Annotated in this window: 53 protein-coding genes, 1 tRNA gene and 1 pseudogene (1 of these 55 running past the window's edge); 33 read left to right on the top strand and 22 right to left on the bottom strand. The window is 39.1% G+C overall.

Going from position 1 to position 57,671, the window contains the following annotated elements:
* A protein-coding gene (locus tag A0J48_RS06595) for an aspartate kinase (protein ID WP_200321455.1) crosses the window boundary here: on the bottom strand, positions 1-792 show its 5' portion. Its footprint begins 1,008 nt before the window's first position; the window shows 792 of its 1,800 coding nt (coding positions 1-792); its start codon is at positions 790-792; the stop codon falls past the left edge of the window.
* Positions 793-1,234: 442 nt separating this feature from the next.
* Between A0J48_RS06595 and pstS the strand changes: the two genes are divergently transcribed.
* The 16 genes from pstS (at position 1,235) to A0J48_RS06520 (ending at position 14,559) form a co-directional block, all read left to right on the top strand.
* Complete coding sequence (gene pstS, locus A0J48_RS06590) at positions 1,235-2,275, top strand: phosphate ABC transporter substrate-binding protein PstS (RefSeq protein WP_200321453.1); 1,041 nt, start codon at positions 1,235-1,237, stop codon at positions 2,273-2,275.
* An 87-nt stretch (positions 2,276-2,362) separates the two neighbouring features.
* The gene (gene pstC / locus A0J48_RS06585; protein ID WP_200321451.1) at positions 2,363-3,364 is read left to right on the top strand and encodes a phosphate ABC transporter permease subunit PstC; all 1,002 of its coding nucleotides are present in this window, start codon (positions 2,363-2,365) and stop codon (positions 3,362-3,364) included.
* 368 nt (positions 3,365-3,732) lie between these two features.
* Positions 3,733-4,614: a phosphate ABC transporter permease PstA gene (pstA, locus tag A0J48_RS06580; RefSeq protein ID WP_200321449.1), complete on the top strand. Its 882-nt coding sequence runs from the start codon at positions 3,733-3,735 to the stop codon at positions 4,612-4,614.
* A 38-nt stretch (positions 4,615-4,652) separates the two neighbouring features.
* Positions 4,653-5,432 carry a phosphate ABC transporter ATP-binding protein PstB gene (pstB, locus tag A0J48_RS06575; protein ID WP_200321447.1) on the top strand — a complete coding sequence of 260 codons (780 nt, stop codon included), beginning with the start codon at positions 4,653-4,655 and terminating at the stop codon, positions 5,430-5,432.
* A 234-nt stretch (positions 5,433-5,666) separates the two neighbouring features.
* Positions 5,667-6,257 carry a chromophore lyase CpcT/CpeT gene (locus A0J48_RS06570; protein ID WP_200321445.1) on the top strand — a complete coding sequence of 197 codons (591 nt, stop codon included), beginning with the start codon at positions 5,667-5,669 and terminating at the stop codon, positions 6,255-6,257.
* 102 nt (positions 6,258-6,359) lie between these two features.
* Positions 6,360-6,431, top strand: a tRNA-Cys gene (locus A0J48_RS06565).
* 183 nt (positions 6,432-6,614) lie between these two features.
* Complete coding sequence (locus A0J48_RS26810; RefSeq protein WP_234300763.1) at positions 6,615-7,037, top strand: type I restriction-modification system subunit M N-terminal domain-containing protein; 423 nt, start codon at positions 6,615-6,617, stop codon at positions 7,035-7,037.
* Positions 7,038-7,104: 67 nt separating this feature from the next.
* Entirely contained in the window at positions 7,105-8,199 is a 1,095-nt protein-coding gene (locus A0J48_RS06560; protein ID WP_234300762.1) for an HsdM family class I SAM-dependent methyltransferase, read from the top strand.
* Between the two features lie 26 nt (positions 8,200-8,225).
* On the top strand, positions 8,226-8,492 hold the full coding sequence (locus A0J48_RS06555; protein WP_200321443.1) for a ribbon-helix-helix domain-containing protein: 267 nt from the start codon (positions 8,226-8,228) through the stop codon (positions 8,490-8,492).
* Entirely contained in the window at positions 8,489-8,788 is a 300-nt protein-coding gene (locus A0J48_RS06550) for a type II toxin-antitoxin system RelE/ParE family toxin (protein ID WP_200321441.1), read from the top strand. The genes A0J48_RS06555 and A0J48_RS06550 overlap by 4 nt, the downstream gene beginning before the upstream one ends.
* Entirely contained in the window at positions 8,785-9,135 is a 351-nt protein-coding gene (locus A0J48_RS06545; protein ID WP_325078586.1) for a ribbon-helix-helix domain-containing protein, read from the top strand. Before A0J48_RS06550 ends, A0J48_RS06545 begins: the two co-directional genes overlap by 4 nt.
* A gap of 371 nt (positions 9,136-9,506) precedes the next feature.
* Entirely contained in the window at positions 9,507-10,118 is a 612-nt protein-coding gene (locus A0J48_RS06540) for a restriction endonuclease subunit S (RefSeq protein ID WP_234300761.1), read from the top strand.
* Positions 10,119-10,121: 3 nt separating this feature from the next.
* Complete coding sequence (locus A0J48_RS06535) at positions 10,122-10,523, top strand: restriction endonuclease subunit S domain-containing protein (protein ID WP_325078588.1); 402 nt, start codon at positions 10,122-10,124, stop codon at positions 10,521-10,523.
* Positions 10,524-10,529: 6 nt separating this feature from the next.
* Positions 10,530-10,856 (top strand): DUF6883 domain-containing protein, encoded by a 327-nt coding sequence (locus A0J48_RS06530; RefSeq protein ID WP_200321436.1) that lies wholly within the window; start codon positions 10,530-10,532, stop codon positions 10,854-10,856.
* 5 nt (positions 10,857-10,861) lie between these two features.
* Positions 10,862-11,107 carry a DUF4926 domain-containing protein gene (locus tag A0J48_RS06525; protein WP_200321434.1) on the top strand — a complete coding sequence of 82 codons (246 nt, stop codon included), beginning with the start codon at positions 10,862-10,864 and terminating at the stop codon, positions 11,105-11,107.
* A 284-nt stretch (positions 11,108-11,391) separates the two neighbouring features.
* Complete coding sequence (locus tag A0J48_RS06520) at positions 11,392-14,559, top strand: type I restriction endonuclease subunit R (protein WP_200321432.1); 3,168 nt, start codon at positions 11,392-11,394, stop codon at positions 14,557-14,559.
* 106 nt (positions 14,560-14,665) lie between these two features.
* Here the strand turns inward: A0J48_RS06520 and A0J48_RS06515 are convergent, their stop codons facing one another.
* The 3 genes from A0J48_RS06515 to A0J48_RS06505 all read right to left on the bottom strand — a co-directional run bounded on the left by A0J48_RS06515 (position 14,666) and on the right by A0J48_RS06505 (position 17,488).
* Positions 14,666-16,393 (bottom strand): succinate dehydrogenase/fumarate reductase flavoprotein subunit, encoded by a 1,728-nt coding sequence (locus A0J48_RS06515; RefSeq protein ID WP_200321430.1) that lies wholly within the window; start codon positions 16,391-16,393, stop codon positions 14,666-14,668.
* Positions 16,394-16,499: 106 nt separating this feature from the next.
* Positions 16,500-16,817, bottom strand: a complete 318-nt coding sequence (locus A0J48_RS06510) for a hypothetical protein (protein WP_200321428.1) — start codon at positions 16,815-16,817, stop codon at positions 16,500-16,502.
* Positions 16,818-17,203: 386 nt separating this feature from the next.
* Entirely contained in the window at positions 17,204-17,488 is a 285-nt protein-coding gene (locus A0J48_RS06505) for a DUF2470 domain-containing protein (RefSeq protein ID WP_200321426.1), read from the bottom strand.
* Between the two features lie 502 nt (positions 17,489-17,990).
* Here A0J48_RS06505 and A0J48_RS06500 point away from each other — a divergent pair.
* Positions 17,991-18,758 (top strand): metallophosphoesterase family protein, encoded by a 768-nt coding sequence (locus A0J48_RS06500; protein ID WP_200321424.1) that lies wholly within the window; start codon positions 17,991-17,993, stop codon positions 18,756-18,758.
* 229 nt (positions 18,759-18,987) lie between these two features.
* Here the strand turns inward: A0J48_RS06500 and A0J48_RS06495 are convergent, their stop codons facing one another.
* On the bottom strand, positions 18,988-19,839 hold the full coding sequence (locus tag A0J48_RS06495; RefSeq protein WP_200321422.1) for a M48 family metallopeptidase: 852 nt from the start codon (positions 19,837-19,839) through the stop codon (positions 18,988-18,990).
* Between the two features lie 339 nt (positions 19,840-20,178).
* Between A0J48_RS06495 and A0J48_RS06490 the strand changes: the two genes are divergently transcribed.
* Complete coding sequence (locus A0J48_RS06490) at positions 20,179-20,712, top strand: DUF4330 domain-containing protein (protein WP_200321420.1); 534 nt, start codon at positions 20,179-20,181, stop codon at positions 20,710-20,712.
* A gap of 266 nt (positions 20,713-20,978) precedes the next feature.
* Here A0J48_RS06490 and A0J48_RS06485 read toward each other — a convergent pair.
* Positions 20,979-21,104 (bottom strand): annotated as a pseudogene (locus A0J48_RS06485) (alpha/beta fold hydrolase); the annotation flags it as partial.
* Between the two features lie 456 nt (positions 21,105-21,560).
* Between A0J48_RS06485 and A0J48_RS06480 the strand changes: the two are divergent.
* Positions 21,561-22,151: a hypothetical protein gene (locus tag A0J48_RS06480; protein WP_234300759.1), complete on the top strand. Its 591-nt coding sequence runs from the start codon at positions 21,561-21,563 to the stop codon at positions 22,149-22,151.
* Between the two features lie 139 nt (positions 22,152-22,290).
* Positions 22,291-23,040 (top strand): armadillo-type fold-containing protein, encoded by a 750-nt coding sequence (locus tag A0J48_RS06475; RefSeq protein WP_200321416.1) that lies wholly within the window; start codon positions 22,291-22,293, stop codon positions 23,038-23,040.
* Between the two features lie 22 nt (positions 23,041-23,062).
* Here the strand turns inward: A0J48_RS06475 and ftsE are convergent, their stop codons facing one another.
* The 3 genes from ftsE to A0J48_RS06460 all read right to left on the bottom strand — a co-directional run bounded on the left by ftsE (position 23,063) and on the right by A0J48_RS06460 (position 27,207).
* Positions 23,063-23,809 carry a cell division ATP-binding protein FtsE gene (ftsE, locus tag A0J48_RS06470; RefSeq protein WP_200321415.1) on the bottom strand — a complete coding sequence of 249 codons (747 nt, stop codon included), beginning with the start codon at positions 23,807-23,809 and terminating at the stop codon, positions 23,063-23,065.
* 253 nt (positions 23,810-24,062) lie between these two features.
* Positions 24,063-24,827, bottom strand: a complete 765-nt coding sequence (locus tag A0J48_RS06465; protein ID WP_200321414.1) for a WecB/TagA/CpsF family glycosyltransferase — start codon at positions 24,825-24,827, stop codon at positions 24,063-24,065.
* 271 nt (positions 24,828-25,098) lie between these two features.
* Positions 25,099-27,207 (bottom strand): S8 family serine peptidase, encoded by a 2,109-nt coding sequence (locus A0J48_RS06460; protein WP_200321413.1) that lies wholly within the window; start codon positions 27,205-27,207, stop codon positions 25,099-25,101.
* 249 nt (positions 27,208-27,456) lie between these two features.
* On the opposite strand from A0J48_RS06460, the gene A0J48_RS06455 reads away from it, so the two are divergent.
* The 3 genes from A0J48_RS06455 to grxD all read left to right on the top strand — a co-directional run bounded on the left by A0J48_RS06455 (position 27,457) and on the right by grxD (position 29,012).
* Positions 27,457-28,017, top strand: coding sequence for a hypothetical protein (locus A0J48_RS06455; protein ID WP_200321412.1), 561 nt, complete (start codon positions 27,457-27,459; stop codon positions 28,015-28,017).
* 134 nt (positions 28,018-28,151) lie between these two features.
* The gene (locus tag A0J48_RS06450; RefSeq protein WP_200321411.1) at positions 28,152-28,388 is read left to right on the top strand and encodes a BolA family protein; all 237 of its coding nucleotides are present in this window, start codon (positions 28,152-28,154) and stop codon (positions 28,386-28,388) included.
* 300 nt (positions 28,389-28,688) lie between these two features.
* Positions 28,689-29,012, top strand: a complete 324-nt coding sequence (grxD, locus tag A0J48_RS06445) for a Grx4 family monothiol glutaredoxin (RefSeq protein WP_200321410.1) — start codon at positions 28,689-28,691, stop codon at positions 29,010-29,012.
* Between the two features lie 375 nt (positions 29,013-29,387).
* Here grxD and A0J48_RS06440 read toward each other — a convergent pair whose 3' ends face one another.
* Positions 29,388-29,642, bottom strand: a complete 255-nt coding sequence (locus tag A0J48_RS06440) for a DUF6761 family protein (protein ID WP_200321408.1) — start codon at positions 29,640-29,642, stop codon at positions 29,388-29,390.
* A gap of 556 nt (positions 29,643-30,198) precedes the next feature.
* Between A0J48_RS06440 and A0J48_RS06435 the strand changes: the two genes are divergently transcribed.
* A complete protein-coding gene (locus A0J48_RS06435; protein ID WP_200321406.1) occupies positions 30,199-30,969 on the top strand; it encodes a response regulator transcription factor in 771 nt (256 codons plus the stop codon).
* A 171-nt stretch (positions 30,970-31,140) separates the two neighbouring features.
* Here A0J48_RS06435 and A0J48_RS06430 read toward each other — a convergent pair whose 3' ends face one another.
* Complete coding sequence (locus tag A0J48_RS06430; protein ID WP_200321404.1) at positions 31,141-31,908, bottom strand: energy-coupling factor ABC transporter ATP-binding protein; 768 nt, start codon at positions 31,906-31,908, stop codon at positions 31,141-31,143.
* A gap of 181 nt (positions 31,909-32,089) precedes the next feature.
* Entirely contained in the window at positions 32,090-32,644 is a 555-nt protein-coding gene (locus A0J48_RS06425; protein ID WP_200321402.1) for a hypothetical protein, read from the bottom strand.
* Between the two features lie 238 nt (positions 32,645-32,882).
* On the opposite strand from A0J48_RS06425, the gene A0J48_RS06420 reads away from it, so the two are divergent.
* Together A0J48_RS06420 and A0J48_RS06415 are read left to right on the top strand one after the other, a co-directional pair.
* Positions 32,883-33,968: a PLP-dependent cysteine synthase family protein gene (locus A0J48_RS06420; protein WP_200321400.1), complete on the top strand. Its 1,086-nt coding sequence runs from the start codon at positions 32,883-32,885 to the stop codon at positions 33,966-33,968.
* A 2-nt stretch (positions 33,969-33,970) separates the two neighbouring features.
* A complete protein-coding gene (locus tag A0J48_RS06415; RefSeq protein ID WP_200321398.1) occupies positions 33,971-35,275 on the top strand; it encodes a hypothetical protein in 1,305 nt (434 codons plus the stop codon).
* On the opposite strand, the gene rppB is transcribed toward A0J48_RS06415, so the two are convergent.
* The 5 genes from rppB to A0J48_RS06390 all read right to left on the bottom strand — a co-directional run bounded on the left by rppB (position 35,235) and on the right by A0J48_RS06390 (position 42,489).
* Positions 35,235-36,554 carry a two-component system sensor histidine kinase RppB gene (gene rppB / locus A0J48_RS06410; protein WP_200321396.1) on the bottom strand — a complete coding sequence of 440 codons (1,320 nt, stop codon included), beginning with the start codon at positions 36,552-36,554 and terminating at the stop codon, positions 35,235-35,237. The genes A0J48_RS06415 and rppB overlap by 41 nt on opposite strands.
* Positions 36,555-36,688: 134 nt before the next feature.
* The gene (gene rppA, locus A0J48_RS06405) at positions 36,689-37,381 is read right to left on the bottom strand and encodes a two-component system response regulator RppA (protein ID WP_200321394.1); all 693 of its coding nucleotides are present in this window, start codon (positions 37,379-37,381) and stop codon (positions 36,689-36,691) included.
* Between the two features lie 78 nt (positions 37,382-37,459).
* Positions 37,460-37,921 (bottom strand): DUF4079 domain-containing protein, encoded by a 462-nt coding sequence (locus A0J48_RS06400; protein WP_200321392.1) that lies wholly within the window; start codon positions 37,919-37,921, stop codon positions 37,460-37,462.
* Positions 37,922-38,077: 156 nt separating this feature from the next.
* Positions 38,078-41,821, bottom strand: coding sequence for a diguanylate cyclase domain-containing protein (locus tag A0J48_RS06395; protein ID WP_200321390.1), 3,744 nt, complete (start codon positions 41,819-41,821; stop codon positions 38,078-38,080).
* A 233-nt stretch (positions 41,822-42,054) separates the two neighbouring features.
* Entirely contained in the window at positions 42,055-42,489 is a 435-nt protein-coding gene (locus A0J48_RS06390) for a DUF1830 domain-containing protein (protein WP_200321388.1), read from the bottom strand.
* Positions 42,490-43,058: 569 nt separating this feature from the next.
* Here A0J48_RS06390 and A0J48_RS06385 point away from each other — a divergent pair.
* From A0J48_RS06385 to A0J48_RS06375, 3 genes are all read left to right on the top strand, one after another.
* On the top strand, positions 43,059-44,651 hold the full coding sequence (locus A0J48_RS06385; protein ID WP_200321464.1) for a photosystem II high light acclimation radical SAM protein: 1,593 nt from the start codon (positions 43,059-43,061) through the stop codon (positions 44,649-44,651).
* Positions 44,652-44,794: 143 nt separating this feature from the next.
* Positions 44,795-46,177 (top strand): DICT sensory domain-containing protein, encoded by a 1,383-nt coding sequence (locus A0J48_RS06380; RefSeq protein WP_200321386.1) that lies wholly within the window; start codon positions 44,795-44,797, stop codon positions 46,175-46,177.
* Positions 46,174-46,812, top strand: a complete 639-nt coding sequence (locus A0J48_RS06375; protein ID WP_200321384.1) for a pentapeptide repeat-containing protein — start codon at positions 46,174-46,176, stop codon at positions 46,810-46,812. The genes A0J48_RS06380 and A0J48_RS06375 overlap by 4 nt, the downstream gene beginning before the upstream one ends.
* 209 nt (positions 46,813-47,021) lie before the next feature.
* Here A0J48_RS06375 and A0J48_RS06370 read toward each other — a convergent pair whose 3' ends face one another.
* From A0J48_RS06370 to clpS, 3 genes are all read right to left on the bottom strand, one after another.
* Entirely contained in the window at positions 47,022-47,252 is a 231-nt protein-coding gene (locus tag A0J48_RS06370; protein ID WP_325078584.1) for a hypothetical protein, read from the bottom strand.
* A gap of 214 nt (positions 47,253-47,466) precedes the next feature.
* Complete coding sequence (locus A0J48_RS06365) at positions 47,467-48,303, bottom strand: CPBP family intramembrane glutamic endopeptidase (protein WP_200321382.1); 837 nt, start codon at positions 48,301-48,303, stop codon at positions 47,467-47,469.
* Positions 48,304-48,456: 153 nt separating this feature from the next.
* Positions 48,457-48,738, bottom strand: coding sequence for an ATP-dependent Clp protease adapter ClpS (gene clpS, locus A0J48_RS06360; protein ID WP_200321380.1), 282 nt, complete (start codon positions 48,736-48,738; stop codon positions 48,457-48,459).
* Positions 48,739-48,982: 244 nt separating this feature from the next.
* Between clpS and A0J48_RS06355 the strand changes: the two genes are divergently transcribed.
* Positions 48,983-49,339 (top strand): hypothetical protein, encoded by a 357-nt coding sequence (locus A0J48_RS06355; RefSeq protein WP_200321379.1) that lies wholly within the window; start codon positions 48,983-48,985, stop codon positions 49,337-49,339.
* Between the two features lie 55 nt (positions 49,340-49,394).
* Here A0J48_RS06355 and A0J48_RS06350 read toward each other — a convergent pair whose 3' ends face one another.
* Positions 49,395-49,592 carry a hypothetical protein gene (locus A0J48_RS06350; RefSeq protein ID WP_200321377.1) on the bottom strand — a complete coding sequence of 66 codons (198 nt, stop codon included), beginning with the start codon at positions 49,590-49,592 and terminating at the stop codon, positions 49,395-49,397.
* A 603-nt stretch (positions 49,593-50,195) separates the two neighbouring features.
* Here A0J48_RS06350 and A0J48_RS06345 point away from each other — a divergent pair.
* From A0J48_RS06345 to A0J48_RS06335, 3 genes are all read left to right on the top strand, one after another.
* Entirely contained in the window at positions 50,196-52,874 is a 2,679-nt protein-coding gene (locus A0J48_RS06345) for a TIGR03960 family B12-binding radical SAM protein (RefSeq protein WP_200321375.1), read from the top strand.
* A gap of 1,178 nt (positions 52,875-54,052) precedes the next feature.
* Positions 54,053-56,170: a ribonuclease E gene (gene rne, locus A0J48_RS06340; RefSeq protein WP_200321374.1), complete on the top strand. Its 2,118-nt coding sequence runs from the start codon at positions 54,053-54,055 to the stop codon at positions 56,168-56,170.
* A gap of 8 nt (positions 56,171-56,178) precedes the next feature.
* On the top strand, positions 56,179-56,850 hold the full coding sequence (locus A0J48_RS06335; protein WP_200321373.1) for a ribonuclease HII: 672 nt from the start codon (positions 56,179-56,181) through the stop codon (positions 56,848-56,850).
* Positions 56,851-56,899: 49 nt separating this feature from the next.
* Here the strand turns inward: A0J48_RS06335 and A0J48_RS06330 are convergent, their stop codons facing one another.
* Complete coding sequence (locus tag A0J48_RS06330) at positions 56,900-57,487, bottom strand: DUF1997 domain-containing protein (protein ID WP_200321372.1); 588 nt, start codon at positions 57,485-57,487, stop codon at positions 56,900-56,902.
* Between the last annotated feature and the right edge of the window lie 184 nt (positions 57,488-57,671).

Raw genomic sequence — 57,671 nt, 5'->3', positions numbered from 1 at the left:
TACCGCATCCACAGGACGAGCTAATTCTAAATTGACAAGCGATCGCTCTTGAGTTCTGGAAGTTGTTACCCAAGTCCCTGGTTGATCAGTCCAGCTGGAGCGTACCACCAAAGGCACACCGTAATTTCTGGCAATTTCCACTGCACGGGGATGTAATACTTTCGCACCCAAACTAGCTAATTCCAGCATTTCATCACAGGTGATTTCTGTCATCAACTGCGCTTCTGGTACAAGGCGCGGATCTGTAGTTAAAATCCCTGGCACATCTGTATAAATTTCACAAAAATTTGCTCCTAATGCTGCGGCTAAAGCCACTGCGGAAGTATCAGAACCACCACGCCCCAAAGTGGTAATTTCCATTTCCGTGGTGTTAGATATACCTTGAAAACCAGCCACCACAACAACTTTACCTGCCTTTATCTGCCCCATCAATCGCTCAGTTTCAATATGCAAAATCCGAGCGCGGGTGTGTTCAGCTTCAGTCACAATTCCTACTTGAGCGCCAGTCATAGAAATAGCAGGTTGCCCAATTTCCTGCAATGCCATACTCAGTAAAGCAATGGTGACTTGCTCCCCAGTGGAAAGCAGCATATCCATTTCCCGACGGTTAGGAGTTTTAGAGATTTCATTAGCTAGTTTTACCAGTCCATCGGTGGTTTTTCCCATTGCGGAAACGACGACGACAACGGAATTGCCTGCTTGTACAGTTTTGTCAACCCGCTGGGCAACCGCTTGGATACGTTCCACAGAACCAACAGATGTACCACCGTATTTTTGAACTATGAGCGCCATAACTGGAAAGGTTTTAATATTCAATCAATTGTGCTGGTGATCATCAACACTCCCGTCGGGAAGCCTTGAAAAATTACCAGATATTTAGATTAAGTTAACAGAAACGGTGGTCGCACAAACCCTGAAACTAATATTTTTTGTGTATTTCTTGGTCAGAAATTTTTTGCCATTACCTCTGATTTCCTATCATCCTCAACAGCATTTGGTATATTTAAGCACGTAAATATTTGCGTATCAGTTGGTGCGATCGCCAAGAATGAATTTTCTTAAACTCACACAATTAACATCAATTGGTGAATAAAATCACTATTCCTTCAGGAATAATTTTAAACATAGTTTAACATCTTCTTTAACTGTTATTAATTTCATATTAATCACCAAGTATGAACTTTATTTAAGGCTGTAATTCTGTCAGGAAAATATTCCTTAAATAAGAGGTAGTATGAGCTTTTTGTCCAATATTTTAAATCGCGTCGTTGTCACTTCAGTGGTGACTGGGGCTGTTGCACTTAGTCCAGTTTTGACAGTAATTGCTCAAGCTGAAACTTTGAATGGTGCAGGAGCAACATTTCCTGCTCCTTTGTATGAACGTTATGCACGTGAAGTTAAGAAAAAATATCCCGATTTAAAAGTTAATTACCAAGCAATTGGTAGTGGTGGTGGTATTCGTCAAACTATTGCTGGAACTGTAGATTTTGGTGGTAGTGATGCAGCAATGAAAGATGATGAAATAGCCAAAGTTAAAAATGGTGTCATCTTAGTGCCTACTGCGGGTGGTGCTGTTTCTGTAGTTTACAATTTACCAGGAGTTAGCAAACTCAGATTGTCTCGTAAAACTCTACCAGCAATATTTTCTGGACAAATTACTAACTGGAATGATGCACAAATTAAAGCTGATAACCCAGGTGTGAATTTACCAAATCAACCAATTAAATTTGTAGTTCGTGCTGATGGTAGTGGTACAACTTTCATTTTTACCAATCACTTAAGTGCTATTAGTGGCTATTTTAAAGGCAGAATTGGCGCTAATACTGCACCAAGATGGACTTTACCCAACGTTTTGAAAGGCAAGGGAAATCCTGGTGTAGCTGCTTTAGTAGCTCGTACTTCCGGTTCGATTGGTTATGTTGAATATGACTACGCTACCAAGAATAAACTTAAATCAGCAGAAGTGCAGAATAAAAAAGGAGAATTTGTTGCTCCTTCTTTAGCAACTGCAAATGCGGCTTTATCAACTGTAACTTTCCCAGCTAACTTTCGTGTATTTGTTGGAGATCCAGGACAGGGTTATCCTATTGTTGGTCTAACTTGGATGATGGTTTATAAGCAGTATCCTAATCCATCGAAAGCTGATGCTATTAAGAAATGGATTAACTGGGTACTCAAAGATGGTCAACAATATAATGATGACCTTAATTACACCAAAATTCCCAGTGATGTTGTTAATCGCGTCCTACAAACAGTGAATAGCACTGTCAAATAATTTTTCACCTTTTCTGCAATCTGTTTTAGTAGGGTAGTAATTAACTACTCTACTTTTAATCAACTCGTCTAATTGTTTTGATTGATTATGACTAACTCGTTTGAACCAAACGAACACACTTCATCACAACACTTAAATTTAAGTGATGAAAATATCAACTTAACGGCTATTGGTGGAGTCAATTTTCGATTTGATCAAGGATTTACATTTTTAGTTTATCTATTTGCTGCTATCACTGTGGCAATATTAGTTGTAATGACTTGGGTAATTTTTAAAGAAGCTCAACCAGCAGTTGAAAAATTCGGATTTGGTTTTTTGTGGAGTCAAGAATGGGACACAGGGAATCAAATTTTTGGAGCATTACCTTATATTTACGGAACTTTAATTAGTAGTGCGATCGCTATTTTATTAACTGTACCTATAGGTATATCAGTAGCCTTGGTAACGAGTGAAGATTTTTTACCAGTAGTAGTTAGAAACTGCATTGCTTTTGTAGTTGAATTAATTGCGGCAATTCCCAGTGTCATTATCGGTTTATGGGGAATATTTGTATTTATTCCCATTTTAGAACCCTTAGAAAAATGGTTAGGTAGCACTTTTCAATTTATCCCATTATTTAATACCCAAGACCCCGCAGGAAATAATATGTTAACTGCGGGAATTATTCTCTCAATCATGATTTTGCCGACAATGGCAGCTATTTCTCGTGATGTCTTAATGGTTGTTCCCAAAGAATTACGTAGCGCATCTATGGCTTTAGGTGGCACTCGTTGGGAAACAATTTTTCGCGTCTTATTACCAGCAGGATTTTCGGGCATGGTCAGTGCGGCAATGTTAGCTTTAGGTCGCGCACTTGGTGAAACAATGGCAGTGACAATGGTGATTGGTAATTCTGCCCAAATTAGTCTCTCTTTACTTGATCCAGCTTATACAATTCCGGCTGTTTTAGCCAATGAATTTGCTGAAGCAGAACCAGGATTGCATATTGGATCATTAAGTTATTTAGGATTGATTTTGTTTGCTTTAACTCTAGCTGTTAATGTTAGTGCTGTACTATTAGTACAATGGGTTGGTAAGAAAAATAGATAAACATTCAGTTATCTACTAACAAGAAATGCAGTCAAATTTATTTATATCTTTTATTTTAGTTGACTGCTAATAGCTCCTTTAATGAAGGCAGGAGACCGTTTTTGTAAAGGGGATTTATACACCACTCCCAAAACTTTACGCCTGAAAAGGCAAGGTTTTAGGTAAGTATTCAGCCGTCAGCTATCAGCTATCAGCTTTGAAGGCTGAAATACAAAAAATGAGAACAAATCAAGAGCGTGTAGCTTTCCTGAAACTAATGCTTATAAATCTTTGCTTTTGATGTTGTTAGCTGATTACTGATAGCTGAATGCTTACGATTTTAGACCCGATTGTTTCGATAAATGTAACATTCAAAATCACAAATTGATATGAGTGAGTATCTAAATTCAGAAATAGATGAATCTCTAGCCCAAAAATTAACCAGTCCGCTACCAACTGGGAGGCGATTATTCACACACATAATGAATGTAACTTCCTTTGGATTGAGTTTGTTAGCATTCTTTCCTTTATCATCAATTTTGTGGGAAATTTTGTCACGGGGAATGTCTGGTTTTAAGCCAGAGATGTTCTTTCGTCCGTTGATTGAAAATGGTTTTGCTAATGCCATCCTTGGTACTATCCTGATGGTGGGTATTGGAGCTTTATTAAGTATTCCTGTAGGGATAATGACGGGAATTTTTTTAGCAGAGTTTGGTAGAACTAATCAGATTACTAACTTTGTGCGTTTCCTCAACTCTATTCTCACAGGTGTACCTTCAATTGTCGTTGGTATGTTTGCCTATGGAGTTATTGTTTTAGTAACCAAAGAATTTAGCGCCTTTGCTGGTGGTTTTGCTTTGTCTGTAATTATGTTGCCAGTAATTGTATTAACGACAGAGGAAGCCTTGAAACTTATTCCCACTCAACAACGTTTGGCTTCAGCCGCTTTAGGTGGAACTCGATTTCAAACTACAATTCGGATTGTTGTTACAGCCGCAATTCCAGGTATTAGTACAGGTGTTTCTTTAGCGATCGCCCGTGCAGCAGGTGAAACAGCACCACTAATTTTTACAGCTTTATTTAGCCAAAATTGGTCAGATGGGTTAATGAGTCCTACTGCTTCTTTACCTGTTTTAATTTTTAACCTTTACAACAGTCCTGACCCAGAAGTTAATCAATTAGTTTGGACTACCTCTATAATTTTACTGAGTTTAGTTTTATTTTTTAGCCTTCTATCTCGCTTATTCAGTAGCAAAAGTAGGTTAAAGTAGAGAATTTTTTCGCACACATACCATTAGCACCACTTGTTATGACTAACTTAGTCCCAGCCATCAAAGTCAAAAACCTCAGTTTCTACTACGGGAATTATAAAGCTATTGAAGGCATATCATTAGATATTTATAAGAACCAAGTCACTGCACTAATTGGTCCGAGTGGTTGTGGTAAATCTACCTTTATTAAAACCCTCAACCGCATTAGTGAATTAGAAGGAAAAGTCAAAGTTGATGGCAAAGTAGAGTTTTTCGGTCAAGATATTTATGATCCACGCATCAATATTAATCGTCTACGTCGGGAAATTGGCATGGTATTTCAAAAACCAAATCCTTTTCCCATGAGTATTTATGAAAATGTCGCTTATGGAGTCAGAATTTCTGGGAGATGCTCAAAAGTTAAATTAGATGAAATTGTCGAATCTGCCCTCAAAGGTGCAGCACTTTGGGATGAAGTTAAAGATAAACTCAATACATCAGCTTTGGGGCTTTCTGGTGGACAACAACAACGTCTATGCATAGCCCGTGCATTAGCTGTAAAACCCAAAGTTTTGCTGATGGATGAACCTTGTTCAGCCCTCGATCCTATTGCTACTTTGAAAGTTGAAGAACTAATTCATAGCTTACGATCTGAGTTAACAATTGCCATTGTCACCCACAATATGCAACAAGCAACTCGCGTTTCTGATTTTACAGCTTTCTTTAGTACCGATGAAAGTCGCATTGGGCAAATGGTAGAATTTGGCGCTACAGGCCAAATTTTTCGTAATCCCTTGGATAACCGCACCCGTGATTATGTGGCTGGGCGTTTTGGTTAATACAATTTTGGATTTTAGATTTTAGATTTTGGATTGTGAACTATAGCAGAGAATGGGAACAGGGAACGAATTTGTTTTCAACTCATTTAGAACTGCTATCCAATTTAATCCTGAGTACGATTAATTTTAATTTTTTACTCAGCACTCAGCACTCAGCACTGTTATAGTGACACACCAAGGTTTAAAATTAGCCAGTGTCAGTCTGTGTACTAAAATCCAAAATCCCAAATTGCTATGACTCATTCTACAGATATTGCCACCTTAGCCCGTTGGATGGCCGCTGATTTTAGCAATCAAGCCCAAGTTTTTGAGAATCCGGCTTTTTATGCCCATATTCGTGTATGTATGCGTCCACTACCCTATTCATTGCTATCAGGGGTAAGTTTTTTTGTGGAACAAGCTTATGATTATATGCTCAATGACCCTTATCGGGTGCGGGTGTTAAAGCTGGTGACAGACGGGGAGAATATTCTGATTGAGAACTACACCGTTAAAGATGAAAAGGATTTTTACGGTGCATCCCGTGATTTAGGACGCTTGTATGAGTTAACGAGCGATCGCTTAGAAAAACTTTGTGGTTGTAATATGATTGTTGAGTGGACTGGTAATTGCTTTGCAGGCCACGTTGAACCAGGGAAAGGTTGTATAGTCGTTCGCAAAGGACAAAGAACCTATCTAGACAGTAGATTTGAAATTGATGGCGAAAAATTCATCAGTTGGGACAAAGGACGAGATCCAGAAACAGATGAGCATCTTTGGGGTTCTGTCGCAGGGCCATTTCATTTCGTCCGCTGGGGTAACTTTGCTGATGAGGTGACAGTATAGGGTCTAGGGTGTGTAGGGTGTGGGGAGAGAATTAACAAAAAAAATTTTGCCAGAGGGATGCAATTGAGCGAAAAAGGTGATAATATAAGTAATTGTGAGTGCGGCGACATAGCCAAGTGGTAAGGCAGAGGTCTGCAAAACCTCCATCCGGCGGTTCAAATCCGCCTGTCGCCTTTCGAGGATAACCCTAATTACATATTTCCCAAACCCTTGTAGAGATTTTACATGGGTAAAGCTTCTCATATCCATACATAAATTCATGGTTGGTTTCAGCAACTCCAGGATTATGTGTAATCAGGTATTTTCAGGTACATTATAGACGTACAATTCATAAGGTTTAATTATGATTGTTTCACTATGGCTGCCAACACAACAGATTTAGAAAAGCGTTTATGGGATGCTGCTGATGAACTTAGGGCTAATTCTAAACTAAAATCTTCCGAGTATTCTGTACCCGTATTAGGTTTGATTTTTCTGCGTTATGCTGACTGGAAATTTACCAAAATTGAACAGGAATTAAAAAGCAAAGTAAGCAGTAGAAGAAAAATTAATAAAGGTGATTATCATGATAAAGGTGTCATGTATTTACCTGAAGAGGCAAGATTTTCTTATTTACTCAATTTACCTGAAAATGAAAACTTCGGTAAAAAGATAAATGATGCCATGAAGGCAATAGAAAAAGAAAATAAAGATTTAGAAGGAGCTTTACCTAATAGCTATACTAATTTAGATAATGAATTATTAGTTGAATTATTAAAAAAGTTTAATAAAATTAATTGATTTTGGTGCTGATTTAGAAGGAGATGCTTTCGGGAAGATTTATGAATACTTCCTGGGTAAATTTGCCATGAGTGAAGGGCAAAAAGGAGGAGAATTCTTTACACCTACTTCTATAGTTAAGTTAATTGTGGAAATAATAGAACCCTATCATGGACGTATTTATGACCCTGCGTGCGGTTCTGGGGGTATGTTTGTTCAAAGTGCGAAATTTATAGAAAGACATAAAAAGAATCCGATTACAGAAATTAGTATTTATGGTCAGGAGAAAGTAGAAGAAACTGTAAATTTATGTCAGATGAACTTAGCAGTACATGGACTTTCAGGAGAAATTAAACAAGGTAATACTTATTATGAAATTAATCATGTCGATATAGATGATATTAACTACTTTGATTTTGTCATGGCAAATCCTCCTTTTAATGTTGATAAAGTTGATAAGGAGAAAATGAAAGGTGATATCCGCTTTCAAGAGTTGGGATTACCAAAAACAGATAATGCTAATTATATCTGGATTAATTTATTTTATAGTGCTTTAAATGAAACCGGGAGAGCAGGTTTTGTTATGGCTAACTCTGCTAGTGATGCTAGAGGTTCTGAGTTAGAAATCCGCAAAAAATTAATCCAATTAGGTGTAGTTGATGTCATGGTTGCTGTGGGTTCTAACTTCTTCTACACGGTGACTTTACCTTGTACTTTATGGTTTTTTGATAAAGGTAAAAGAGATACAATTCGTAAAAATAAGGTTTTGTTTCTTGATGCTAGACATATTTTTACACAAGTTGATAGAGCGCATCGAGAATTTACACCAGCACAGATTGAATTTATTGCTAATATTGTCAGGTTATATAGAGGTGAAGCAGTAGAAAATAATTATGAAGTAGGGATAATTCATGAATTATCTCTACAAGAGAAATTCCCAGAAGGTAAATATATTGATGTTGCTGGGTTGTGTAAGGTTGCAACTATTGATGAGATAGAAGCGCAAGGTTGGAGTTTAAACCCTGGTCGTTATGTGGGAGTTGCGGAAAAGGTTGTGGAGGATTTTGATTTTGCGGAAAGGTTGGAAGAGTTAAATGAGGAGTTGGAGGTTTTGAATGTGGAAGCGCGGGAGTTGGAAGAAAGGATTGCGGAAAGTGTCAGGTTTTTGTTAGAACAGAGTTAAGATGTGATTTTGTTGGAGAATAAATTATGAATATTGAACTCAAACCCGAAACACAAGAGATGATAAAATCTCATGTTGATACGGGAATTTATACTGATGCAGATGAGGTAATTGTTAAAGCGTTACAGCTTTTAGCAGAATGGGAAGAAGATTATAAACAATGGGAAGAGGAAGTCAGAAAAAAAGTGGAAATTTCTGCTGAACAATTAGATAGAGGGGAAGGAATAAAGTTAGAAATTGTAGTTGAACAATTACGGGAAAAACTGCGTCAAGCAAAAGAGGAACAAAGATGAGAGAATTACTTATCTCTCCAGAAGCAACCAAAGATTTACAAGAAATTATTAACTATTTCTATACTGTCAATGTTGAAGCTGGAGAGAATTTTTTAGAAGAGTTTAATAAAAAGTGTCAGTATTTAGCTAATTTTCCTAATATGGGACGCAGTTATAAACACATTAAAGATTATTTGCGGGGTATTCCTTTAGATGGTTATATTATTTTCTATCGAGTGGTAGATGATAGCATTGAAATTATGCACGTTGTGAGTGGATATCGAGATTTTACATCATTGTTTGCTAACAAATTATGATTATTCATTTGAACTCAGAAACGGAACAATTGATTAATTATCTACTAGCAACTGGTAATTATCAAGATGTTGATGATATTATTGATAAGGCTTTGATGTTGTTGATTGATAGAGAAAGAAGACTGGAAGAATTACGACAAAAAATAGATGTTGGACTTGCTCAAATTAAACGCGGAGAAGTTGTTGATGGTGAAGTCGTAATGGCACGGTTAGAGGATAAGATTAGAAAAGCACGGGAAGAAAAAGAGCGTCAAGAGTTGTTAGAATCTGCAAATGAGGCTTATACAGAATTACGCAATAACTCGGAATTATGGGAGCAGACTTTAAGTGATGGTTTGGAGGAATAATAAATTTTATATAAGATAGTAGGTTGGGTTGAGGAACGAAACCCAACAAATGCGCGAAAATGTTGGGTTTCACTCCGTTCAACCCAACCTACAAGAACTAGAGAGAAAATAATATGAATAAAAAGTCATTTACAATTCAAGAAATTGCATTAGATTTTGGTGATGCTCCATTTGGTACAGCTTTAAAAACAAAAGATTATGTATAAGTTGGTATTCCTGTTATTCAAGGAAGAAATATTAAGCATAATAAATTTGAGTGGAATAACAAACTTTATGTCTCACCAGGAAAGTTTGAATCTTTAAAAAAAAGTTATTTTCGATAAGGTTATATAGTGTTTCCGAAAATAGGAACTATTGGAATAACAGCTATTATGCCAAAAGTTGAAGGACACAAGGTATTCTTGCTGTCAACCAACATGATGAGAATGACTGTAAACCCGTTAATAGCAGATACTAAATATATTTATTACTATTTCTGCCAGGAACATATTAAGGAATATATTAAATCTACATCAAGTGGTAGTTCACAACCTATATTCAACTTTACAACATTAAAAAACTTTCAAATTCAACTTCCAGAAATAAATTTACAACAAAAAATCGCCGCTATCCTCTGCAACTACGACGACTTAATCGAAAACAACACAAGACGCATCAAAATATTAGAAGAAATGGCGCAAACTCTCTACAATGAGTGGTTTGTAAAATTCCGCTTTCCTGGTCATGAACAGGTGAAAATGGTGGAGTCTGAGTTAGGTTTAATTCCTGAAGGGTGGGAAGTTAAGAAACTTGAACAGCTTGGATTATTAGCAAGAGGAAAATCTAAGCATCGTCCAAGAAATGAGCCTTCATTGTTTGGTGGAAATTATCCTTTTATTCAAACTGGGGAAGTTAAACAAGCATCTTTGTACACTACCAATTATAGTCAAACATGTAACGAAAAACGTTTATCACGAAGTAAGATGTGGGAAGCAGGTACATGATTAATTACAACAGCTGCAAATATAGCAGAGACAGCTATTATTACATTTTCATCTTGTTTTCCAGATAGTATAGTTGGATTTGTAGCAGATTCTAATCAAGTGAGTGTAGAATTTATCAAATATTCAATTGATAATATTAAACTAAGAATGCAAAATGTTTCTAAAGGTACAACTCAGGATAATTTAAGTTTAGAAAAAATTAGAATTTTTAACTTCTTGCTACCTGATAAAAATACTATGAAACTATTTATTCAAATAACTAATCCAATATTTTTACAAATGAAGAATTTACTTGTTAAAAATACTAACCTCCAAAAAACCCGTGACTTACTCCTCCCCAAACTCATCTCAGGAGAAATAGACGTAGAGAACCTAGAAATAGACACAGGAAAAATTGCAGCATAAAACAAAATGAAAATTCCAGATAATGCAGTAATTCCACCAGAAAAACTTACCAACTATCTGCTAGTTCCACGCACCAAAGATGATAAATCAAAATTTTTAGCTCAAGCAGGATTTACACAAGATAACCCTGAAAAATTACTAACAGCTATTCGGCAACTTGTCAATAATAACGAAGCAATAATAGATAATGTCAACGAATATGGAACATTTTACACCGTTACAGGCTACCTTGAAGGTATCAATACCATTAACTTAGCAGTAGTTACAGTTTGGTTACAATCAAATTATGATGGAAGCTTTCGTTTTATCACCCTCAAACCAAAAAAGGATTAATCATCATGAAACTTGAACTATATCAATATATCTTTCTCACTCGTGACTTACCAGAATATAACCTCAAAACAGGTGATGTTGCTATGCTAATTGATTATGTCACACATCCTCAAGGTGGTGAAAATGGCTATATATTAGAAGTATTTAATGCTGCTGGTGACTCCATAGCGGTTTTTACCGTCCCCATATCCGCAGTTGAACAAATGCCTAGTAATGCGGTACTAGCTGTACGGGCTTTAGCTACAACATAAAAAATAATATTAACATCAATAACCGCTCCCTTTTCCATCATCAAACGCTTCAGCGATAATTTTGTAATGGGTAATTGGTAATGGGTAATTGGTAATTGTTGATAACGTTCTCTATTAAATCTTGTAAATCCTCAAATCTTGGAAATCCTGATTCAGACAAATAATATCATCCTGTAAATCCTCAAATCCTGGACATCATCTCGACTTCGCTCGATAACCACCTGATTCTGACAATAAAATAGTGCATAATGAATACATAACCCTGTGTAAATACACTAGCAATTATGCGCTATCCTCACCCTGACTCAGAACAAGCATTAGAAAACGCTACCATTAAACTATTCTCTGAATTAGGCTGGAATACCGCCAACTGCTACAATGAAGAAATAGGCATAAATGGCACATTAGGAAGAGAAACAAGGGATGAGGTAGTGTTACTTCCTAAACTGCGTACAGCCTTAACCACAATTAACCCAGACTTACCAAATGAAGCGGTAGAATTAGCAATAGAAGAACTTACCCGCAGTCGTAGTACATTAAGTTTAGAAAACGCCAATAAAGAAATTTACCAACTATTAAAAACTGGGGTAAAAGTCAGCTTTAAAGATGTTAACCATGAAGAAATAAAAGAAACAGTAAAAGTTATTGACTGGAACACACCCAGCAATAATGATTTTTTCCTAGCTTCTCAATTTTGGATAACAAGTGATATTTATAAAAGACGCGCTGACTTAATAGGTTTTATTAATGGTTTACCCTTAGTATTTATTGAACTCAAAGCCAACCATAAACGCTTAGAATTAGCTTATAAAAATAATTTACAAGACTATAAACGGACAATTCCTCAACTTTTCTGGTACAATGCCGTTATTATTCTTTCTAATGGCAGTAAAAGCCGTATTGGTAGTTTAACTGCATCTTGGGAACACTACAGCGAATGGAAAAAAATCAATAGTGAAGGTGAAGAAGGGATAATTTCTCTAGATACCATCATCAAAGGAACTTGTGACAAAACACGGTTGTTAGATTTGATAGAAAACTTTATCTTTTTCTACACTGCAAAAGGTAAATTAGTGAAAATAGTCGCTAAAAATCATCAGTTTCTAGGTGTTAATAGTGCAATAGAAGCAGTAAAAGATATTAAAAATAATCAAGGTAAATTAGGAGTATTCTGGCATACCCAAGGAAGCGGAAAAAGCTATTCAATGGTTTTCTTTTCACAGAAAATACTCCGTAAATTAATAGGAAACTGGACATTTTTAATCGTCACAGATAGAGAAGACCTAAACCAACAAATATATAAAAATTTCGCTTATTCTGGAGTAGTCACAGCACCCGAAAAAGAAGTAAGAGCGAAAAATGCTGAACATTTAAAACAATTACTCAAAGCAGACCACCGCTATATATTCACATTAATTCAAAAATTCCGTACAGAAAAAGGTGAAACATACCCTCTATTATCCGACCGTTCAGATATTATTGTCATAGCTGATGAAGCTCACCGTAGCCAATATGATATATATGCTTTAAATATGAGAAAAGCCCTCTCTAATGCCGCATTTATTGGCTTTACAGGTACACCATTAATGGCAGGAGAAGAAAAAACTAGAGAAGAATTTGGTAATTATATTAGTATCTATAACTTCCGTCAATCAGTAGAAGATAACGCTACAGTTCCCCTATATTATGAAAATAGAATACCTGAACTGCAATTAACCAATGATGAGTTAAATGAAGATGTTTATCGCATTATTGATAATGCCATGTTAGATGAAGAAGAAGAACAGAATTTAGAAAGACAATGCGCTAGACAATATCAACTTATTACCAGAAATGACCGTTTAGAAGTAATAGCGGCTGATATCGTCACCCACTTTTTAAATAGAGGCTACAAAGGTAAAGCAATGGTAGTTTCTATTGATAGATTTACAGCCGTAAAAATGTATAACAAAGTCCAGGATTATTGGCAACAACATTTAACCAAACTTAAAACAGAATTAGCCACATCAAATATTAGTGAATTTGAACAAAAGCGACTTTCTAAACAAATTCGCTATGTAGAAGAAACAGATATGGCGGTCATAATTTCTCAATCTCAAGGTGAAATAGAAGCATTTCAGAAAAAATCATTAGATATTACCCCTCACCGTCAAAGAATGGTGAAAGAGTCACCAGCACTAGATGAGAAATTCAAAGATGTTGATAACCCATTAAGAATAGTATTTGTCTGTGCAATGTGGATAACTGGTTTTGATGTTCCTAGTTGTTCCACTATCTATTTAGATAAACCAATGTATAACCATACGCTCATGCAAACTATAGCTAGAGCTAATCGTGTGTTTAAAGATAAAAACAATGGTTTAATTGTTGATTATATCGGTGTATTTAGAGATTTACAACAAGCATTAGCTATTTATGGTTCTGCTGCTGGTGGTGGTATTCAAGAGGGAGATACACCTGTTAAAAATAAATCTGCTTTAGTGGGACAATTAAGAACCGCCATAACGGAAGCGTTGGTATTTTGTCAAAATAAAGGAATTGATTTTCAAAAGTTAGAAAATATCCAAGATGGTTTTTTAAACACTAAATTCTGGAAGGACGCGGTAGACGCAATATTAGTAAATGATGATGCTAAACGCAATTATTTTTCTATTGTTAACAATGTCACTCAACTTTATAAAGCCATTTTACCTGATATCGCTGCTAGTGAATTTACGAAAAATCAAGCCTTATTAACAAGATTAGCTAATACAATTAGGTTAGAAGTTTCAAATATAGATGTATCTGAAGTAGTGGAAAAGGTAGAAGAATTATTAGATGATTCTATCACGGCTGGACACTTTATCATTACTAATCATCCTAGTCAGTTAGTAAATCTCAATGATTTAGATTTTGCAGCTTTACAAGCACAGTTTAATACTGGTTATCAACGGACAATAGCAGAGAAATTAAAGGGAAATATTAACAAAAATCTACAAAAAATGGTCTATTTAAATAGAACTCGCGTTAATTATTTAGAGAAATTTCAACAAATGATAGATGAATATAACTCAGGTTCTAGAACTGTGCAATGGTTTTTTCATGAGTTGATGAATTTTGCACAGGAGTTAAAAACAGAAGACAAAAGAGCAATAGCAAATAAATTAACTGAAGAAGAATTAGCCATTTTTGATTTATTAACTAAACCAGAAATTAACCTAACTACAGAAGAAGAATTAGAAGTAAAACAAGTAGCTAGAGAATTATTAGCAACATTAAAAAAAGAAAAGCTAGTTTTAGACTGGAGAAAACGCCAGCAAACTAGAGCAGGTGTAGAGGTGACAATTAATGATATGCTAGATAAATTACCTCAAAGTTATTCAATAGAAGTTTATGAGAAAAAATGTCTAGAGGTTTATCAGCATATTTATGAGTCTTATTTAGGACAGGGAAGTAGTATTTACGAAATCTAAAAACTCTTAATACTGTTTTTCGTATCTTCCCTGTAATAAGTTGCATATTACTTAGCTAAACACTCCTAATTGTTTTAGGGATACTTTGTTTTTAATTTTTAATTCCTCAATACTTCCTCTCCTTTGGTTCAAACATATTCACCACCACCGGCATATATTGAATATCAATACCCGCAGGTGAATAATAAGCCATTGTATGTTTCAAGAAATTACTATCATCCCTCTGTTGAAAATCTTCTCGAAAATGTGCGCCCCTACTTTCTTGACGATTTAAAGCTGATGCTAAAATTGTTTGTCCTACAACCATTAAACTTTGCAATTCTAAAGCTTCCACTAATTCCGTATTCCAACAACTGCCTTTATCATCTAAATAAATTTGTGGATATTGTTGTTGTAATTCTGCTAATTTATGCAAACCTTCACCCATTAATTCTGCTGTTCTAAACACTCCACAATATTGCGTCATTGTGTCTTGGAATTCTTGACGAATTTGATTGATCCGATATTTTCCTGGTTGTTCTAGTAAACTTTGAATTTGTTGTTTTGCTTCGGAAATATAACGTTGTTCATCTAAAGTTGGTAATTTGCGATTCTGCACATACCTAGCCATACTCGCCCCTGTGCGCTTACCATAAACTACACATTCCAGTAGGGAGTTACTACCGAGACGATTTGCACCATGAACAGAAACACAAGAGGTTTCACCAGCCGCAAAAAATCCATCAACTAAATCATTTGCACTGCTGCGAACTTGTCCATCTGTGTTCACTGGTATACCACCCATACAATAATGAATTGTGGGACGTACTGGCATAGGTTGAGTGACAGCATCAACACCTACTAAACGATGTGCTTCTTCCCAGCAAAAGGGAACGCGACTCATGATTTTTTCTTTACCCAGATGACGCAAATCTAAATAAACAAATTGACCACCTGCACTACCGTCAGGATTTATACCCCTTCCAGCGCGGATTTCATAAGCGATCGCTCTGGAGGTAATATCACGAGGAGCTAATTCCATACGACTGGGTGCATAATTAGCCATAAAGCGATCACCCTCAGCATTAATTAAATATGCCCCTTCTCCCCGTACCGCTTCGGAAATTAACACTCCTACCGGATACAACCCAGTGGGGTGAAACTGGACAAACTCCATATCTTCCAAAGGTAAACCTGCGATCGCCGTCATTGCCAAACCGTCACCAGTGGAAGCATAATCATTAGAAGTAGTGTTATAAACGCGACCATATCCCCCCGTCGCAAACATCACCGCCTTAGCCCGCACCACCTCAATATGTCCATCCACCAAGTGAAACATCACCAAACCCTTCGCCTGATCATCTTCTAATATCAGGCGCATTACATACCATTCTTCGTAAATTTGCACACCATAATGGCGCAGGTTATTTACCAACTCGTGCAAAATGGCATGACCTGTTTTATCAGCTGCGTAACAGGTGCGGTTGTGGGAATGTCCACCAAAAGCCCTTTGAGCGATCCTACCATCAGGAAGTCGAGAAAATAAAACCCCCAGATGTTCTAAATCAATTACCACATCCGGCGCTTCTTGGGTAAGAATAGCTACAGCGTCCTGGTCTGCCAAATAATCAGAACCCTTAACAGTATCAAAAGCGTGTGCTTCCCAACTATCTTCTGGGTCAACATTTTTCAAAGATGCAGCCATACCACCTTGGGCTGCGACTGAGTGAGAACGAATAGGATGAGTTTTGGCAACTACCGCCACATTTAAACTAGGGTCAGTCCGGGCAATTTCCAATGCCGCTTGGCATCCCGCTAAACCACCACCCACAATAATCACATCATGTTCTAGCATTATCAAACCCCAATTGCAAAAAAATACCCTGTCTAGAAACAGGGATGCTATCTTTATTTATCAGTTTATTCCCATTACCAATTACCCATTACCCATTACCAAGTTATTAACTGCTTGCTTGGATAGGTTGTTGCTGAGAAACATTACCGGGTATAGGTTCAGTTTTTGTCCCTGGTTCTACAGCAGTTAGTTCAATATGATTTAACAATGTTGTCACAAAAGCAAACAGTAAGAAAGGTAAAGTGAGAACAATTACAAGTCCTACTGTAGCTAAAGCGTATACGGGCCTTCTCGCACCCATCAATGCTAAAGCTGAAGCCAAACTAATGGTAATAGTGATTAACCAAGCAATGATTTGACCGTAGATATCACCAAAGGTCAAAGTACAGACAAACCGATAGTTTTGAATATTGTTTTTATTCATTATTATTTGCCTCAAGTTTATCCTATAGGTTTCAACACTACTCGGTGTTTGAGCGTGGAAGTTGGCGATTGGCTTGGTCAAAGGTTAAAGGGTCAATATTTTTTCCCCCTTATTTCTAGGACTTACGCAAAAGAACGAAAAAATAAGGTTTTCGGAGGATAGGTTGATCAAAGGAAAAAACCCCTACACCCTACACCCAGCCCTGATGATAAATTTTGTGCGTAAGTCCTGTTTCCTGTCCTTTCCCCCTGAACTGAGTAGTATTGCTATAGGTTCTACCTTAAAACCATGTTTGACTAACGGCGAATTTCTCAATATTTTTCCAAGGTTTGTAATATTACTTAACAGACTAGGTTTCTCAGGGTCAGTCCTGTCCTAAAGTGTTTTTAGTTTTTCTTTGCCCGTGCTTGTTTAACCATTGCAATCAAAGTTTGATGAGCATCTTCAGCATCTGTTAAAACATGATCAAACTGAATTCGCACTGGTACTGGCTCTTCATTTACTGCTACTGTTAAATCCATGCCATTGGCATCAATTGATAGCATCTCGGCTGTTGTCGCATTTGTTATACCACCAAAAGCTTGAGCGTATATTAAAACAGCATCTGCATGATCTTCATTCATGTGATTGCAGATACGGGAACTAATTTCTCCAGAAAATTGATCAGACATTGTACCGTGTTACGTCAGGTCAAGAAATATGGTTTATATTTTAAGATATACTGGGTTAAATTTTCAGTAAGTATTCAGTAGTCAGTAATCAGTAATCAGCTATTATCTGGAATTTATGAGCATTTTTAGCCAGGAATGAGGAATTGATTTTGGTATCGGTTTACCTCAAAAATCCTTTAAACTGAGCCTGAGAACCAGTTTTAGCTGACGGCTGACTGCTGATAGCTGAATGCTTACTATTTTAAAATAGTTATGTTCTATCCGCTAGAATTTTCCAGTCACCACTAAAATATATTTGTTAAGTGTACCAGTCTGATGGAGATTAGGAAATGACCAATCAAGGCTAGACGAGGGGCTTTGGGTATGAATGTTACTCGCTTTTCATTGACGATTTTTATGTAAATTATTCAATTAATCGAGTATTATTAACCTATTCAAGTGTAAATTACAAACATAAAATTGTAGTAAAACTATCCAGGAACTTTATTCAAGGCAAGAGCCGATGAGCGAAATCAGTCCACGCAAAATAATTATTGGCGATGTACATGGTTACTATCAAGGTTTAATGAAACTGTTTGAGAAAATTTCACCATCATCAGAAGATCAAGTTTATTTTTTAGGAGATTTAATAGACAGAGGTCCCCAGAGCGCACAAGTAGTAGAGTTTGTGAAAACAAATAACTATTCTTGCCTGCTGGGTAATCATGAACAAATGTTACTCAATGTTCTTAATAATAAATCTAGCTCTAATCAAACAATACAGGCATGGCTTTACAGTGGTGGACAAGCCACTATTACCAGCTATCAAGCAGCCCAAATTCCCCAAGACCATCTAGATTGGTTTGGAAATTTACCAACATATCTAGACTTGGGAGATGTATGGTTAACCCATGCAGGTGTTGATCCTGATAAATCTGTTTCTGAACAAACAGCGGAAGAACTTTGCTGGATACGTGATGAATTTCACAGCATGGAACAGCCTTACTTTACCAATAAATTAATTATTGTTGGTCATACCATCACTTTTACTTTACCAGGGGTTCTTCCAGGCCAGTTAGCACTAGGGCAAGGATGGCTAGATATTGATACTGGAGTATATCATCCCCGCAGTGGTTGGTTAACGGGACTAGATATTACCAATGACTTGGTTTATCAAGTCAATGTTTTTAACAACTCTGTGCGGACTTTACCTTTAGAACAAGCAGCCAGGAAGGTTGAGCCAAAAGAAGTTAAGGTTAGTCGTCGTCATAAACAACGCGCTTATCAATAATTTCTTCATGGTCAAAACCCCCGGATTTATCGGTTGATAATTGATAATTGATAATTGATAATTGATAATTGACAATTTTTTCATTCCAGTTTTAAAACCTCTCCTAGAAAGGAGAAAAAATCAAGCAGTTCCTATTCCTCAATCTTCTTACTTCTTCCTGAGAGGTAATTGTCAATTGTCAATTGTTAATTGTCCATTGTTCAGAGGATGACTAACCAAAGCAAAATTCCTACTGTAAAAAAGCTCGGATATTAGCCCTATAAGCTGCATTATCCAAACCAAAATTACTTTTACTAGGTTGGAGGTCGATTTGGCGTTGTAGTGCTTTAACACGATCGCTCGCTCCAGGGTGTGTACTCAAAAACGTGGGAATTGAACTTTTTCCTTGCAGCTTTTTCATAAACGAAACCATCGCTGAGGGAGAATAACCAGCCCGTGTTAAAGTTCTTAGTCCTCTTGTATCTGCATCATATTCATCTTGACGACTACGGGGGCGATTGAGAGCTAAATCAACACCAATACCTACTGCCTTATTTCTATCTAACCCCGCTGCTGTAGCTACACCAGAGGCAATCGCTCTTTGTCGCATTTGTTTAAGCAAGTGTTTACCCTCAACATGACCCATTTCATGACCTATGACACTGGCTAATTCCGCTTCATTGTCCGCCGTTTTTATCAGTCCTGTATTGACATAAAGGAAACCACCCAGAGTCGCAAAAGCATTAACAGAATCATCCTCAACCACTTGAAAAGTATAAGGAATATTCGGGCGATCGCTATTAGTTGCTAATCGTCTACCAATCTGCTCCACATAGCTGGTAAGCTGTTGATTGCGGGAAATTCTCACTTCTTGACGCAACTCATCATTCATCTGCTTACCAAGCTCAACTTCCTGACGATCAGACATATTAGACAACTGAAGTATTTGTGCGCCTTGAAATAAAAGAGGTAATAAATCTATAGCTCGGCCGGGTAAGGATGTACTCAAGCACAAACTCAGAGCAACAGTTAACGAAATCAACGGATAAAACCAACGCCGCCGTAAACGGTAACTTGCCAAAAATCTATTCCAGTTAATCATAATCCAGTAAAAACTACAGTTGTGTGAGAACTTAAACTAGGGGACGTATTTACAGCTACTAAGTTGCACTCTCAACTCAATACCGCTCAACTAAACAACCACATATATTTTCAGATGGCAAGACAGAAAACCGTTAGAGTCTAAGCTATGATTAGGAATCAGAAATTTTAAATTGTCAAATAGTTAGGTTTCCCCTGCCATCATTCCAAACTGTCCCAGCCATGATAAACTGTCGCATGACTGCACATTCCAGTCGGTTTGATTTGTTAACAAATAGATAAAATTACTACTTCCCTCTCAAACCTTCTTTGACTTTACTGTAACCTCAAAAAACTCGTTATGTCTATTTTAGATTCCAAAGGTCGCTTATTCGGCAAAATCAACTTACTTGATTTAGGTGCTGCCCTGGTAATATTACTAGTTATAATTGGCGTTTTTATATTTCCAGGAACTTCCGGTTCTGTGGCTCAAGTCGGTACAAAAACAGCACCTATAGAAGTAGACTTAGTCGTACGTGGTTTAAACGTCCGCGACCCTGAGCAGTTATTTAAACAAGGATTTAGCAAAGGCGGTAAAACAAATGTCATTATCCGCAATCAACCCTATGGTCAAATAGGAATTAAATCCATTCAACAATTAGAAAGAACCATCACTGTTCCTCAACCAGATGGCACAGTTAAAGAATTGCCAGATCCCAGAGCCAATAACTATAGTACAGATTTTCTCTTGACTTTAGAAGGCAAAGCTCAAGTTACCGACAACGGGCCAGTTTTAGGCAACAGTAAAGTCAAAATTGGGATGCCCTTTGAATTAGAAGGTTTTAACTATAACTTCAACGCTTCCGTCATTGATATTCGTTTAAAAGAACAATAAATTTTTGCTAATGGGCAATTGGTAATTGGTAAGCTTTCAGCCGTCAGCCATCAGCCATCAGCAAGGAAGAAGAAAACCATCAATAATAGGGGGTCTTGGCAACTTTTGGTGATCTTGGTTGGGAGAAGGCAGAAGGCAGAGGGCAGAAGGCAGAAGGAGGTGCAAGGTTTTTGAAGCCAGAGACACCAAAAGGGTGCATTTTGCTGTTGAATAAACCCACTCATTTAACTACACCAGACGGCTAAAACTGTTACCTGTTCCCTGCCTAACAAAGTTTCCCTGTCAGCTTTTTCACTTTTATCCTGCCAAGGTGAGCCAGTAGCTGTATAGTATACCATCTTACCTAGTGAGGTATTGATGGAACGTTGCTCAAATCCCAGTGGTTGCCACATAAGTATCCTGTATTAGTTTGTGTGATAATGGGCATTGGTAGCATCGAGGTGTTACCAAAATGCTGACTCATTCAGTACAAACTCCTCGCCCTGATTTATTATCTGCTAACTAACAACGGCAGTACCTCTGACCATTGTTTAGATTAAGCAAATGTAAAATCAGGAAACAATTTATGAAGATTTAGTGTGATTTTTCTAATCATACAAATAAATTATTCTGAAACTACTGTGCAATAAAGTTTTTTGATCAGACTGGTATTACAAGTATAATGAATACCGATGTGGGTTTTTATGGTAATCTATCAGAAAAATCACTGTTAACTTTGAGCGTTAAAGAAAAGATAACTGCAAAGCTCGCATCAATTAGCGTAATTGACTCTCATTTATTTGTATATGCATAAGTCAGAGCTTTTTATTGACATGGTTAGTGTTTAGGCAATGGTAAAGCGGGGTGTCATGGTCAATCAGCCTACTCTTCAATTAGAACAAGCACAAAAGCTGGAAAGCACTAAATTTCAGCTTGATAGATCTGATATACCCAACGAGATTGTCGCTTCAGACTCTCAAGATTTAGTTAATGAAGATATTGATGACGAGCAAGTAACTTTACCTAGATGTATTCGTCTCAACTTAGATAATTTGAAATCTTATGAAACGGTACACAATCAATTCAAACGCTTAGGCATAATTTTTCATAATTGTTTAGCTATACAGCCCTCAAATCCAGCATTTCCAAGGCATTCAGGAATCAACCTATTAATGGGATCTCCTAAAAGCGGATTGTTAGAGGTGACTTTTGTACGTCCTGTCAACTGGGTTAGTGCTTTAGTGACTAGCTCACAACGATTAGTCATTTATGCCTACGATGAAGAAGATAAATTACTGAACGAATCTGTTCTACCTACAGCCAATATCGTCAATTCTGGCTCAGACATACCCCCAAATACCATGTTATCCGTCTCAGCAAATTACATTAAAAAAGTTTGCTTCTGCGCCTTTGATGGTCACTTCACCCTGGATGAATTTAAATTTTGTTTTTCAACCTGACCTGAGCAGGTGACAGGGAAAGAAGAGGGTGTAGGGTGTAAGGTGTAGGAAAAGAACAATCTTTTGCTTTATTACCTTTTGCTACTGACAAGTGACTAATATTAATCAATGTAGTTTTGTAATTGAGTAGGTAATAACTGTGGCACAGGCTGTGTCTCCTTGGCGGCAATTAATTAATCAGCTTCCAGAGATTAAGACAGGAAGCCCAAAGCAGCGTAATTTAAAACGTTTTTATGAACCTGGAAGCATTCTTGCCTTCTTAACAATTATTGTTGCTATGCTGTTGTGGAACTGGAAGCTGTTGTTAGCACTTGCAGTTGGCATTTTAGTGATGCTCATAGCTTACTCAATTCCTAAATGGAATTGGCGCTTAAATTGGTTAGAAATACGTAAATTTTTAACCAGTGCTAACATTCGGTTAGCTTTAGCAGTTGCCAGCGGTGGAATTGCTACTGTTATTAGTTATATAGCTGCTGCAATTTGGGTTGACTCTCCAAGTCCTTGGCTGGCTGTTGGTGCTATTGTCCAAGGTTTGGGAACATTACTAACTTTAGTGTTATTGGTTTGGCAAATATTCAACCTTCAAGTTAACCGAGAAGAAGACTATCTCGATGAACTGTTAAACAATCTAGCAGAAACTGACTCTTTAAAGCGATTGCTTGCAGTGCGTCAGCTAACTAAATTTATTACGCGCAAACAGGTTGATCCTTCAGTACAGGAAGAAGTTGTGGAATGCTTGCGATTGCTATTGAGTAGAGAAGAAGAAGTTGTAATTCGTGAAGCGGCTTTAAATAGTTTGCAAACTTTAGATAAATTACCAATTTCAGCATCTAACCTTGGTAAACCTCTTGCACCTATATCTCAAAAAGTTAAACAAGAGATTGATTAGCTTTTCCCCTACACCCCACACCCTATTTTTTATACAATCGCCCATTTTTTACCTGTACCACTGGATGATTACACCGCCTGACTAGCTGTTCATCATGGGTAGTAACAATTACAGTCGCTCCAAAAGTATTTAATTTTTGGAGAATTTGTATTACTTGCCAAGAATTATCAGGGTCAAGGTTTCCCGTTGGTTCATCAGCTAACAGCAGTGGAGGAGTGGCAATAATTGCTCTGGCAATACTCACCCGCTGTTGTTCTCCCCCAGAAAGCTGATCAGGAAAGCGGTCAGCTTTAGACAGTAACCCTACTAATTTTAAAGTCGGTTCTAAGCGTCGTTGAATTTCTTTACGAGTGTAGCCTTGTGCTTGTAGTACAAAAGTTACATTTTCAGCTACTGTCCGTTGGGGAATTAATTTATAATCTTGAAACACAATACCGATACGACGACGCAGAAATGACAAGCGATCGCCCCGCAGATTTGCTACATTAATACCATCAACAATCACCTCTCCCTGAGTAGGTAACTCCTGACCATACAGCAATTTTAAAAAGGTCGATTTCCCAGAACCACTCGGACCAGTGATAAAAAGAAATTCTCCTTTTTTGATATCAATACTTACATCCAACAGAGCATGATAACCATTGATGTAAGTCTTGGACACAGAACGTAGTTCTACCATTGTCCCAGTCTGACTATTTTGCTGTTGACTCGGTGTATCTTCTTGATGAACAGAAGTATCCGTCTTTTCTGGAGTTGTTGATATTGGCATTGCTCAAATTTCCTCACAATTTACAACACCCAAAAGCAAAATACAAAATTCAAAATTCCAGGGAGCATCCCAAATGTGTAAGTTAATTTTTTTGACATCTGGCAATTGCTCCCAGGCTTGAGATGAATCAACCACAAAGAACGCATAGACGCGGAGCGGCTTCCCGCAGGGTAGGACACAAAGTTAAGAGGGTTTAAGAAACTGCTGGTTTTCGACCCCACCCCTATTCCCATATCCTGATTTCTGTTTTCAATTAACACTCAGCACCGTTGACATCTTTAGCAGTCAATCCATAAACAAAGGCTTTGAGCGCAAACTCAGGCAAAGCCAACATTCTGCGCCAGCGCCAAGGTTCTTGATATAAACGATATAACCATTCTAAATTGTTATCTGCCAGCCAATGGGGAGCGCGAGTTTTTATACCTGACCAAATATCGAAACTACCACCAACACCTATCCAAATAGCTTGGTTACACAAATGACGGTTTTTCGCAATCCACAACTCTTGACGTGGCACTCCTAAACCAACAAATATCACTTGTGGCTGCAACTGAGTTAGGGTTTGCTTGAATATTTCCTCTTCTTCCGGGGTGTGATAGCCGGAATGAGTGCCTACTATATTGAGATTTGGAGCTTGTTGCTGCCAAAATTCGGCTGCGGTCTCCGCTACTCCTGGCGCTCCTCCATAGAAAAATACTTTGGTGGGTGTTTTCTCCTGACTAATTTGTTTTAACAGGTTTTCTGCCAATTCAATTCCTGGACAACGTTGTACTTTTTTCCGCAAAAAACATTGCAAATAAAGTACAACCCCTGCTCCATCTGGAATCACTAGATCAGCTTTTTGAATCACTTCTGCTAGGGATAGATTTCGCTCTGCTTGCATACTCATTTCTGCATTGAGCGTGACTACATGAGTCCCTTTCCCTTGTTTTATGCATTCTAATAACCAGTTTTGATAGTTTGTCATCAGATGAACTGGTAAGCCCAACACTGAAAATTTTTGAGGCGATTTATACATAGCCTGTCATTAATTAGACTCACACCGAATATATAGAAGCTTAGTCTATCAAATTTTTTCCCAGGTGGACTGTAGATATCAGATCAAATTGCTCTTGCCCCCTGCACCCTGCACCCTGCACCCTAGAGTACCGAGTACCGAGTACCGAGTACCGAGTACCGAGTACCGAGTGGTTGACTCGTCTTCTTGTCACTACTTATGACTCATCGCTCGTTACTTGTCTGTCCCCTACACCCTACACCCTACACCCTACACCCTACACCCTGCCCCCTCAATGCCCATACCCTATCACCAATTCCCAACCATTAATTCTCCCCACATCTTCAGGTGAATAATCAATCACTTGTAGTTGCCAACGTCCCTTAGCTGGTAGAGAAAGTAATTGTTTGAGAACAGGATGCGATCGCACTGTATAAGTCCTATCTAATTGCGTCTGTCTTCCCAGAGTCCGACTTTGGATTAAAACTTGCTGATTATTAGGCGCAATTAAATAAATTTCTAAGTCTCCCAAAAAATCGTGAGAGATATTCACTTTCACTTGAATATCTGTCACAGTTACATTTTCGTTAACAGCGATCGCACTCCTAATTCCTCGTCGATCAAAATCAGGAATCACAACCTGGCTTTTATTCTCAGCCCGTAATTCTTTAGTAGGACTTGATGCTGATACACGCAATTGCTGTGCTGCACGTACAGCCTTAGCAGCATTCACCTTACCATAACCAAACCAGATGCAATGACCACTACTATCATAAGTGCCTCCACGTAAACCTAGTTGTGGATCAGCATCAGGATCAACAATTTTATCAGTTGTTTCTTGTAAAATGCGATTTACTTCTTGCGCTGTCAAATCAGGATTAGCTGACAAAATTAACGCCGCTACACCAGCAACTACAGGAGTCGCACTAGAAGTACCACCGAAATTATTAGTGAAATTACCCCGATCATAACCAGCAACCCCCAACTGGTCTGTACTTAACATTCCCAACCCAGAAAGAGAAGTAGTAATTGTCGGTTGTGTGTAAACAAAACCCGTTTCCTGAAACCACATTCCCGGAGGAGCATTGTTACTCGGCGCACACACAGAAATATTTTCTCCCCAATTACTATAAGCAGCTTTTTTATTCATACTAGTAGAAGCCGCCACAGCAATTACATCTGGGTGAATAGCAAAACCACTTAACCAAGTTGTCTTACCTTCTAAAATATTCTTCGGCCAATTTTTCTCACTGACAATTCCATCAATTGGGCGGTTAGCATTGCCAGCAGCAAATATAATCACACATCCTTTCCCATTACGTCCTTGAGTAGCAGCGCGAGTAATTGCTGCCTTTTGACGCAAAGACAAGGGAAAATAAACAGCAGAAGCTCCCCAACTACAAGAAATTACACTAGCACCTTTCTCAATTGCCCAATTAAATATATCCTCAATAGATTCATCATCTAAATATCCCGTGGTGCGAATTGGCATCAAGGCACAACCGGGAGCAACACCAACAATTCCTGTACCATTTTCTTCTGCGACAGCTATTCCTGCACAAGCAGTACCGTGACTAGTTTCCTTTTCTCCAGGTAAAGGTAAAAAATCATTTTCTTTCAAGTCTCTGGGAGCGACAACTTTGCCCATACCTTGAAAATCTGGGTGATTCAAATCAAAGGAATCATCAACTACTGCCACAACTACAGAACGAACTCCGCGAGTAATATCCCAAGCTTGTTCTACAGAAATATGAGAACCGACTTCCAAGAGATTACCGCTATTGTGATTCAGATACCATTGTTGGGGATAGAGAGAATCATTGGGTTTGTAATGTGGTTCTTGCTGAATGAAAATATTGGGTTCAGCCGCTAAAACTTCTGGGAGTCCTTGCAGGTGATTCGTAATTTTAATAGGGTTTTCTGTTGCTTGTTTGCTAATGAGAAATATAAATGTATTAGGTAGACCTAAAACTGGTTGATTTTCAATTAAACTAAATGTAGTTGCTATAGTATTAATTTTGGCAGAGTCTACCCAAGTAGCAAATTGAATCGTAATTTGGTCACTTAAATAAACATAAGTGCCTGGATTATCTTTAAACTTGTAAACATGACTACCAAAAGCTACTTTTTCATCAGCCCGTGCTTGAGAAATGGCCACCTCTAACTGGTTTGGTTCAACAGTGAATACTTCTAGTTTTGCTCTGGGGATTGTACGCCGCCAAACACTACCAGCAACCTGAGAAAGTTGTCCCAGCGAAACGTTATCATTTAGACGGATGGTGAAACGATCCAAAACCTTTTCTAAAATTAACTCTTCACCACCACGTTGTAAAACTTCTCCCAAACTGCTTACGGGTACACCTGTGGTTTGATAATCAGACAAACTGATGCGATCGCTCATAGATTAATTAATGTTTTAATTATGGAACTATATTCCAACGATTTCCAGTCTAAATCAGAGAAAGTTATCTCAGCGAATAGGGAACAGGGAACAGATCAGACACTGACAACCGACAACTGACGACTTTTCCACCCTGATGTCAACTCTGTTAGCTTTTTCCCATCTGCTTTGTTGTATCTGAAACAAACCGAGTTAAGATACCTGAAGTTTGGATAAATTTTTTAGAGACTTGTTACACTAATTCACCTCATGAACCTTGCTGCTACTTCTCTATCACTCATAGCAGTCCTTGGCCTGCTATCACCTGTGCAGGCTCAGGTAGCACAGTTACCCACCGCAAACCAAGCACAACCTATTGATGGTAATGACCCTAACACCCTGCGTCCTACCAGCCAAAATAACAGTATCTTAAGCATGGCAGGTGGCGATCGCTTGATGAAAGAAGCAGAACAAGCTGTTTCCGGTCAAAACTACAACTTAGCTGCTAAAAAACTCCAAGAAGCACGTCAAGTTTATAATCAGCTATCTAATTTCTACCAAGACTTAAACGCCAGTTTCGCCGGGATTGACATTAGAATCTCTGATGTCCTCCGGAAAAATGCCCTAAATACTGCCCAAAAGCGAGATGAAGCGACTTATCAGTTAGCATTAGTACATCGCGCCTTAAATCAACCAGAACTGGCAGTGCCGTTATTGATTCAAATTATTAAGAGTCAAAACCCTACACGGGAATTAGGCAAAAAAGCCTATCAACAACTTTTTGAATTAGGCTTTGTAGATACAGCCTATCCACGACAAGGTTCAAAATAGGGAGTAGAGTGTAGGGAAGCAGGCATAATGGGTAGGCTGGGTGAGCAGAATAAAAATAACTATTCTCATATTCCCTGTTCCCTATTCCCTGTTCCCTGATAATAATAGAGAAGTAAGTTTTTTCAGGAATTGCGATGATTAGTCCGCAGCAGGTTGAGGAAATGATCAAGGCGGAACTGCCTGATGCAGAAGTTCAAGTGCAAGACTTGACTGGTGGTGGTGATCACTATCAGGTGACAGTAGTTTCATCGCAGTTTGCAGGTAAGAAACTTGTCCAACAACACCAGTTAGTTTATGGTGCATTGCGGCAAGCTATGTCAACTGAAGCAATTCATGCCTTGGCTCTCAAAACATCCACTCCCACCACTTGACAAGCAATAAAATAATTTTAGATTTGCAATATTAGATTTTGAAGTGAGAATAAAAAACCTTCATTTCACAAATCAAAATCTAAAAATTTTATTCAACCAGGGATTTTAGATTGAAGAAGCCAATTGTGGATTGATTTGTAGTAAAAGCCAAGATGATTAAAACATCAGCAGATAGCAAAACTAAGAGCTAAACAAACTTTCAACTCTGTCAAGATGCACCTGCTCTTATCCAATCAATCCCACATCTAAAATCCAAAATAGGTTGACTTTTGAATCTTAGCAACAAGGAAGTAAAAAACCATGACTCCAGAACTCAAAGAGAAAATTGATAACTTGGTACAACAAAACAAGATTATGGTTTTCATGAAGGGAAACAAGTTAATGCCTCAATGTGGTTTCTCTAACAATGTTGTCCAGATCCTCAATACATTGGGAGTTCCTTTTGAAACAGTTGACGTTCTCTCTGACCATGAAATTCGTCAAGGCATTAAAGAATATTCTGACTGGCCAACAATTCCTCAAGTTTACATTGATGGTAAATTTGTTGGCGGTTCTGATATTTTGATTGAAATGTATCAAAGTGGCGAATTGCAGGAACTGGTGGAAGTCACACTAGCTTCCTAAAATATTATAGCCGGTGACAGGTGACTCTAGACAGGTGACTCCAGTTAAAAGGCTTTTAGGGTCTAGGTTTTATCATCTGTTGATGTCCTAAACACCTTGACTGTTGCTATAAATTTTTTCTATTTTAATTGTCCATGAAAATGAGGTATATACCATTTTCAGGGGCTTTTTTTATATAACAGTTTATACTCACAACTCATGATTTTACAATACAATCCAAAAATCCCCTCAGTCGCATAACACTAAGGGGATGTTCTTCTTGTATATAGTGTTTCCAAAATTTTCTACCGTTGGATACAGTTGACCAATACAAAAATTGTGCTATGATCTTCTGCGGCAATGTACGGTAGCAACAAATAGACGGGTAAACTGTCTTTAGTAGTAGCCGTGCTGTCGTTCTGGCTCCGGCTGTGCCATAACAAAGTTTGATGCATCGTACAAGTAGCGGCCTGCTTCCTCTTCTAGACGATGAATCAGATAAGGTTCTATGGCGTTACTTTGTCGCAGTGCGGCTAGATATCCATCCAAATACATCCGCATATCATCCATGCGATAACCGCGATTCCATAGCTCGACGAAGGCGTCTGTAAGTCTTTGGTAATATCGGATGGTTTGTGTGTCTTGGAGCATAACTGCTGTTTTACTCTCTTTGGAATGAGAATTGTAAATGATTTACGCTTGAAAGTGAAGTAGAACTTCTTTCTTAAGTATTAACCCAAAGTTAAGATTGTGACGTTGGGTTTGACCCCCCAGCAGCTAAGAACTGAATTAGATCCTATTCTAGAAATCCCCGCAGAAGATGGTTTGGTAAACTATTTTTATGATTTCGCCTTTGAATAGGGTGATTTAATGGTTAGCGGACAAGCAGAACCTAGTAATAACAAATGCAATTTGCCTACATTTTGAGCTTGACAGAATTAGTCCAGCTAATGAGCTAGGTTAATTCAGGATTGTTTATTTAGTCTACTATACTCCTCCTGGAGGATGTAAGATTAGCGAAAAAAAAATTGTTAATTTTGCCAAAAAAATTCATCAATCACAGACGGGCAAAGGCAAAATTAAATTTATTGCAAGATTTTATATGGTTAAATGTAAAGATAATAGCAATTGAAGTAACAAAGACTACAAAACCTTAAGCTTGAGCTTGTTAATTTGAGAGTCATCGACGCTAAGGGGTCTTGCCACTGTGGGTTCGGTTTGTATTGAAATCGTTGAGGGGAATCCCCATCTGAGGTCGTTGCTGGGTTGGCACTTGCAACAGCTGGAATACCGAGTACATCAAGCCGCCAGTATTTATCAAGCAAGGGAAGTTTTTTTAAGCCACCAACCAACCCTAGTCATTCTAGATGCGGATTTATCAGATGGTGACGGCATTGAATTTTGTCGTTGGTTAAATCGTCAGCAACAGCCTCTAATTCTGATGCTATCTGCTCGAAACAATGAAGCAGATGTAGTTGCTGGTTTAAAAGCAGGAGCCGATGATTATTTAAGCAAACCTTTTGGGATGCAAGAATTTCTGGCTAGAGTGGAAGCGTTAATCCGTCGCAAGCGCACACCTACAGCACCAGCTTATTTGGATTATGGCACTTTACAAATTGATTTAATACAGCGCCGTGTCCGATTCCAAGGGGAGTTTATTGATTTAACACCCCAAGAATTTAGTTTGCTGTATGTTCTAGCGCAAGCTGGGGGAGTACCTTTGAGTAGATCGGAATTATTGCGTCGCGCTTGGCCTGATGCTATTGATAATCCTCGTACCATTGATACTCATGTTTTATCACTGCGAAAAAAAGTGGAACTTGATCCGCGTCAACCCAGTTTAATTCAAACTATCCGCAATGTCGGATATAGATTTAATATGGAAATTTTGAACGCCAATGTTCCACAATCACAAACAAAGTTAGCGAAAGAGAGATTCAGTAATCCACGTTCTACCCTTGCTACTCAAAGTTCTTAGGTACAGGGTGTAGGGTGTAGGGTGTAGGGTGTGGAAAGTCGATTTTCCCAATTACCAAAAAAAACGGGTTAAAAGCCTCCCCTTTAAAGGGGAAAAACAAAAAACTTATTCCTTGTTCAATCCTCTTGATTGATAAACAGGTAATACTTTTGACTTTTGACTTTTGAACAATTACCATTCCTCTGATGCTTGATGTTCTGCTTGGGTTAAGCTGGCTTTTAATTCGTGCCAGTTGATCTGGGACGCAGGTTGATTCGCTAAGATTTGACCTTGCTGGAGATGTAATAAGCGATTACAAAATTCTTGGATTAGGTCTAATTGGTGATTTACCATCAAAATAGCTGTTTTAAAGGGTTGTTCAGGGGCTTGAGTGAGTTCACATAGGATGTACATCAAACGGGAAGCTTTACCAGGGTCTAAGGCGGCAATAGGCTCGTCTAGCAGTAAAATTTTGGGTTGGATGACTAAGGCACGGGCGATCGCCACTAATTGTTTCTGTCCGGCTGAAAGCTGTACTTCAGTTCTTGCTAACCATTCATCAGGAATTTGCAGTTTTTCTTGCCAATAACCGACTTGTTCCTGAATTTTCTGTTTAGACCAGCCGCGCAAAACTAAAGGATAAGCCAAGGCTTCCCGAACTGTCATCCCCAACAATTTAGATTCTTGCTGTACAAGTGTCACCTCCTGACGTAGCTTAATGACAGGAATTTGGTGATACTCTTGGTTTTCTAAATAGATTTTACCGCTGGTAGGTTCATTTAAACGATTGATGAGACGCAACAAAGAAGTTTTGCCAGCACCAGCAGTACCAACAATAGTAATGCGATCGCCAGGAAATACTTCAAAAGAAATATCCTGTAAAATTGGGTATCCTGGCAGATTATTTTGAACTTGACTTTTCAGTCTCGTAAACAGATTAACTTGCTCTAGCCTGAGCATCGGTGTAAGGGTGTGGGGTGTAGGGTGTAGGGTGTAGGGTGTAAGGGAAGCAGGGGAAGCAGGGGAAGCAGGGGAAGCAGGGGAAGCAGGGAGCAGGGAGAAAAGAGTTATTTAATTTTGACTTTTGACTTTTGACTTGATTTTGCCCAATGCCCAATGACTACTGACTAATGACTAATGACTAATAACCAATTGCTGTATTAATAGTCCAAGCGTCTACCAATAACAGTAACAGAGTACAACAGAATAAAATCACATACATCCAAGGTTGGGCTAAAGGGCGAACATCTGTAGTATCAATGCCTGTTTTTGCTTGAACGATATTCACTAATCTGTTAAAACCAGCTACACGCATGGGTAATAAATAAGCTTTTCCGTCTTGGCTCAGAAAATAATACACTAAACCTCCTTGACCTGTAGTGCGGGGTTTTAAGCTTTTGACATCTGACCAAGCTAAAGACCAACCTTTACGAAAAAAGCGCGGAACCCACCCAGGATAGGTAACTTGAATTTCCTGGTCATTTATCATCACTCTTTCCGTCAACACCGCATATAGTCCTACAAAACCAATGCTAATTCCTACCCACAATAATGTAGGTGGTGTGGGTGCTTTGGTGACTTCCGCTAAAAAGGGTAAGGGAACTGTCAAGGCTACATATAAAGTTAACAGAGTAATTCTAATCAAGGGAGACAAGCGAAAAACAGAAGTTGAAGTATTGGTTGAGTTTGCTGTCACGGCTCGATTTTCATGATTTTTCTTTCTTATTCTAAACAAAAATTTGGGTGACAGGTGACAGGTGATAGGTGACAGGTGACAGTAAAGAAGGAATAGGTAATAGTGATTTGATGATCAATCACCAATTACCAATCTAAAATCCAAAATCCAAAATCTAAAATTGCATCACCCATCTATTTCATCTTGATTTCATTTTGAGTTGGCATCTTGAGAGATGAACAGTATTGAGCTAATAAAAATGCTTATTTACTCTCCAGAACCAAGCTTTAGAACCAGCTTACCAGCATCACCCCTATTTGCAACGGTGACAGAAGCATTAGGTAAAGTTCCTATTGTCCGGTTAAATAAAATTCATCCAATTTGTCAACATCATCATTTATATCTAAAATTAGAATCTTGCAATCCCGGTGGCAGTATTAAAGAAAAAAATGCGGCTTATCTTGTGGCGGAAGCCGAAAAACAAGGTTTATTAATGCCAGGAGGTACAATTGTTGAATCTAGTTCTGGTAACTTTGGCATTGGGTTAGCAATTGTGGGTGCAACTAAAGGTTACAGGGTGATGATTGTCATTGATGCTAAAACTCCTGTAACTATGCGAAGGATGCTCACTGCTTATGGTGCAGAACTTGTTGAAGTGCCTTTGAGTGCTGCTGATGCTCAAGGTTCAATGCAGGTAGCAAGAATGGTAAAAGCCCAGGAATTAGCTGCTAATATTCCCGGTGCTTGGTATCCTTGTCAACATAAAAATCCTACTAATACTGATGCCCATGAAATCTGGACTGCACGAGAAATTGAATCTGCTTTCGGTGGTGCGCCAGATGCTATAGCAGTTGGTGTGAGTACAGCCGGACAATTAGGTGGTATTAGTCGCTACTTTAAAAGGTATTATCCCCAAACCAGAATTATTGGTGTAGATGTGGCTGGATCGGCAATTTTTGGTACACCCAGACACCCCTATAAGATGACTGGACTGGGTTTGTCCTTCGTTCCCCCCAATTTTGACCCGCAAGTGTTAGACGCTGCTTATAACGTGGATGATGCTTTGGCGTTTTCAGTTTGTCATGCTTTGGCTAAACAGGAAGGAATGCTGTTAGGTGCTTCCACTGGTGCAATTGTCGCCGCTGCTTTAGCGGATGCCCAAAGGTTCACTCAACCTCAAACTATGCTGTTACTAAATCCTGATCGGGGCGATCGCTATTTAGAAACAGTTTATAACGCCGATTGGTTAACAGCACACAATATCGACATCCTGCAAAATGGCAATTTGCTCACAGCAATTGCTAACCTGCTACCTGTACCATTGGATATTCTCGGTAGGAAGTAGAAGTGAAATTACAAGAACCGCAAATTCAAAAAGTGAATTTAGGGACTTTATGGCGGGAATTTTTGCCTTTATCCCTGAGTGATGTGACTATGGCCTGTGGTGATCCAATGATGACTACTACTTTAGCTCATCTTCCTGATGCTCAGGTGAATATAGCGGCTGTAGGTACGGCTAAGTCTTTGGCAATATTTTTTGAAAGTCCGATTATTATGATTCTGCACGCTGCTAATGCTTTAGCCGGTTCGCAAGATTCACGCAAAGCATTATGGCGATTTACATTATTTGCAGGTGCAGGACTAAGTTTTTTATTAGGTTTGTTAGGAATACCTGTCATATTTAATTCTGTTGGCTTGAGTTTGTTGGGTATTCCATCGGCAATGTTGGCTACAGTTAGTCAGGTGTTATTAATAGCTTGTGGTTGGCCATTTGCGATCGCCTGGCGGCGTTATTTCCAGGGATTATTAATTTATCATGGTCAGTCCCGCGCTGTTGCCAAAGCCAGTATTTTCAGGTTATTAACATTAGCAGTAATTCTCAGCATCGGATTTTTATTACAAATATCTGGAGGTGTACTTGCTGGAATTGCCCTGATCGGTGGTGTGATCGTCGAAGCTATAGCTGTCACAATTTTTGCACATCGAAGTGGAGCAAGCATACCACCAGAAACAGTTACCCAACCCAATTTACCCCGAAATTTAGCACAGGTGTGGAAATTCTATTTACCCTTAGCTAATTCTATGATGGTGGTTTGGGGAGGAAGGGCGATATTAATTAGCATTCTTGCCCGTGCTAAAGATGCTACAGTTGCGATTGCTGCTTGGTCTGCTGCATGGGGACTGGTGTTAGTAATTGCCAATTCTACCCGCATGGTACAGCAAATTGTGATTAAATATCGTCATCAAGTGAGCGATCGCCAATTATTGACTTTTGCTATTAGTGTCGGTAGTGCTTGTTCTGCTTTATTATTATTGATGAGTGTAACACCTGTAGGCGATCGCATCGTTGAAAGTTTTATCGGTAATGATCTGACTCTAGCTAATAGCATCAAACCAGTAATTTTAATCTGTACCATTGTCCCATTATTGGTAGCATTACAAAATGCCACTCAGGGTTTTTTAGTCAGTGAAAGTCGCACAGGTCATGTGAATCTTTTTACTTGGTTAGGAACAGGAACTTTATTAATAATTGCCAGTTTCGCTATTAATAACGGTCTCAATGGTGCGACCTCAGCCGCTATTGCTATGATCACATCAATGATAGTAGAAGTTAGTTGTTTACTTTGGAAACGAGTGGCAAAATCACGGTAAATATAGTACCGATATCAACCCGACTTTCTACTTCTAATTTGCCTTTGTGCATTTGCACAATTGCCAAAGCAATCGCTAAACCTAACCCCGAACCACCAGTCTTGCGAGAACGATCAGTATTGACTCGATAAAATCGCTCAAAAATGTGGGGAATGTCAGCAGCAGGAATACCAATTCCTGTATCTGTAATAGTCATTATACCTTGATAACCATTGGCTGAGAGATTAATTTTTACTTCCCCACCCATGGGTGTATATTTAATGCCATTATTCACTAAATTTAATAACAAACGATAAATTTGACTTTCATTACCTTGAATATAAACATAATATTTCTCAGGAATATTACTGGATAATATAACTTCTGCTTCCATTGCCATTGGCATTAATTCTTCTTCAACAACTTCCACTAAATCATTTAAACAAATTTGTTGCCATTTGGCTTCTTGTAATCCACTTTCTAATCTAGATAAGAGTAATAAATCCTGTGTCAATATGATTAATCTGTTGATTTGTCTTTGCAGAGCTTGTTTAGTTTCTGGTTGAATTGAATTAGTTTCAACTATTGTTTGTAAAGATGAAATAGGAGTTCTTAATTCATGGGCAGCATCAGCCGTAAATTTTTGTAATTGTTGATATGATTTTTCAATTGGTTGCATAGCTAAACCTGCTAACCACCAACCCGCACCACCAATTATGATCATAGAAAAGGGAATACCCAATCCTAATAACCAATGTAAACTATTCATATAATGATTTAATCTTTGTATTGAGCGTCCTACTTGTAAATAACCCCATAATTGATTATCATGAATGACCAAAGGCATTAAATGTAAATGATATAACTCACTCTGACGATTTGTGATATCATAGGAATAATTGAGATCAATATTATTAGGAAACTCATCGGGAGAATTATAAAAAGCAGCAATAGCTTCACCATTTAAATTTAATAATCTAACATAATGACCATCTGACAATAGACTCATCACTGAGGATTCAGAGTTGATTTCTGCACAGGATTGTTTTTTAAAACAAATTTCTGGTAAAGAATTTTTAATATTAAAAGGTAAAACTCCTGGAATATGTAACTGAGGTTTCAACTTATCTTCAAATATTCTTCCTAAAACTTCTAATTCACGGTCAATAGTGCGGGTAAAAGCTTTAACCATCACAATATGAGCGCCATAACCACATATTAATAAAGTTGCACCCATAACCCCCGCATAAGTAATAGCCAACTTAAACCGCGAATAGTCAAAAATAAAATTATAATCCATAAACAATATATTATAAATCTATTATCCACAAAAAATATTCATATACTCATTTTTCCGTAAACTTTGTGTCTGAAGAAATTAGTTAAAAAAAATCAATTATCAATTATCAATTATCAATTATCAATTATCAATTATCAATTATCAATTATCAATTTATAACCCAAACCCCGGATAGTTTCGATTGCTTTGGGAAAACCACATTCTGATAATTTGCGTCTTAGTAATCTTACCTGTGCAGCCACAACATTACTCACATTATCACTTTCAAAATCCCAAAGTCTGGCGCGAATTTGGTCATGGGTGAGTATTTGTTGGGGATGCTGCATCAAATATTCTAGAAGTTGAAATTCTTTAGCTGTGAGGATAATAGGTGAATAATTATCTCTTTCTACATTCACAACTGAAAAATTACTATAATTCAACATTAAACCACCTACTTGTAATTGTGGTGGTTGAAAATTTGGCAATCGTCGTTGTAATGCTCGAACTCGCGCTAATAATTCCTCCATGCCAAAGGGTTTGATAAGATAATCATCTGCTCCTGCATCTAAACCTGTTACACGGTCATTCATACTATCCTTGGCCGTTAATAACATAACTGGCAATTGATTTTTCTGCGCTCTTAATTTTATACACAATTCCAATCCTGACAACTTTGGTAACATCCAATCTAAAATGGCAATTTCATATCTTGAAGGTACAGCATTCAAATAATCCCAAGCCGTCTCTCCGTCTTCCGCCCAATCTACTATATAATCACGCTTAATTAGGGCATGATAAATGCTACTTCCTAAATCTTGTTCGTCTTCAACTAATAACAAACGCATAGGTGAGAATTAAAACTAAAAAATTTAAAATCCCTATTTATTTTACCTGTTGCTTTTGCCTGATTACCAATTACCCAACTATGGTAAATACTTCTGTACAACACTCCAACCAGTGAGAGATACCCAAGCAAAACCTGCAAATAAAACAATATTCAAACTAATATGTAAAGGTCTAGCCCAAGGTTTTCTGGCACTAATTTGAGTGGCGCTAAAAGCCGATATTAAAACCAAAGCTACGACTATCAACCCAGCCACTAAGTGTGAAGAGTGACCTAAGGAACCAAAATGTCCTAAAGTGCCAACAATGCCAATGGCTAGAAGTAGTAAGACCAGACTAACCATAGTGATACCGATGGTGTAATGAAAAGTTTTGATTATGTTATTGACGCTTGGTAATACCACACCTATAGGAGAACGTCCTGTATTTCTCACTTGCCATAACCAGAAACCAGTCATACCTAAAAAAGCATAGGCTAAAATTGACAACCCCATAGACCAGGCGGCTATTTTCCATAACCATAAGAAAGAAGGTAGGTGCATAGTAGAAAATTAAAAATTCAAAATGAAAAAAGGAGTATGGCTTACGCCACCCTGCGCGAACGCTATCAGGAGTTCTCAATTTTGGATTTTGGATTTTGGATTGTTTTTGTCAACTCCAATCTAAAATCTAAAATCTAAAATTCCCTCCCCTGACCCTTATCCCTCCTCAAAGGAGAATATCACGGACTGATTGCGTCCCTGTTGTTTGGCACGGTAGAGGGCTTGATCTGCTTGATCAATGATAGTGGCCAGTGATAGTTCAGAAGTAGGTGTTATGGTGGTGATGCCCAGGCTAATTGTTACTATATCGCTCACCTCAGATGTTTGGTGAGGAATAGCTAATGCTTGAATAGCAGCATGAATTTTTTGTGCCACAGCGATCGCTCCTTCAATATCAGTATCTGGTAAAATCGCTACAAATTCTTCCCCACCATAACGAGCCACCAAATCCGCTGGACGAAACACCACCTGCTGTATGGCTTGAGCGATTATGATCAGGCACTCATCCCCTAGTTGATGGCCGTAGTAATCGTTATAGCGTTTAAAATAATCGACATCAAATAACAGTAAAGATAAAGGTTGTTGTTCTCGGTATAGTCGCTGCCATTCTTGTTCTAAGCGATGGTCAAAACACCGCCGATTAGCAATTTGTGTTAACCCATCAATATTTACCAGTTGTTCTAGTTCTTGGTTTGCCCGTCTGAGGTTTGCTTCTGCTTCCTGTAAGGCTAATTCTGCTTCCTTGCGATCGCTTACATCTAACACAACACCATAAAATGCAATATCTCCATTTTCCCGCAGTTCTGGTCTAGACCTAGCTTTTACCCACTTGAGTTTGCCGGAAGGGGTAATAATACGCCACTCATAATTAAAAGGAGACATAGTTTCTAAACTGTGAATCGCAGCTTCCATATAACCAGGGTAATCATCAGGATGAAACTGCTGAAAACAAAGCTGGGGATTTTCAAGTACCTGTTCAACAGTAATTTCATGAATATCTTCAAATGCGTGGCTAACATATTCGTAATATAAAGAATCGTCCAACCGTTTGACAATGATATAGATTACTCCTGGCGATGATGCAGAAATCTCCTGTAACCGCTTTTCACTTTGCCGCAGGGCTAATTCTGCTTTTTTGCGTTTACTAATATCCGTAACTCGCACTAAATCAATAACTTTACTAGCTATATTTATCCGTTTGACTGCCATATTTCCCCAGAAATTCCTACCTGTTTGAGTCACATATTCTATTTCTTGACTCCAAAAACCTAACTTAGCTACTTCCTCAACAATCATTGATTTTTCATCCTCAGTGAATTGTTGTTTTTGCCAACTCTGCCCTTTAATGCCAATCAGTTTTTCTTTACTTTCAACTTCAAACATCTCCACAGCGCGGCGATTGCAATCGAGAATTAACGGATTAGGAACATCAACTAAAAAAATTGCATCAGTAGATTCGTTATAAATTGCTTCTCTTAAATCTCGACTTTTCCTCAGTTCTACTTCTACTTGTTTGCGATCAGTAATATCTTGGGATGTTCCTAAAATTTGTTTAACATTGCCTTCTGCCGTTCTAGAAAACACCGTATCTCGAGTATAAAGCCAGCGCCATTTACCTTGAGCGTCCCTCACACGATACTCTATTTCAATGAATTCATAATCTTGGAGATTATAGCATTTTAGTATATTTTCATAGATGTAATTTAGATCATCAGGATGACAAATAGTGGCAAATAAATTAGCTCCCATTTCCTGAATAGCTTGAGCAGAATAGCCTAATATTTCCTCAACATAACGATTTATGTAAACATTACGTTGCTCAATCAAGTCGTAAATATAAAGTAAGTTTGGTGTTAGATAGGTAATTTTTTCAATGAAATGTTGATTTTTGCGCAGTTTTTCTTCTGCTTGTTTACGCTGGGTAATGTTTTGGACTGTGCCAAACAGCCGAACCACTTGTCCTTGGGCATTAATTTCCGTCCTACCTCTACCTTCGATATAGCGATAAGAGCCATTTGGGTTCACAACCCTCAGTTCCAATTGATAGGATTCTCCTGTAGCGAGCGATCGCTGAACTGTCTGGTGTAGTAGTTCGGCATCTTCTGGATGATAAAGCCGCAAATTTTCTTGGTAGGTAGGTTCACCCAGTGTCCGGTCACGTCCCAAAATCTGGAATAGATTAGTAGACCAAGTAATTTTACCCGTCGTTACTTCATACTCCCAGTTACCAATGTGGGCAACCCGCTGGGCTTCTAACAACATGGCTTCACTTTTCTGTAAGGCTTCTTCAGTTTGTTTACGTAAGCGAAGCTCTGCGTAGAGATCGGTAACATCTTTCATCACACCAATCAGACAATCCTCTTCACCTAAGAATTGCACCCTAGCTGACATGAGAACAGTCTTATTTTTTTTATAAGCAGTGCGAATTACTACTTTAAAATTTAGGATATTCCCTTCATTAATTAAAGTTTGTTTCAAATAATCCCGATCTTCTATATTTTCCCACAATTGTAATTCTGTACAGGTTTTACCCACAATTTTTTCGGAAATATCTCCGAAAAACTGGCAAAAACTTTCATTAACATTCAAAAATTTACCTTCTGCTAATGTGGCAATCCAAACCGGGTTAGGAGTAGTCTGAAAAATAATAGCAAATTTGTTTTCTGATTCCTGAAAGCTTTTTTTGATTTGAGCAGACATCTGGTTAAATGATGTTGCTAAAACCTTCAATTCTGCGATCGCTATGTCTTCAGATAAAGAATCTTGCCACTCTCCCTTGGCCATAGCTTGACTAACTTGACTCAATTGTAAAATCGGTCTAGCTATCCAGTATGCAGTCAGGCTACCGGTGGCAATGGCAATGATCAGCGCCAAGCCACAGAGTAAAATGGTTCTGTGGGCATTAGTATAAATTTCTCCGATAAATTCTGATTCGGGAATTACTGTCACAACGAGCCAATCTAAGCCATAACTGTCCCGGTAGGGCATAACTCTGACAAAGGGTTTTTGCTTTAACGCAGGGCGGAAACTTTGTGACTGGGAAATAGCTTGCAAACTGCCAAACCGTTGGATTAAATCTTCTGTAACTTCACGGATCACAGGTTCACGACTATTTAAAGCTTGAAGTCTTGTAGCTTGTCCATTAATTATTGGTGCTGGTGATTCATCCTCAGAACTAGCAACAATTAACCCGGAACGCTCGATGATGAAAATATGACCGGAACGGCTGCCATGTAGTGTTTTCAGAAATTGACTGATTTGTGAGAGTTCCAAATCAATACCGAGAACTCCCAGTAGTTGTTTCTTTGAGTCATAGACAGGAGTGCTGGCGGAAATACTGATGCGATGAGGTAAACCGCCCCAAGTGTAAATGGAACTCCAGACTGGCTTACCAGCTTTGAGAGCTTCTGAATACCAGGCAAAATTAGAGTATTGGGGGTTTTTCAGGGTAGCTACTAGAGATAGCCGATTACCTTGGTTATCTACTGAGTAAAAGCGGAACTTGGTTGGGTCAGATTTGGGAATTTCTGCTATGTCTATCTTTTTATTACCCAACCCATAACCTGCACCAATAAACCCTCCCTCTTTACTGCCAAAGTTGACATAGGTAAAATTAAAAAATCGCACCTGACGATAAAAATATTTACCCAGAGCGTTAAAATCATTGAAGTCTAAGATTCCTGACTCGAAGGCATCCACATTCGTGCGGTTGATTTTCTGGGCTTTGCCCAAATAACTATCTAGATGCTGATCAATGCGATCGCCCACTTCCGTGATTAATTGATCTGCTAACTTCTTCACAGTTTCCTGGCTGCTACGGTAAGACAAATAGCCCACCAGTGTGACTACTCCCACCGTTTGTAAAACAAATGGCACAATCAACAGAATTCGTAGTGGCACTTTTGTAAATATTCTGAGTTGCAAATGTTTTAGCGAACCAGTTGACAGGAGCATGATTCATATTCCAAGTACCAAGATACCTGATTTTACAGTAGCTTTCAGCTATCAGCGGTTGTAAATAAAAAAGGCTGCTGAGTTCAGCAAACCTCTAATTAAGAAAAATTGTTTTTTTAATCAACAGATGCTAATGCAACGATTTTTTAAACCCCGCCAGTGTCAAACATTCCCAGTGGTCATACTCCTAGGTGCAATAAAAACTCATGCTGTGAGTGGTGAATTTTTATACCTGATTTGATACTTTGTAAAGGTTTTGTGGTATCTTCAATTTTTGTATTAATTGCGGACACCTTGACATTGGTGTTTGTTGGTTTTATTCCCGGTGCTGAGTCTTTATCACCCTCATCACTACTAGGTTCACTAAGTGCAAGGCGATCGCATGGAATTGTATCCGATAAAATCGCACTTGCCATCATTCCCGTATGAATCTCCATTTGAGCTTCTTTCGGGGCTTCAAACACTAGCCTTTGTCCAGGAAACACAACCCTTTCAAAATACCAGTTAGGAATATTGGAGATACGAGCTACCTGTATCTTGCTCGTGGCATTTACGTAGCAGCAGAGAAACTTCCCCGATTGCTCCGGTGGTAGAGGATCTAAGATTTGAGCCATAACTGCTGAGGAGCTTTTACGCCACAATTTTACATTACACAAGCAAACTTAACATCGGATGATCCCCACTTGCTGTAACTCCGACTACCAACTGGAATTTTCTGCATTATTTATATCTAAAGATATGTTTAGTTTTGTCTATAAGTAAGGGTTTAGCACTGCTAAACTCCTACCAGTTTTTGATTAACATATTTATTACCAGATAGGTATGCCTTCTCAAAGTTATTTTAGCAAGTCTAAAATGTTTTGTCAACCCCTAAAGACTCTTGTTTGTGCTTGTGGCAGAATCAGGACACCCTGAGGGAAGTCAAAAGTCAAAAGTCAAAATTAAGAAATCAACCAATTTGAAGATTTTAGGAGTCAGGAATTTTTGTCTGATAGCGTAGCGTGGTGTAGCCATATCAGGATATCCAGGATTAGAGGATCTACAGGATAGGGTTTTTATTAACATCATAAAACCAACCATCAAAAAACTATTACCACTCACAGACGATCGCTCAAAGATGAAAGCTACTGTAAATATTGGTAAATTAATATTAAGCCCAAAAAATCCCCTAAACATTGGCAAGATGGCAGTTGAAACAACCATGATGGAAAATCGAATCCTTTACGTTCGCCTTCCCTGTAACCCCATCTTTCCCATTGGGGTTGTTTACCTTAGTGATCACGTCCACAAGCTCTTTCCCAGGATCGAACAGCGCATTTTTGACCTAGGCACAGTGCCACCTTTAGATTATGCCACTGCCCTAGATACCTGTATTGATGAGTTTAAACCCACATTATTAGTATTTTCTTGGCGAGATATTCAAATCTATGCACCCGTGGGCGGTCGTGGTGGCAACCCGCTACAAAACGCCTTTGAGTTTTACTATGCCAAAAACCCATTCATCAAATTACGCGGTGCATTAGGCGGGTTAAGAATCTTCATCGCCTACTATGTGGAATTATGGCGTAATTTGGGATTAATTAAACGCGGATTAAAACGCGCCCAGAAATATCACTCCCAAGCCCGTGCAGTTGTGGGTGGTGGTGCTGTCAGTGTATTTTATGAACAGTTAGGAAAAAGCCTACCAGCAGGAACAATTATTTCTGTAGGGGAAGGGGAAACCCTGCTGACAAAATTCTTAGGTGGACAAGAGTTTCGAGATGAACGTTGCTATGTGGTAGGAGAAAATCAACCACGAGAAAGGCTAATTCACGAACAACCGACTCCGCTGGAGAAAACTGCTTGTAACTACGACTACATCGAAACCATCTGGCCAGAATTTAATTATTATCTGCAAGATCAAGATTTTTACATTGGTGTCCAAACCAAGCGTGGTTGTCCCCACAACTGCTGTTATTGTGTTTACACTGTTGTTGAAGGCAAACAGGTACGTATCAATCCGGCTGATGAAGTCGTAGCCGAGATGCGACAATTATATAATCGTGGCATTCGTAACTTCTGGTTTACTGATGCTCAATTTATTCCTGCCCGGAGATATATTGATGATGCTGTAGAACTTTTACAGAAAATCGTTGATTCTGGTATGACAGATATCAACTGGGCAGCATACATTAGAGCAGACAACTTAACACCAGAGTTGTGTGTGCTGATGGCCAAAACCGGCATGAATTATTTTGAAATCGGCATTACCAGCGGTTCTCAGGAACTTGTGCGTAAAATGCGGATGGGTTACAACCTGCGAACCGTGTTGCAAAATTGTCGTGATTTAAAATCAGCCGGTTTTAATGATATGGTTTCCGTCAATTACTCTTTTAACGTCATTGACGAACGCCCAGAAACCATCCGCCAAACAATTGCCTATCACCGGGAACTAGAACGGATTTTTGGTGCTGATAAAGTCGAACCTGCTATTTTCTTTATTGGACTCCAACCCCATACCCACTTGGAAGAATATGCCTTTAAAGAAGGTATCCTCAAACCAGGTTATGATCCAATGAGTTTGATGCCCTGGACAGCTAAAAAACTCCTGTGGAATCCCGAACCATTAGGTTCATTCTTTGGTGAAGTGTGCTTACAAGCTTGGCGACGCAACCCCAATGACTTCGGACGGGAAGTTATGAACATCTTGGAACAAAGATTAGGTTGCGCCGAACTAGAAACAGCACTTTCCGCACCAATAGAACCGAAAGAAAAGCAGCTTGTCGGTATTAACTAGTAAGCAGGGGAGGCAGGGGAAGAAAAATTAATTCTTCCTCCTGAACTTCTGATAGCGCAGCTTGGCGTTAGCCATACTCCTGCACTACTGCCTCCTGAACTCCTGAACTCCTGAACTCCTGAACTCCTGAACTCCTGAACTCCATGTTACAAGGTTCAATTCTCCAACAACTAGAAACAGCCCATCGTCACAGTACAAGGCCAATTCACTTTGGGGTGTATTACAAAAATACCCTAGTGGCTTTGTGTCACGCACTAGAAGACCATATCTTAATTGAAGATAGTCCGCCGTTAGTGATCACAGCATTTCAACGGGGTAAATGGTATTTGCAAGAAGCAAATAGATACGCAGACATTGCCCAGAAAAGCCGTGAAATTGCGATTATGGCTGCTGCTGATGCTGGCTTTGCTGAACATTCCACCAGTCAACTACCTAATGTGGATTTAGTAGGGTTGGAAGCAGAAGATCCAGTGGCACAGGAGTGGCACTTGATTATTTTGTCGTCTAAATACACAGCAATGGTAATTTGTCAAGAATTATCAGAGGCTGATTATGGTAGCAGTAGTTTACCGAAATCCGATTTAGAGCGTAAATTCTATGGTTTGTGGACATTTGAGCCGGAGTTAGTGAGAGAGACAGCAGAATTAGCGATCGCTCACATCGAAAAATACAATCCAGAATTAGCCAATAAACTCACCACCCATAAACAAGCAATACAACCGGGGATCATTTCGCCCCACGACCTAGGAACAGTAGTCACTCGCGTAGTTGATTACCTACAATCAGGACAAGAGAATTTAACTATTCCTCCAGTCTTAGACCGTAATTTACTGTCTAACGAAATCCAGGCATTTTTGCGAATGGCGCAACTGCTGGATTTAGCAGATATCAACAACCCCATGGCCGCCTCAGAAGTAGTCGCAATAGTTGAAACAATGGGGCAACTATTGGATTTACCTGCATGGCAAATTAAAAGATTGCGCCTTTCCGCTTTGCTACATCGCCTAGATCCACTTCAAAGAGTAGAAAGTGTACTTACTCCTAGTGCATCCACAAGCTACCAAGAAGATGCCCCCAGTTGTCCCTTAACCTGCCCCCTTGTCCCAGGAGCGCAAATACTGCGGACAATGCCACAATTGCGAGCAATTGCCCAAATTATTACCCACCAAACCGAATGGTGGGATGGAACAGGCCAACCAGCGGGGTTAGTGGGAGATGAAATTCCTCTAGAGTCACGAATTTTGGCATTAGCAGCCCACTTTCAATGGCAAGTAACTCAGCAATTATACTCAGCAGAAGATGGGCAAGACATATTTACGCAAGCCTTGGAAAAGTGTAGACAGCAACAATCTACTCGTTTTGATCCTAAACTGATAGATACTCTCACTTTATTAGTTATGGGTTTACAACAGGGACTCGACTTACCTCTGATGAGAACCAAAGTCAGTAGAGGTATGTGGTTACTGGATTCTCGCTGGGATAGCCACAGCAAAAGCAATGAAGAGAATAATTATCAACCGAAATGAACATAGAAGCTATTAGACTAGGAAAAATCAAACAACTCCCAGGAGCAGACCTAGAAGACGAGGAACTATCCCAAATAGATTTAAGCCGTGTCAACTTAGTCGGTGCTACTCTTGTAGGTACTAATTTTACAGGTTCTAAATTGGAAGGCGCACATTTAGAAGGTGCGAACTTAATGGGTGCTAACCTGCAAGAAACTGACTTGCGAGCTAACCTCATGGGAGCAAACTTAATGCAAGCAGACTTAACGAGTGCGGACTTGCGAGGAAGTAATTTGCGTGGTGCTAACTTAATGGGTGCGACACTCAGTGATGCTTCTTTAGCAGGTGCTTTTTTAAGTGGTGCTAATTTGATGAATGTGAACTTGCAAGGAGTGGACTTTCGTGGCGCTGACTTACGTGGTGTAAACTTCACAGGAGCAAATCTCAAAGGTGCAGATTTGAGTAGGACTGATTTGCAAGGAGCATTATTAAGTGAAGCCAATCTGGAAGAAGCTGACTTGCGAGGTGCGAACCTAGCAGGAGCGAATTTGACAGGAGCAAACTTACTTTGTGCAGAGTTAGAAGCTGCAAATTTCAGTGGTGTAAATTTAGAACGGGCTTGTTTAGTAGGTACAGTTTTGGAAGGAGTTTCTTAAACCTAATTTTGTTTATGAATGAAATATCACGTTGGCAAGAATGGCTAACTGTATTCGCCTATCTGGGAATAACCATATTTGTTATTTGGCGTATATTTGCCGCAGAAAATAAATAGAATAGGTTCATCAAAATTGCTGAAATCCATGAAGGAAGAGTACCCCTATAATTGCCATTTAATGGCAACTTTTCCTAAAAATTTTCCCTATGATTACTTCTTAAAAAAATTACAAATCATCTCACCAGGACTATTCTCTGTAAATTGCGAAACAGTCCCATCTTTATTCACCCTAAACTTACCGCGACAATTGTAAATTTCCACAGGTGTTTTAACAGCATCTACACTCACAGCAGCCCTATATTCCCAATATTTTTTCGCACTGCGTTTAATATTCAAAATACAAATTTTATGTCCTTCATAATTCTTACATACTGTAGCCAAAGCTGGAGATGAAAAAGAGAAATAAAAAATCAAGAACAGCAAAATCAAAAAACATTTCTTCATCATTAAATTCAGAATTACAACTTAGGAATTTTCAACAATGCAAAATTACTTCCATTTGAAGTCAGAGTATTGAACAGATGATTTTTTGATTTTTTATCCTTTAAAGAGGAAATTTAAAAAATTGAATAAAACAATTATCAATTATCAATTGTCAATTATCCATTTTCAATTGATAATTCTTCCTCATCCACCAAGCCAGTCCACCCATAAACAGCACTCCCATCATTCCCTGCAAAGGATTATTATTTACACCTGTTACCCAGTCAGGAACTACTCCCGAATACTTTGTTAATTCTCCCACATTAATAATGTAATAACCCCAAACTAAACCACTATGTAAACCAATAGGTAAACCTAAACGACCTCTGTTACCAAGCTTTCCCCATACTTGCGTTAATCCTAATAATACTAAAGCTGGAAATTGGGGTAAAGTATGAATAAGAGCCTCTAAAGGTTTAATAAAATGGGCAACAGCAAATAAAATTGCATCTATCCAAGTTGCTAAATTTAAACCATAATCTCTTTTTAACTCATCCAACAACCAACCACGAAATAATAATTCTTCGGCAAAACCTACACCGAAACCAACTAGCAAACCTTCTAAAATTATTTTCACTAAAAAAACTTTTGGTTGTAGCCAAACTAACCAACCTAACAATCCTTGGAAACTAAATACCATCAAAATACTAATTAACCCAATAGCCAAACCCCGCCAAAAATCTACACCATTTAGACGAGAAAATTCTAAACCATAGTGAGTTAATATTTTTGGCTGCTGATAAACTTGCTTACCCCATAACTTGAGCAGAAAAATAAATACTGCATAAAGTAACACCATTGTCAGGATACTTTCTAAATTAGCATCCTCCACAAGTAAATATATAGGTGCAGCAAAGGGCAACCATAGTAATAACAAGGTCAAAATAAAACAACCCAGCCTCCAAGGGGCGGGGCTTTGAGAAATTTGAGCTAGATTAATTTTTATCATTGATTAGTCAACTACAGCAGCTTTCAGCAGTCAGCGGTCAGAAGTAAAACCCTTTTAAGGCTTTGGCATAAAAATTTGTACCTTATTGATCTGCAATATGCTGTATCATTAGTGAAGATTATACAGCTTCTCCTCATGACCAATGACTAATGACTATTCGTCAGGTTCAATAGTGCTGCTTAAACCATGACTTTTTAAAGTTTCGCAATAAAACTCAGCGTGTTCCTGAGCGCAGGTAATAACTAGGGCTAACCCATTATGGTGGGCTTCCATCATAATGCTGACAGCCTGGGGCTGGGTAAGGCTCGGCACAGTGGTCAGAAGTACCTGAACCACATATTCCATCGAATTAAAGTCGTCGTTATGGAGCAAAACGCGATACCGAGGCGCGAGCTTGCGGGATGTGGAACGCTTCTCAATGGTTTCGACTGACACTACTCTTTGCTCTTTTACTGTTGATTTACTACAAAGCAGGTTCTGTTGAGCTTATGCTTAACAGTTATTTACTTAATTTTATAACATTTCGTTCCCATTCCACCAGAAAAAATTTTTCTGTCTGAGAATTAGAGGTGCTGAAGAAGAGAAAATTTCCAGAGTAGTCATAATCCATACACTAGTGTTAATTCTAGAATTAAGAAAACCGCGACACTATCTTTGCAGCTACGGTAAATTCTTGTTTATGAAAATTAACTCCAACTTTCAACCGGGACAAATTCTATCTTTGGATTATGACCACAAAAATCTTTATGCAGAAGTGATTCAAGTGGTTATTGCTCGTAATTTGTGCTGGGTACGCCCTTTGCTTTTGGCTAATTTTACCCACGAAATACCCCTGGTTACGGATCTGCGAGATGCTTCCGACCTGTTATGGCCTGTAAATTTATTTCGACCTGCTTTAGACACAGAAGTGATTGGTCTTTTGAGTCAACTCTTGCCAAAAGAACCAAAAGCCGACGGTAACATAGTGGCTCAACAGCAATTACACCAGTTTATTCACCAATTTTGGCAAGCATCTCAAGATGGTAAACCATTGTGAATTTATGAAGACTCAAGTTAATTATCCAGCATTAATGGTGGATGATGAGGTAAATTTAGCTCCAGTGAGGTACTAACTGCACTCTACCTGCATCCATCTCTGCCATCAATAATTCTAGGGCCTCATAGTCAACGTCGGATATGTAACCTAGCTGGGTGAGTTCTGAGTTGATCTCGTTTTCTATTTCTGGCGTTAATTTTTTTATGTGCAACGCCTTTTCTACCAATTGACGAATCGCGTATTGTGTACTCATAAAGAATAAACCAACATTAATGTTACCCATTATCCAAGATAGACATCGGTATAAAAAGTGATCCAGGTATCTGGAATTGAGTGATCTAGCTCACGACTGATTTTAGATCAACAGTTCTATTCAACCTTGCTATTTGTCATTGTGAAGGTAAAAGTTAATCAGGACTTGAGAGGTGATTTGGGCTTAAATACGTTGATTTATAGCCATAGCTAGGTTAATGTCAGAGCTACAGATGATGAATCTGCATTTTAGTTATCTGATGTAGATTGTTTTTTAACTCACCTAAAAAAAATGTATATATAAACACATTTTAGGGTGTAATTATGACAATCTTTAAACAGAAGCACCCAAGCCATAAAGATTTAGCAAAGACAGTGCTGATGTCTAGACTATTGCGGATAAATAAGTTTATGTTGAACAAGCTCATACTAATTCCAAATTCAAGATTAAGAAAGCCGAATTTAAACAGGGTGTATGCGGGAGCAGTGATGTAAATTTCTGTAAAACAGTTCTCACTTACCATGAACAATGCGGTGGAAAAACCGAATCAATGCTAAGTTGAAGGAGATACGCTGTAGTTTAAGGTAGCTAGAAGATAGCAAAGTGGCTGTTTTAGTAGAGCAATTAATAACACCGGATATTTTAAAACCTGCCCGTTACTTGGGTAACGAGCGTTTAGCAGTACACAAGCCTTGGGATTCGGCAACTATACGCTGGGTATTAACTTATCCGGAAGTGTATGAAGTCGGTGCATCTAATTTGGGGCATATCATTCTCTATAACATTTTGAATGCCCAACCCAATCAGTTATGCGATCGCGCTTACTTGCCAGGTACAGATTTAGGAGCAAAACTACGTGCTACACAAACACCTTTGTTTGCAGTAGAGTCAAAGCGATCGCTAAGAGAATTCGATATTTTAGGTTTTAGCCTCAGCTACGAATTAGGCGCAACCAACATCCTGGAAATGTTGGACTTAGGGGGAATTCCCCTGACGTGGAAAGAGAGAAGAGAAGCAGGGGGAGCAGGGGAAGCAGGGGAAGAAATTATTCCCAATCACCAATATCCCCTGATTTTCGCTGGTGGACAAACTGCTACATCTAACCCAGAACCTTACGCTGATTTTTTTGATTTTATTGCTTTGGGAGATGGTGAGGAACTATTACCAGAAATTGGCTTGGTTTTGGCAGAAGGGAAAGCCGCAGGTTTGAGTCGGGAAAAACTGTTACTAGACTTGGCTCAAATTCCCGGTGTGTACGTGCCTCAGTTTTATGAAATGGGAGCAAATGGTGCCGTACAACCCCTCCGTCCTGATGTACCAGAACGTATTCTCAGGCGTGTGGCCACACCTATTCCTGCTTATTCTATTGGCTTAGTTCCCTACGTGGAAACAGTACACGATCGCCTAACCATCGAAATTCGGCGCGGTTGTACTCGTGGCTGTCGCTTTTGTCAACCAGGAATGTTGACTCGTCCTGCACGAGATGTAGAACCAGAAAAGGTGGTAGAAGCTATCGAAGCGGGCATGAGGGCTACGGGGTATAATGAATTTTCCCTCCTATCTTTGAGTTGTTCCGATTATTTATCCTTACCCGCAGTGGGGATGGAAATTAAAAACCGCTTAAAAAATGACAATATTACCTTGTCGTTACCTTCTCAGCGAGTAGATAGATTTGATGAGAATATTGCCAATATCTTAGGAGGTACAAGACAAGGTAGCTTGACTTTTGCTCCTGAAGCCGGCACCCAACGGATGCGGGATATTATCAATAAGGGTTTAACCAATGAAGAACTATTGCGGGGAGTAAAAACAGCTTGGGAACAAGGTTGGGACAAAATCAAGCTGTATTTTATGATTGGGTTGCCTGGAGAAACAGATACGGATGTTTTAGGGATAGCAGAAACTGTCAGGTGGTTACAGCGAGAATGTAGAGGCAGGGGAAGGAAACCTATCAGCTTCAATTTGACGATTTCCAATTTTACGCCCAAACCTCATACACCATTTCAATGGCACTCGGTTTCTACATCTGAGTTTCAACGCAAGCAAGATTTACTCAGGCAAGAATTTCGCCGTATTCGCAATGTGAAGGTGAATTTTACTGATATTCGCCTTTCAGCAATGGAAGATTTTATAGGCAGGGGCGATCGCTCTTTAGGTCAAGTTCTCCGTCGTGCTTGGGAACTGGGTGCAGGAATGGACTCTTGGTACGACAGTGTAGAAACAGCTTTCAAAGCTTGGGGAGAAGCAATTTTTGAAGCAGGTCTAGACTGGAAATACCGTCAAGTAGAAAATGGAGAATGGAACGTAATGGAGATGGGGAGATGGGGAGATGGGGAGATGGGGAGAGAAACTTTACCTCACCCGCACCTAGATCCGCGCCTAGAAGCTCCATTACCCTGGGATCATATTGATACTGGCATTGATAAAAAATGGCTGCAAGAGGATTTAAAACGCGCTCTAGCAGCGGCAATTGTTCCTGATTGCTCTTTTGAAGGTTGTTCTCATTGTGGTGTTTGTGGCACTGATTTCGGTCATAATATCGTCATTGCACCACCAGCAATTCCTGAATTTGCCGGCGATTTTGTTCCCAATACCACCAAAGCACAACGGTTACGGATTTGGTTTGGCAAACAAGGTGATATGGCTTTGGTCAGTCACTTGGATTTAATGCGCTTGTTTGATCGAGTGGTGCGACGAGCAGGTTTACCAATTGCTTTTACTGGTGGATTTCATCCCCATCCCCGCATTGCTCTAGCTAGTGCTTTATCCTTGGGTAGTACCAGTAGTGGTGAAATTGTCGATTTTGAATTAACTCAACCAATGGATGGGTCACATTTTCGCGCTCAATTAGTGAGTCAACTGCCCTCAGATATCCCCATCTACCAAGTGGAAGAGATTGATTTAAAAGCACCCGCAGCTAACCAAGCCATGGTAGCAGCGGAATATTTGCTCACCATTTCCACACCTGGACAGGTAGAAGCAAGACAATGGCAAGATTGGATCGCGGCTATTATAGCCAAAGAGGAGATTTTGTCGGAACATATCACCAAATCAGGCAAGCAACAGATGATCAATCTGCGCGATCGCTTGTTTGAGATGGAGTTAGTCCAAGCCGATACCTCTCCAACCGAGTCTCAAGCTATCTTGCGGTATGTGGGTAGTTGTCGCCATGACGGTGTGATCTTGCGTCCTGAGCAAATCTTGTCTATACTGGAAACAGTGGCTTGTGCAGAATTTCACCTCCAGCAGATCCACCGCAATAGTTTAGTTTTAGCAATTTAACCTCTGAATTTTGGTATAAAAATTGACAGCATTTTTCACGTGTTTAGTTCACACCCTAAATAAATCAATTTCTTTGCCCTTTTGCGCTAGACTTTCCTAAAAATGAGATTTATTTACCTGAAAATCGCTGTAAACCAAGTACAAAATTTAGATAAAATAGCGAAAGCTACTCCCTGATTCACACCTGTGGACAAGAAAGATCCGACTTTCTTGGTGGAAGCAGGAATAAAAACCGTAAAGTTGACTTCAAAATCCCTTGTGATGGTAGCGAGTAAATTTAAGCAGGTTTTAATTAGCAAGACTAAGCTGTAAATTGAGCAGTATTCATATTTTCGCAAATCTAGCATTTTTGAGCAGGTTTAACTGCAAATATGCAAAGATAGACATCGTCCTTGAGACGGTGCTAACCTGTGAATCTGGATGATGCCGACATCCCCAGAGTAAGACAGGAAGTATGTATCAAACTACATACAGCAGCAGTCAGCAGTCAGCAGTCAGCAGTAAAACCCTTTTGGTGCAAGGTTTTGTCATAAAAATTTGTACCTTATTGGTCTGCAATATGCTGTATAAGTAGATTTGTCTATTTATGAGTAGTTTGCAGAGAATCCATGTCACGGCAACTAGCTAGTAGTTGCCCCGATTTAACACATCATTGGGAATTGATTTTTGGCAAGGTTGCGTTAGAATGAAGTGAAGAGAAATTTTCTGGCGCTGCATGATTGAATGACTCGGTTCACTACCCTGATATTCAGGGAGCGAGAGCAAAGATATGAGAGTGCAAATCCTAGGATTGTATCCCAGACAAACTGAGGCAGATTAAAGAATACTCTCTTGATAGCTACCTTGTGAATCCTTGACTAACAATAGCTTTACGCCTAATCTCTAACTCAATGCTTTTTCCACACCTGTTCAATACAATTACCCTAACTGGTGAAAGTATTGCCTTGGAAATCAACCACAGACGGTTGATTTAATTACTTAAAACATATGCAGCCGTTCTGGAATAATCAGGCGTGTAAACGCAATGACATTGTGAATAGCTTCCCACAATTGGAAGCTCCCTCAGATTTAGAATTTTTATTACCAGTAGCACCGTGTCAGGCTGCCATTAGGGGCTAGAGGTATAAAAGGAAGCCTCTTCTGATCCCATTGGTGTTGCCAATTTTTGAGGAACTTGAATGCCAAAACAAATTATTATCGCAGAGCAGCATCAAATAGCTGCCGTCTTTTCCGAAGATCAAATACAAGAACTTGTTGTAGCCACTGGCCATCATCAAATTGGTGATATCTACTTAGGTGTAGTAGAAAACGTATTACCTGGGATAGATGCAGCTTTTGTGAATATTGGTGATCCAGAACGCAACGGTTTTATTCATGTCACTGACTTAGGTCCACTCAAACTCAAGCGGAGTTCCGCAGCTATTACTGAACTGCTGACACCACAGCAAAAAGTATTGGTACAAGTAATGAAAGAGCCAACAGGCACAAAAGGCCCAAGGCTGACAGGTAACATTACCCTACCTGGACGTTACGTAGTGCTGATGCCCTATGGCAGGGGAGTTAATTTATCCCGACGCATCAAGAGTGAAAGTGAGCGCAACCGCCTCCGCGCCTTAGCAATTTTAATTAAACCTGCGGGAATGGGTGTGCTGGTGCGAACCGAGGCAGAAGGCAAACCAGAAGAAGCAATTATTGAAGATTTAGAATTGCTACAAAAACAATGGGAAGCCATCCAACAGGAAGCACAGTCAACCCGCGCTCCAGCTTTACTCAACCGAGATGATGACTTCATTCAGCGCGTATTGCGGGATATGTATGGCGCGGATGTAAATCGAATAGTCGTTGATTCTAGTACCGGTTTGCGGCGAGTCAAACAGTATTTACAAAACTGGAGTGGTGGTCAAACACCACAAGGTGTATTAATTGATCATCACCGCGATCGCTCACCCATTTTAGAATACTTCCGCATTAACGCCGCCATTCGGGAAGCCTTAAGACCCAGAGTAGATCTGCCTTCTGGTGGATACATTATTATCGAACCTACGGAAGCATTAACAGTAATTGACGTTAACTCCGGTTCATTTACCCGCTCTGCGACAGCCAGAGAAACCGTCCTCTGGACAAACTGCGAAGCAGCTACAGAAATTGCCCGTCAACTACGTTTGCGGAACATTGCCGGTGTAATTGTCGTTGACTTCATTGATATGGAATCACGGCGCGACCAACTACAAGTTTTAGAACACTTTAACAAAGCCCTCAAAGCTGACAAAGCTCGTCCTCAGATAGCCCAGCTAACTGAGCTAGGTTTAGTAGAGCTAACCCGCAAACGCCAAGGTCAAAATATTTATGAATTGTTTGGGGAAACTTGCCCAACCTGTGGCGGTTTAGGACATACTGTGCGCTTGCCAGGGGAAATAGAAAACCGGATGCCTATCCCCGCAGCAGACATACCAGATAGGTTTACAACACCTACACCGCAAAGAGAAATACGTATACCATCTGCGCGTATCCCAGAACCACGAGAAAGCTATGATGGCTTTGGGGAAGGATTTGAAGGTGACTCGGAGTTGACTCCCATGCATCTGATCAACCATCCCAGTTATCAAGAATTAGGAGACAAACGTCGTACCCGCACCCGTCGCAGTCGCATTGGCATTAATGGCACTAACGGCAAAGATGAATCCCGCTTAGGTAGTCCATTGGGTTTTGTCAGCGATCCAGATTTAGATTTAGATGCTGATGGTGATATAGCCTCAACATCAGAAATTCCCTCCCTTTTGTCTGATACACGACGAGAACGAGACCCAATGAGAACACCAACTCTTGGTAAAGCTGGTTGGAGTGAAAGAACAGAGCGCACCAAGGTGAAAATAGATCCTATCAAACCTGTAGTAGAACCACCGCAGATTGTTTCTGTAGAAATGACACTCCAGGAACAAGATATGTTTGCTTTGATGGGAATTTCTCCAGGTGTCAAGCTGGAGCAAGAGGTGAAAAATCCCAAATCTGTGATTTTTAATATTGTTCAACCCGGACAAACACCAAATTTAACAACTGAATCGACATCAGAATTAACTCTTCCAGAAAGAACTAATTCTGAAGTGACAAAAGTTAGAATGCCCATACCAAAAGTTGAGGTAGAAGAACCATCTCCAGAGAAATTAATTATCGAACCTGCCGTTCCAGAATCTGGCAACATAGGATTTGAGCCTTTCACTGATGAAGAGGAAATAATTAACACTTCTACTCCTAATCGTCGTCGTCGTCGTCGTTCTTCCGCATTGGAGGACAGCTAAAGCCTGTTATGGTAGAAACAGAGCCAAAACCTGCATCTGTTTTGTCAACTGCACCCTTACAGGAATCCAGTTGGTTGGAGTTGTCAACCTACTCAGATATTCATGGTTTGGTTGCAGGTGTAGATGAAGTGGGGCGGGGTGCGTTGTTTGGACCTGTAGTGGCAGCAGCAGTGATATTGCCAGCAGATAGTTGGACACAACTGGTAGCAGCTAAAATTAACGACAGCAAAAAGTTGTCTGGTTCTCGCAGAGCCAAGCTGGCACAGCAAATTAGTGGACTGGCTTTAGACTGGAAAATTGGTTATGCTACAACTGCGGAAATTGATCAATTAAATATTTTGCAAGCAACTTTGTTAGCTATGAAGCGGGCTGTACTGAAGTTGAAAGTACGGCCTGCACTCTGCTTGGTTGATGGCAATCAGTTGGTCAAAGATTTACTGATACCACAAGAAACTATCATCAAGGGAGATGAGCGATCGCTCAACATTGCGGCTGCTAGTATCATGGCCAAAGTTTGGCGTGATGATCTGGTGCTACGTTTGGCAGCTAAGTATCCCATGTATGAATTAGAGCGAAATAAAGGTTATGGAAGCCAGCATCATTTGCTGGCTCTGCAAAAATATGGAGCATCACCCTTACATCGTCTCTCTTTTCGTCCTTGTCAAATAGGGAACAGGTGACAGGTGACAGTTAAGAAGTTTTTACCTATTACCTATTAACCATTACCAATCACTCAAAGTTGAGAAGTCCAATTTCCTTATTATCACTGCTCAGTGCCTTTGCTTGTGTTTGTGATAAGACCCAATAACGATAATCTGCTAGGAGGTGATGCAATAATCTTTGCTTAATTGTCAACAACACACTTTTGAGTAAGCCATTTCCTGTGGCTTCTAAAATTGGCTTGGGCGTGAGAGAAAATGGTAGGGGAATATCCACCAGCACTTCTAGATCCGCTTTTCCTTGTAAGTGAGTCTCATTATTGAGTTGGTGTGGTGATAAGTACCCTTTTAAATTCAGGGCAAAGCGTTGGTTAATATACTCAAAACCCAGAATTTCACAACCTACAGAACGTAAATAAATTGTTCCGTGAGAATCTGCCCAAACTTTCATGTCTACGGTAGGCTGAATACTCAATGACATAAACACCAAAGGACGCATTTTTAAGCGAAATACTTCCTCAGATAACTGCTGAATCCTACTGTTATCAGTTAAAGTATTCACCAGCCGTTGAGGCTGACGCAAGTAGTGGTGAATAGGAATAGGCTGCTTGGGAACAGCAATTTCAACTGATTGAGAGGCAGTAAATTTGGTAGTCATGAGTAGATTAAAGCATTGTCTTCTAATTTTAATATTTTTTAATAAACTGGATTGATTTGCATAAAATCAATAAATTTATTAATAATCCATCTTAAGAATTCAGGAGTCAGGAATGAAGGGGGTGTAGGGGTTAAGGTGTGGGGACTTCCAACTAAAAAAATTATTCCATCGTTTGGGTCAGCAG

The organism is Sphaerospermopsis aphanizomenoides BCCUSP55 (genome assembly GCF_001586785.1).
Lineage (GTDB): Bacteria > Cyanobacteriota > Cyanobacteriia > Cyanobacteriales > Nostocaceae > Sphaerospermopsis_A > Sphaerospermopsis_A aphanizomenoides_A.
The sequence above is the reverse complement of the archived record's forward strand: the minus strand, read 5'-3'. Positions and strand labels throughout refer to the sequence as shown.

Excerpts from the sequence above, each read along its gene's own strand:
- A0J48_RS06335 (WP_200321373.1), top strand. The coding sequence starts at position 56,179 with ATGGTAGAAACAGAGCCAAAACCTGCATCTGTTTTGTCAACTGCACCC.
- A0J48_RS06510 (WP_200321428.1), bottom strand. The coding sequence starts at position 16,817 with ATGAATAAAAACAATATTCAAAACTATCGGTTTGTCTGTACTTTGACC.
- A0J48_RS06545 (WP_325078586.1), top strand. The coding sequence starts at position 8,785 with ATGATTATTCATTTGAACTCAGAAACGGAACAATTGATTAATTATCTA.
- A0J48_RS06500 (WP_200321424.1), top strand. The coding sequence starts at position 17,991 with ATGAGCGAAATCAGTCCACGCAAAATAATTATTGGCGATGTACATGGT.
- A0J48_RS06570 (WP_200321445.1), top strand. The coding sequence starts at position 5,667 with ATGACTCATTCTACAGATATTGCCACCTTAGCCCGTTGGATGGCCGCT.
- A0J48_RS06550 (WP_200321441.1), top strand. The coding sequence starts at position 8,489 with ATGAGAGAATTACTTATCTCTCCAGAAGCAACCAAAGATTTACAAGAA.
- A0J48_RS06540 (WP_234300761.1), top strand. The coding sequence starts at position 9,507 with ATGCCAAAAGTTGAAGGACACAAGGTATTCTTGCTGTCAACCAACATG.
- A0J48_RS06490 (WP_200321420.1), top strand. The coding sequence starts at position 20,179 with ATGTCTATTTTAGATTCCAAAGGTCGCTTATTCGGCAAAATCAACTTA.
- A0J48_RS06390 (WP_200321388.1), bottom strand. The coding sequence starts at position 42,489 with ATGGCTCAAATCTTAGATCCTCTACCACCGGAGCAATCGGGGAAGTTT.
- rppA (WP_200321394.1), bottom strand. The coding sequence starts at position 37,381 with ATGCGTTTGTTATTAGTTGAAGACGAACAAGATTTAGGAAGTAGCATT.
- A0J48_RS06380 (WP_200321386.1), top strand. The coding sequence starts at position 44,795 with ATGTTACAAGGTTCAATTCTCCAACAACTAGAAACAGCCCATCGTCAC.
- rppB (WP_200321396.1), bottom strand. The coding sequence starts at position 36,554 with ATGGATTATAATTTTATTTTTGACTATTCGCGGTTTAAGTTGGCTATT.
- A0J48_RS06495 (WP_200321422.1), bottom strand. The coding sequence starts at position 19,839 with ATGATTAACTGGAATAGATTTTTGGCAAGTTACCGTTTACGGCGGCGT.
- grxD (WP_200321410.1), top strand. The coding sequence starts at position 28,689 with ATGACTCCAGAACTCAAAGAGAAAATTGATAACTTGGTACAACAAAAC.
- A0J48_RS06440 (WP_200321408.1), bottom strand. The coding sequence starts at position 29,642 with ATGCTCCAAGACACACAAACCATCCGATATTACCAAAGACTTACAGAC.
- pstC (WP_200321451.1), top strand. The coding sequence starts at position 2,363 with ATGACTAACTCGTTTGAACCAAACGAACACACTTCATCACAACACTTA.
- A0J48_RS06430 (WP_200321404.1), bottom strand. The coding sequence starts at position 31,908 with ATGCTCAGGCTAGAGCAAGTTAATCTGTTTACGAGACTGAAAAGTCAA.
- A0J48_RS06385 (WP_200321464.1), top strand. The coding sequence starts at position 43,059 with ATGGCAGTTGAAACAACCATGATGGAAAATCGAATCCTTTACGTTCGC.
- A0J48_RS06420 (WP_200321400.1), top strand. The coding sequence starts at position 32,883 with ATGCTTATTTACTCTCCAGAACCAAGCTTTAGAACCAGCTTACCAGCA.
- A0J48_RS06350 (WP_200321377.1), bottom strand. The coding sequence starts at position 49,592 with ATGAGTACACAATACGCGATTCGTCAATTGGTAGAAAAGGCGTTGCAC.
- A0J48_RS06355 (WP_200321379.1), top strand. The coding sequence starts at position 48,983 with ATGAAAATTAACTCCAACTTTCAACCGGGACAAATTCTATCTTTGGAT.
- pstS (WP_200321453.1), top strand. The coding sequence starts at position 1,235 with ATGAGCTTTTTGTCCAATATTTTAAATCGCGTCGTTGTCACTTCAGTG.
- A0J48_RS06465 (WP_200321414.1), bottom strand. The coding sequence starts at position 24,827 with ATGTATAAATCGCCTCAAAAATTTTCAGTGTTGGGCTTACCAGTTCAT.
- rne (WP_200321374.1), top strand. The coding sequence starts at position 54,053 with ATGCCAAAACAAATTATTATCGCAGAGCAGCATCAAATAGCTGCCGTC.
- A0J48_RS06365 (WP_200321382.1), bottom strand. The coding sequence starts at position 48,303 with ATGATAAAAATTAATCTAGCTCAAATTTCTCAAAGCCCCGCCCCTTGG.
- A0J48_RS06505 (WP_200321426.1), bottom strand. The coding sequence starts at position 17,488 with ATGTCTGATCAATTTTCTGGAGAAATTAGTTCCCGTATCTGCAATCAC.
- A0J48_RS06400 (WP_200321392.1), bottom strand. The coding sequence starts at position 37,921 with ATGCACCTACCTTCTTTCTTATGGTTATGGAAAATAGCCGCCTGGTCT.
- A0J48_RS06555 (WP_200321443.1), top strand. The coding sequence starts at position 8,226 with ATGAATATTGAACTCAAACCCGAAACACAAGAGATGATAAAATCTCAT.
- pstB (WP_200321447.1), top strand. The coding sequence starts at position 4,653 with ATGACTAACTTAGTCCCAGCCATCAAAGTCAAAAACCTCAGTTTCTAC.
- A0J48_RS06525 (WP_200321434.1), top strand. The coding sequence starts at position 10,862 with ATGAAACTTGAACTATATCAATATATCTTTCTCACTCGTGACTTACCA.
- A0J48_RS06455 (WP_200321412.1), top strand. The coding sequence starts at position 27,457 with ATGAACCTTGCTGCTACTTCTCTATCACTCATAGCAGTCCTTGGCCTG.
- A0J48_RS06520 (WP_200321432.1), top strand. The coding sequence starts at position 11,392 with ATGCGCTATCCTCACCCTGACTCAGAACAAGCATTAGAAAACGCTACC.
- A0J48_RS26810 (WP_234300763.1), top strand. The coding sequence starts at position 6,615 with ATGGCTGCCAACACAACAGATTTAGAAAAGCGTTTATGGGATGCTGCT.
- A0J48_RS06515 (WP_200321430.1), bottom strand. The coding sequence starts at position 16,393 with ATGCTAGAACATGATGTGATTATTGTGGGTGGTGGTTTAGCGGGATGC.
- A0J48_RS06560 (WP_234300762.1), top strand. The coding sequence starts at position 7,105 with ATGAGTGAAGGGCAAAAAGGAGGAGAATTCTTTACACCTACTTCTATA.
- A0J48_RS06450 (WP_200321411.1), top strand. The coding sequence starts at position 28,152 with ATGATTAGTCCGCAGCAGGTTGAGGAAATGATCAAGGCGGAACTGCCT.
- A0J48_RS06460 (WP_200321413.1), bottom strand. The coding sequence starts at position 27,207 with ATGAGCGATCGCATCAGTTTGTCTGATTATCAAACCACAGGTGTACCC.
- pstA (WP_200321449.1), top strand. The coding sequence starts at position 3,733 with ATGAGTGAGTATCTAAATTCAGAAATAGATGAATCTCTAGCCCAAAAA.
- A0J48_RS06530 (WP_200321436.1), top strand. The coding sequence starts at position 10,530 with ATGAAAATTCCAGATAATGCAGTAATTCCACCAGAAAAACTTACCAAC.
- A0J48_RS06330 (WP_200321372.1), bottom strand. The coding sequence starts at position 57,487 with ATGACTACCAAATTTACTGCCTCTCAATCAGTTGAAATTGCTGTTCCC.
- A0J48_RS06375 (WP_200321384.1), top strand. The coding sequence starts at position 46,174 with ATGAACATAGAAGCTATTAGACTAGGAAAAATCAAACAACTCCCAGGA.
- A0J48_RS06480 (WP_234300759.1), top strand. The coding sequence starts at position 21,561 with ATGGTCAATCAGCCTACTCTTCAATTAGAACAAGCACAAAAGCTGGAA.
- ftsE (WP_200321415.1), bottom strand. The coding sequence starts at position 23,809 with ATGCCAATATCAACAACTCCAGAAAAGACGGATACTTCTGTTCATCAA.